The 55,515-nt window shown below is 71.3% G+C and carries 55 protein-coding genes (2 of these 55 only partly in view); 19 read left to right on the forward strand and 36 right to left on the reverse strand.

Annotated elements, in window-relative coordinates; all coding sequences use genetic code 11:
• A protein-coding gene (locus tag AB0J42_RS01890) for an ABC transporter substrate-binding protein (protein WP_364287401.1) crosses the window boundary here: on the reverse strand, positions 1 to 117 show its start. Its footprint begins 1,179 nt before the window's first position; the window shows 117 of its 1,296 coding nt (coding positions 1-117); its start codon is at positions 115 to 117; its stop codon lies off the left edge, out of view.
• A gap of 198 nt (positions 118 to 315) precedes the next feature.
• Between AB0J42_RS01890 and AB0J42_RS01895 the strand changes: the two genes are divergently transcribed.
• Entirely contained in the window at positions 316 to 2,178 is a 1,863-nt protein-coding gene (locus tag AB0J42_RS01895; protein WP_364287404.1) for an ABC transporter ATP-binding protein, read from the forward strand.
• On the opposite strand, the gene AB0J42_RS01900 is transcribed toward AB0J42_RS01895, so the two are convergent.
• Together AB0J42_RS01900 and AB0J42_RS01905 are read right to left on the reverse strand one after the other, a co-directional pair.
• The gene (locus tag AB0J42_RS01900; RefSeq protein ID WP_364287407.1) at positions 2,169 to 2,918 is read right to left on the reverse strand and encodes a hypothetical protein; all 750 of its coding nucleotides are present in this window, start codon (positions 2,916 to 2,918) and stop codon (positions 2,169 to 2,171) included. The genes AB0J42_RS01895 and AB0J42_RS01900 overlap by 10 nt on opposite strands.
• Positions 2,919 to 3,035: 117 nt before the next feature.
• Positions 3,036 to 3,395 carry a MerR family transcriptional regulator gene (locus tag AB0J42_RS01905; RefSeq protein ID WP_364287410.1) on the reverse strand — a complete coding sequence of 120 codons (360 nt, stop codon included), beginning with the start codon at positions 3,393 to 3,395 and terminating at the stop codon, positions 3,036 to 3,038.
• 128 nt (positions 3,396 to 3,523) lie between these two features.
• On the opposite strand from AB0J42_RS01905, the gene AB0J42_RS01910 reads away from it, so the two are divergent.
• Entirely contained in the window at positions 3,524 to 4,444 is a 921-nt protein-coding gene (locus tag AB0J42_RS01910) for an aldo/keto reductase (RefSeq protein ID WP_364287413.1), read from the forward strand.
• A 142-nt stretch (positions 4,445 to 4,586) separates the two neighbouring features.
• Here the strand turns inward: AB0J42_RS01910 and AB0J42_RS01915 are convergent, their stop codons facing one another.
• Positions 4,587 to 5,237 carry a TetR family transcriptional regulator gene (locus AB0J42_RS01915; protein ID WP_364287416.1) on the reverse strand — a complete coding sequence of 217 codons (651 nt, stop codon included), beginning with the start codon at positions 5,235 to 5,237 and terminating at the stop codon, positions 4,587 to 4,589.
• An 80-nt stretch (positions 5,238 to 5,317) separates the two neighbouring features.
• Between AB0J42_RS01915 and AB0J42_RS01920 the strand changes: the two genes are divergently transcribed.
• Positions 5,318 to 6,631 (forward strand): GH1 family beta-glucosidase, encoded by a 1,314-nt coding sequence (locus AB0J42_RS01920; protein ID WP_364287419.1) that lies wholly within the window; start codon positions 5,318 to 5,320, stop codon positions 6,629 to 6,631.
• On the opposite strand, the gene AB0J42_RS01925 is transcribed toward AB0J42_RS01920, so the two are convergent.
• Positions 6,628 to 7,503, reverse strand: a complete 876-nt coding sequence (locus AB0J42_RS01925) for a hypothetical protein (protein ID WP_364287422.1) — start codon at positions 7,501 to 7,503, stop codon at positions 6,628 to 6,630. The two genes, AB0J42_RS01920 and AB0J42_RS01925, sit on opposite strands and share 4 nt — an antisense overlap.
• 247 nt (positions 7,504 to 7,750) lie before the next feature.
• Here AB0J42_RS01925 and AB0J42_RS01930 point away from each other — a divergent pair, with 247 nt between their 5' ends.
• The gene (locus tag AB0J42_RS01930; protein WP_364287425.1) at positions 7,751 to 8,434 is read left to right on the forward strand and encodes a M14 family zinc carboxypeptidase; all 684 of its coding nucleotides are present in this window, start codon (positions 7,751 to 7,753) and stop codon (positions 8,432 to 8,434) included.
• A gap of 44 nt (positions 8,435 to 8,478) precedes the next feature.
• Here AB0J42_RS01930 and AB0J42_RS01935 read toward each other — a convergent pair whose 3' ends face one another.
• Positions 8,479 to 8,679: a toxin-antitoxin system HicB family antitoxin gene (locus AB0J42_RS01935; protein ID WP_364288177.1), complete on the reverse strand. Its 201-nt coding sequence runs from the start codon at positions 8,677 to 8,679 to the stop codon at positions 8,479 to 8,481.
• On the opposite strand from AB0J42_RS01935, the gene AB0J42_RS01940 reads away from it, so the two are divergent.
• The 3 genes from AB0J42_RS01940 to AB0J42_RS01950 all read left to right on the forward strand — a co-directional run bounded on the left by AB0J42_RS01940 (position 8,667) and on the right by AB0J42_RS01950 (position 12,098).
• Positions 8,667 to 9,818: a transposase gene (locus tag AB0J42_RS01940; protein ID WP_364287428.1), complete on the forward strand. Its 1,152-nt coding sequence runs from the start codon at positions 8,667 to 8,669 to the stop codon at positions 9,816 to 9,818. The genes AB0J42_RS01935 and AB0J42_RS01940 overlap by 13 nt on opposite strands.
• 46 nt (positions 9,819 to 9,864) lie before the next feature.
• Positions 9,865 to 10,482, forward strand: coding sequence for a hypothetical protein (locus AB0J42_RS01945; RefSeq protein WP_364287431.1), 618 nt, complete (start codon positions 9,865 to 9,867; stop codon positions 10,480 to 10,482).
• Positions 10,483 to 10,664: 182 nt separating this feature from the next.
• Positions 10,665 to 12,098: an aldehyde dehydrogenase gene (locus AB0J42_RS01950; RefSeq protein ID WP_364287434.1), complete on the forward strand. Its 1,434-nt coding sequence runs from the start codon at positions 10,665 to 10,667 to the stop codon at positions 12,096 to 12,098.
• Between the two features lie 189 nt (positions 12,099 to 12,287).
• Here AB0J42_RS01950 and AB0J42_RS01955 read toward each other — a convergent pair whose 3' ends face one another.
• Positions 12,288 to 13,049, reverse strand: a complete 762-nt coding sequence (locus AB0J42_RS01955; protein WP_364287437.1) for an alpha/beta fold hydrolase — start codon at positions 13,047 to 13,049, stop codon at positions 12,288 to 12,290.
• 118 nt (positions 13,050 to 13,167) lie between these two features.
• Between AB0J42_RS01955 and typA the strand changes: the two genes are divergently transcribed.
• Both typA and AB0J42_RS01965 read left to right on the forward strand, forming a co-directional pair.
• Positions 13,168 to 15,018 (forward strand): translational GTPase TypA, encoded by a 1,851-nt coding sequence (typA, locus tag AB0J42_RS01960; protein WP_364287440.1) that lies wholly within the window; start codon positions 13,168 to 13,170, stop codon positions 15,016 to 15,018.
• A gap of 277 nt (positions 15,019 to 15,295) precedes the next feature.
• A complete protein-coding gene (locus AB0J42_RS01965; RefSeq protein ID WP_364287443.1) occupies positions 15,296 to 17,821 on the forward strand; it encodes a hypothetical protein in 2,526 nt (841 codons plus the stop codon).
• On the opposite strand, the gene AB0J42_RS01970 is transcribed toward AB0J42_RS01965, so the two are convergent.
• From AB0J42_RS01970 to AB0J42_RS01985, 4 genes are all read right to left on the reverse strand, one after another.
• Positions 17,822 to 18,475, reverse strand: a complete 654-nt coding sequence (locus AB0J42_RS01970) for a DUF2461 domain-containing protein (RefSeq protein WP_364287446.1) — start codon at positions 18,473 to 18,475, stop codon at positions 17,822 to 17,824.
• 30 nt (positions 18,476 to 18,505) lie between these two features.
• Positions 18,506 to 19,387: a polysaccharide deacetylase family protein gene (locus AB0J42_RS01975; protein WP_364287449.1), complete on the reverse strand. Its 882-nt coding sequence runs from the start codon at positions 19,385 to 19,387 to the stop codon at positions 18,506 to 18,508.
• Between the two features lie 27 nt (positions 19,388 to 19,414).
• A complete protein-coding gene (locus tag AB0J42_RS01980; RefSeq protein ID WP_364287452.1) occupies positions 19,415 to 19,720 on the reverse strand; it encodes a hypothetical protein in 306 nt (101 codons plus the stop codon).
• Positions 19,721 to 19,810: 90 nt separating this feature from the next.
• Positions 19,811 to 20,386, reverse strand: coding sequence for an XRE family transcriptional regulator (locus AB0J42_RS01985; RefSeq protein WP_364287455.1), 576 nt, complete (start codon positions 20,384 to 20,386; stop codon positions 19,811 to 19,813).
• Between the two features lie 91 nt (positions 20,387 to 20,477).
• Here AB0J42_RS01985 and AB0J42_RS01990 point away from each other — a divergent pair, with 91 nt between their 5' ends.
• The gene (locus tag AB0J42_RS01990) at positions 20,478 to 21,311 is read left to right on the forward strand and encodes a DMT family transporter (RefSeq protein ID WP_364287458.1); all 834 of its coding nucleotides are present in this window, start codon (positions 20,478 to 20,480) and stop codon (positions 21,309 to 21,311) included.
• Between the two features lie 41 nt (positions 21,312 to 21,352).
• Here the strand turns inward: AB0J42_RS01990 and AB0J42_RS01995 are convergent, their stop codons facing one another.
• Entirely contained in the window at positions 21,353 to 21,937 is a 585-nt protein-coding gene (locus AB0J42_RS01995) for a sigma-70 family RNA polymerase sigma factor (protein WP_364287461.1), read from the reverse strand.
• A 246-nt stretch (positions 21,938 to 22,183) separates the two neighbouring features.
• On the opposite strand from AB0J42_RS01995, the gene AB0J42_RS02000 reads away from it, so the two are divergent.
• Positions 22,184 to 23,257, forward strand: a complete 1,074-nt coding sequence (locus AB0J42_RS02000; RefSeq protein ID WP_364287464.1) for a PLP-dependent cysteine synthase family protein — start codon at positions 22,184 to 22,186, stop codon at positions 23,255 to 23,257.
• A gap of 71 nt (positions 23,258 to 23,328) precedes the next feature.
• Here AB0J42_RS02000 and AB0J42_RS02005 read toward each other — a convergent pair whose 3' ends face one another.
• The 6 genes from AB0J42_RS02005 to AB0J42_RS02030 form a co-directional block, all read right to left on the reverse strand.
• A complete protein-coding gene (locus AB0J42_RS02005; protein ID WP_364287467.1) occupies positions 23,329 to 24,954 on the reverse strand; it encodes a tetratricopeptide repeat protein in 1,626 nt (541 codons plus the stop codon).
• 327 nt (positions 24,955 to 25,281) lie between these two features.
• Positions 25,282 to 26,451 carry a signal recognition particle-docking protein FtsY gene (ftsY, locus tag AB0J42_RS02010; RefSeq protein WP_364287470.1) on the reverse strand — a complete coding sequence of 390 codons (1,170 nt, stop codon included), beginning with the start codon at positions 26,449 to 26,451 and terminating at the stop codon, positions 25,282 to 25,284.
• 53 nt (positions 26,452 to 26,504) lie between these two features.
• Positions 26,505 to 30,254, reverse strand: a complete 3,750-nt coding sequence (locus AB0J42_RS02015) for an AAA family ATPase (RefSeq protein ID WP_364287473.1) — start codon at positions 30,252 to 30,254, stop codon at positions 26,505 to 26,507.
• Positions 30,255 to 30,457: 203 nt separating this feature from the next.
• Positions 30,458 to 30,652: a hypothetical protein gene (locus tag AB0J42_RS02020; protein ID WP_364287475.1), complete on the reverse strand. Its 195-nt coding sequence runs from the start codon at positions 30,650 to 30,652 to the stop codon at positions 30,458 to 30,460.
• Positions 30,653 to 30,845: 193 nt separating this feature from the next.
• The gene (locus AB0J42_RS02025) at positions 30,846 to 31,121 is read right to left on the reverse strand and encodes an acylphosphatase (protein WP_364287478.1); all 276 of its coding nucleotides are present in this window, start codon (positions 31,119 to 31,121) and stop codon (positions 30,846 to 30,848) included.
• A 77-nt stretch (positions 31,122 to 31,198) separates the two neighbouring features.
• Complete coding sequence (locus tag AB0J42_RS02030; RefSeq protein WP_364287481.1) at positions 31,199 to 32,101, reverse strand: LysR family transcriptional regulator; 903 nt, start codon at positions 32,099 to 32,101, stop codon at positions 31,199 to 31,201.
• Positions 32,102 to 32,192: 91 nt separating this feature from the next.
• Between AB0J42_RS02030 and AB0J42_RS02035 the strand changes: the two genes are divergently transcribed.
• Positions 32,193 to 33,383, forward strand: a complete 1,191-nt coding sequence (locus AB0J42_RS02035; RefSeq protein WP_364287484.1) for an MFS transporter — start codon at positions 32,193 to 32,195, stop codon at positions 33,381 to 33,383.
• On the opposite strand, the gene mutM is transcribed toward AB0J42_RS02035, so the two are convergent.
• The 8 genes from mutM to AB0J42_RS02075 all read right to left on the reverse strand — a co-directional run bounded on the left by mutM (position 33,331) and on the right by AB0J42_RS02075 (position 41,632).
• Complete coding sequence (gene mutM, locus AB0J42_RS02040; RefSeq protein WP_364287487.1) at positions 33,331 to 34,176, reverse strand: bifunctional DNA-formamidopyrimidine glycosylase/DNA-(apurinic or apyrimidinic site) lyase; 846 nt, start codon at positions 34,174 to 34,176, stop codon at positions 33,331 to 33,333. The genes AB0J42_RS02035 and mutM overlap by 53 nt on opposite strands.
• A gap of 45 nt (positions 34,177 to 34,221) precedes the next feature.
• Positions 34,222 to 34,941: a ribonuclease III gene (gene rnc, locus AB0J42_RS02045; protein ID WP_364288180.1), complete on the reverse strand. Its 720-nt coding sequence runs from the start codon at positions 34,939 to 34,941 to the stop codon at positions 34,222 to 34,224.
• Between the two features lie 215 nt (positions 34,942 to 35,156).
• Positions 35,157 to 35,336, reverse strand: a complete 180-nt coding sequence (gene rpmF, locus AB0J42_RS02050) for a 50S ribosomal protein L32 (protein WP_184960388.1) — start codon at positions 35,334 to 35,336, stop codon at positions 35,157 to 35,159.
• Between the two features lies 1 nt (position 35,337).
• Positions 35,338 to 35,889 (reverse strand): YceD family protein, encoded by a 552-nt coding sequence (locus AB0J42_RS02055; RefSeq protein ID WP_364287491.1) that lies wholly within the window; start codon positions 35,887 to 35,889, stop codon positions 35,338 to 35,340.
• Positions 35,890 to 35,956: 67 nt separating this feature from the next.
• Positions 35,957 to 36,433, reverse strand: coding sequence for a pantetheine-phosphate adenylyltransferase (gene coaD, locus AB0J42_RS02060; protein ID WP_364287494.1), 477 nt, complete (start codon positions 36,431 to 36,433; stop codon positions 35,957 to 35,959).
• Between the two features lie 22 nt (positions 36,434 to 36,455).
• Positions 36,456 to 37,019: a 16S rRNA (guanine(966)-N(2))-methyltransferase RsmD gene (gene rsmD / locus AB0J42_RS02065; protein WP_364287497.1), complete on the reverse strand. Its 564-nt coding sequence runs from the start codon at positions 37,017 to 37,019 to the stop codon at positions 36,456 to 36,458.
• A gap of 856 nt (positions 37,020 to 37,875) precedes the next feature.
• A complete protein-coding gene (gene recG, locus AB0J42_RS02070) occupies positions 37,876 to 40,047 on the reverse strand; it encodes an ATP-dependent DNA helicase RecG (RefSeq protein WP_364287500.1) in 2,172 nt (723 codons plus the stop codon).
• A 34-nt stretch (positions 40,048 to 40,081) separates the two neighbouring features.
• The gene (locus AB0J42_RS02075) at positions 40,082 to 41,632 is read right to left on the reverse strand and encodes a DAK2 domain-containing protein (protein ID WP_364287503.1); all 1,551 of its coding nucleotides are present in this window, start codon (positions 41,630 to 41,632) and stop codon (positions 40,082 to 40,084) included.
• 196 nt (positions 41,633 to 41,828) lie between these two features.
• Here AB0J42_RS02075 and rpmB point away from each other — a divergent pair, with 196 nt between their 5' ends.
• On the forward strand, positions 41,829 to 42,014 hold the full coding sequence (gene rpmB, locus AB0J42_RS02080) for a 50S ribosomal protein L28 (protein ID WP_364287506.1): 186 nt from the start codon (positions 41,829 to 41,831) through the stop codon (positions 42,012 to 42,014).
• 156 nt (positions 42,015 to 42,170) lie between these two features.
• Here the strand turns inward: rpmB and thiD are convergent, their stop codons facing one another.
• From thiD to AB0J42_RS02095, 3 genes are all read right to left on the reverse strand, one after another.
• Positions 42,171 to 42,986: a bifunctional hydroxymethylpyrimidine kinase/phosphomethylpyrimidine kinase gene (gene thiD / locus AB0J42_RS02085; protein WP_364287509.1), complete on the reverse strand. Its 816-nt coding sequence runs from the start codon at positions 42,984 to 42,986 to the stop codon at positions 42,171 to 42,173.
• 26 nt (positions 42,987 to 43,012) lie between these two features.
• Complete coding sequence (locus tag AB0J42_RS02090; RefSeq protein WP_364287512.1) at positions 43,013 to 44,791, reverse strand: hypothetical protein; 1,779 nt, start codon at positions 44,789 to 44,791, stop codon at positions 43,013 to 43,015.
• A gap of 285 nt (positions 44,792 to 45,076) precedes the next feature.
• Positions 45,077 to 46,048, reverse strand: a complete 972-nt coding sequence (locus AB0J42_RS02095) for a thiamine-phosphate kinase (RefSeq protein WP_364288183.1) — start codon at positions 46,046 to 46,048, stop codon at positions 45,077 to 45,079.
• A gap of 54 nt (positions 46,049 to 46,102) precedes the next feature.
• Between AB0J42_RS02095 and AB0J42_RS02100 the strand changes: the two genes are divergently transcribed.
• Positions 46,103 to 46,336, forward strand: a complete 234-nt coding sequence (locus AB0J42_RS02100) for an Lrp/AsnC ligand binding domain-containing protein (RefSeq protein ID WP_364287515.1) — start codon at positions 46,103 to 46,105, stop codon at positions 46,334 to 46,336.
• A 10-nt stretch (positions 46,337 to 46,346) separates the two neighbouring features.
• On the forward strand, positions 46,347 to 46,775 hold the full coding sequence (locus tag AB0J42_RS02105; RefSeq protein ID WP_364287518.1) for a DUF3515 domain-containing protein: 429 nt from the start codon (positions 46,347 to 46,349) through the stop codon (positions 46,773 to 46,775).
• Here AB0J42_RS02105 and AB0J42_RS02110 read toward each other — a convergent pair.
• The 3 genes from AB0J42_RS02110 to AB0J42_RS02120 are packed head-to-tail and all read right to left on the reverse strand — an operon-like array spanning position 46,758 to position 49,639.
• Positions 46,758 to 47,855, reverse strand: a complete 1,098-nt coding sequence (locus AB0J42_RS02110; protein WP_364287521.1) for a D-alanine--D-alanine ligase family protein — start codon at positions 47,853 to 47,855, stop codon at positions 46,758 to 46,760. The genes AB0J42_RS02105 and AB0J42_RS02110 overlap by 18 nt on opposite strands.
• A gap of 58 nt (positions 47,856 to 47,913) precedes the next feature.
• On the reverse strand, positions 47,914 to 48,924 hold the full coding sequence (locus AB0J42_RS02115) for an NAD(P)H-dependent glycerol-3-phosphate dehydrogenase (protein ID WP_364287524.1): 1,011 nt from the start codon (positions 48,922 to 48,924) through the stop codon (positions 47,914 to 47,916).
• Between the two features lie 4 nt (positions 48,925 to 48,928).
• Positions 48,929 to 49,639, reverse strand: coding sequence for a lysophospholipid acyltransferase family protein (locus AB0J42_RS02120; protein ID WP_364287527.1), 711 nt, complete (start codon positions 49,637 to 49,639; stop codon positions 48,929 to 48,931).
• Positions 49,640 to 49,718: 79 nt separating this feature from the next.
• On the opposite strand from AB0J42_RS02120, the gene cofC reads away from it, so the two are divergent.
• Positions 49,719 to 50,357, forward strand: coding sequence for a 2-phospho-L-lactate guanylyltransferase (gene cofC, locus AB0J42_RS02125; protein WP_364287530.1), 639 nt, complete (start codon positions 49,719 to 49,721; stop codon positions 50,355 to 50,357).
• A gap of 18 nt (positions 50,358 to 50,375) precedes the next feature.
• Complete coding sequence (locus AB0J42_RS02130) at positions 50,376 to 50,576, forward strand: hypothetical protein (RefSeq protein ID WP_364287533.1); 201 nt, start codon at positions 50,376 to 50,378, stop codon at positions 50,574 to 50,576.
• 48 nt (positions 50,577 to 50,624) lie between these two features.
• Here the strand turns inward: AB0J42_RS02130 and AB0J42_RS02135 are convergent, their stop codons facing one another.
• The 4 genes from AB0J42_RS02135 to leuC all read right to left on the reverse strand — a co-directional run bounded on the left by AB0J42_RS02135 (position 50,625) and on the right by leuC (position 53,247).
• Entirely contained in the window at positions 50,625 to 50,924 is a 300-nt protein-coding gene (locus AB0J42_RS02135; RefSeq protein WP_364287536.1) for an HU family DNA-binding protein, read from the reverse strand.
• Positions 50,925 to 51,022: 98 nt separating this feature from the next.
• A complete protein-coding gene (locus AB0J42_RS02140; RefSeq protein WP_364287539.1) occupies positions 51,023 to 51,250 on the reverse strand; it encodes a hypothetical protein in 228 nt (75 codons plus the stop codon).
• The gene (gene leuD, locus AB0J42_RS02145) at positions 51,229 to 51,816 is read right to left on the reverse strand and encodes a 3-isopropylmalate dehydratase small subunit (RefSeq protein ID WP_364287542.1); all 588 of its coding nucleotides are present in this window, start codon (positions 51,814 to 51,816) and stop codon (positions 51,229 to 51,231) included. Before leuD ends, AB0J42_RS02140 begins: the two co-directional genes overlap by 22 nt.
• Before the next feature lie 45 nt (positions 51,817 to 51,861).
• Positions 51,862 to 53,247, reverse strand: a complete 1,386-nt coding sequence (leuC, locus tag AB0J42_RS02150; RefSeq protein WP_364287545.1) for a 3-isopropylmalate dehydratase large subunit — start codon at positions 53,245 to 53,247, stop codon at positions 51,862 to 51,864.
• Between the two features lie 100 nt (positions 53,248 to 53,347).
• Here leuC and AB0J42_RS02155 point away from each other — a divergent pair, with 100 nt between their 5' ends.
• On the forward strand, positions 53,348 to 54,064 hold the full coding sequence (locus tag AB0J42_RS02155) for an IclR family transcriptional regulator (RefSeq protein WP_364287548.1): 717 nt from the start codon (positions 53,348 to 53,350) through the stop codon (positions 54,062 to 54,064).
• Positions 54,065 to 54,122: 58 nt separating this feature from the next.
• Positions 54,123 to 55,515: the 5' portion of a hypothetical protein gene (locus AB0J42_RS02160; RefSeq protein ID WP_364287551.1), read on the forward strand. The gene runs 323 nt beyond the window's last position; only the first 1,393 of its 1,716 coding nucleotides appear in the window; its start codon is at positions 54,123 to 54,125; the stop codon falls past the right edge of the window.

The raw sequence follows: 55,515 nt of genomic DNA on the forward strand, positions 1-55,515 counted from the left end.
GCCGCCGGCGCTCGCGTCACCGCCGGCCGTGCCGCCGCCGTCGCCGCCGCCGCAGGCGGACAGGCCGAGCACGCATGCGAACGTGATCGCGGCGGCTGCCATCCACCGTCGTCTCATCGCACACCATCCCTTCGAGAAGCCCCCGAACCCCGGTGAGTTGACAACGTTGTCAGTAGCAGCCATCAACCCATCTCGCCCGCGCACGCGTCAAGGAGGTGCGCATAACAGCTCGGCAACCTCCCTCGTAATGCGAGGGACTGACGCGAGGAAACATCGCGTGAGGATTCCGCCCTTCCGCCGGGAATACTCCACGCCATGGCCGACGAGCCCCTCGAACTGGGCGAGATCACGCTCTCCGACTGGCACGCGCACACCGACGAGATGGCCGGGGTCGGATTCCTCACCATCGCCAAGCGGCTCCCCTCCCTCATCCGCCAGGCGATGGGCATGGCCTGGCGAGCCAGCCCCCGCGACACCGCGGCCACCGTCTCGCTCAACCTGCTGGGCGGCGTGTTCACCGCGTTCGGGCTGCTGGCGACCGCGGGCGTGCTCAACGCCCTGTTCAGCGAGGGCCCGACCCCCGACCGCGTGGTGGCGGCGCTGCCCAGCCTGATCCTGGTCGCCACCGCCGCCGCGCTCCGCACCCTCGTCACCGCCGGCGCCGGCTGGGCTCAGTCCCGCCTCGACCCGCAGGTCAGCCGGCTCACCGAGGAACGGCTCTACGGCCTGACCAGCCGCGTCGAACTCATCGCCTACGACGACCCGGAGTTCCACGACGCGCTCCAGCGGGCCCGGCTGCGCGGCGTGGCCATGGCCGACTCGGTGGTGACCTCCGCCATCAACGTGGTGACCGCCGCCGTCGGCATCGCCGCCGTGGCCGGCGTGCTCGGCGTGCTCCATCCGGTGCTGCTGCCGTTACTGCTGCTCGCCGTGCTGCCCGACGCCTGGGCAGCGGTACGGAGCGCCAGGATGCGCTACTCGACCCTGTTCGCCCTGATCCCGGTCGTCCGGCGCAAATGGATCATCGCCGAGCTGCTGGCCGACCGCGAACCGGCGGCCGAGGTCCGCTCCTTCGGCATGCGGGGCTTTTTGCTGCGCATGTACGACGCGGTGGCCAGGGCCGAACAGGACGTCATGCTCCGGCTGGCCCGGCGGCAGACCTTCGCCAAACTGGCCGGCGAGGCGCTCGGCGGGCTCGGCAGCGGCCTGGTCTACGTCGCCCTCGGCATCCTGCTGGCCGTCGGCGCCATCCCGCTCGCCGTCGCCGGCACCGCCGTCCTCGCCATCCGCTCCGGCTCCCAGTCGCTGGCCAACCTCCTGTTCGCGACGAACCGCCTCTACGAGGAGGGCCTCTACTTCACCGACTTCGTGGAGTTCTGCCGCGACGCCGAGCAGCGCCGGCCCGACCCCGCCCGCACCCCCGCCCCCGGGCGCTTCGAACGCATCGCCGCCGAGAACGTCACCTTCACCTACCCCGGCGCCGACGAGCCCGCGCTGCGCGGGGTCAGCGTCGAGATCAAACGGGGCGAGGTCGTCGCCTTCGTCGGCGAGAACGGCTCGGGCAAGACCACCCTCGCCAAGATCCTCTCAGGCCTGTACGAGCCCGACACCGGCAGCGTCCTCTGGGACGACGTCGACCTGCGCGGCGTCAGCCCGGAAGACCTGCGGCTGCGCACCGCCGTGATCGCCCAGGACCACACCCGCTGGCCCCTCGCCGCCCGGTACAACATCACGATGGGCACCGAGAAAGGCGAACCGGCCCTGCACGCGGCCGCCGCCGTCGCCGGAGCCGACGAAGTGATCGCCGGGCTCCCGCACGGCTACCGCACCCTCCTCGACCGCCGCTTCAAAGACGGCCACGAACTGTCGGGCGGCCAGTGGCAGCGCATCGCGGTCGCCCGCGGCTTCCACCGCGACGCCCAGCTGCTCATCTGCGACGAGCCGACCGCCGCCCTGGACGCCCGCGCCGAACACGCCCTCTTCGAACGCATCCGCCACCACTCCGACGGCCGCACCGTCCTGCTCATCACCCACCGCCTGGCCAGCGTCCGCCACGCCGACCGCATCTACGTCCTCCAGCACGGCAAGGTGACGGAACAGGGCGACCACGAAACCCTCATGACCCTCGACGGCCTCTACGCCGAGCTCTACACCTTGCAGGCCTCGGCCTACCGCTGACCCCCGGGTTCGAAGAGCTCCCCCACCGTCTCCGCGGTCGCGGCCCGGGTGAGCCACACCTCCAGCTGCCCCACATCACCACAGGACTCGATCCGGGCCCGATCTTCGTCGGTGACGCCGACCCCTCGGGCCTCCAGCACCAGCAGCACCGACTTCGCCGCTTCCTCAGCCTTGCCTTCGGCCATGCCTTCTTGGTGGCCGCGACCGTAGTGCTCGCGGGCCCAAGGTGTGAACACCGGCCAGCCGGTGGACGTGATGAACCCTCTCTCAGGCGGCTCTTCGCGAGACGGCCTATGAAACCCGTCACGGCCGTGCATCAAGAGCGACAAGGCCGCCAGCCCCGGATCCGCGACGACGTCCTGAGGATCGGAGATGAACGGCACACTGTCCGGGCCCAGCACCTGGGCCCGGAAGCAGTAACCGCTCAGACCGGACTCGATCGGCTTCGCATAGTGCTCGGCAGCCGCGCGATCGGGGCAGATCATCAGGACCGTGACGTCACAGCGCAATTGCAGCCACAGGGCGGCGGCATAGCGGGCGAGTTGCTGCGGGTCCTTGGCCTGCCCCTGCTGCATCTCCACGATGACGGCATGGGCCGCACTCTGGGGAGCTCCCATCGTGAAGATCAGGTCGGATGCGATGTCCACAGAGTTGCGCGTGTTGAAGCTGGCGTTCTCGCGCCGGATCAGCGGGGTGTCAGGAAGATCGGCGCCCAGGAGGTCACGCAGGATCTTCGTCACTAGCTGAGGGCGGTCGGCGAACAGTTTGACAAGAGTGTCATGTCGGGGGGACGGCATGACACCCATTGTGGCACTTCAATTACACAACGTGACGGACATTCGTGGAACACCGAACCGTCAGAGCACGCTGCGGTAGTAGGAGATCTTGTTGCGGATGTAGCGCTTGCGTTCGAGGAGGTTGTCGATCTGGCTTTCGACGCGGCGGTCGTGGTCTTCGAGGAGTTTGATGCGGTCCGGGATGGTGTGGTCGCCGGCCCGGGTGAGTTCGGCGAAGCGGAGCATCTGGGCGATCGGCATGCCGGTGTCACGCAGGCAGCGGAGCATGCCGAGCCAGCCGACGTCCTGCTCGGTGAAGCGGCGCTGGCCTGCGGCGTTGCGTTCGACGCGTTCGAGCAGGCCGATCTTCTCGTAGTAGCGCAGGGTGTCGAGGGTGAAGCCGGTCTCCTCCACGACTTCGGCGGGGGTGTAAACGGTCATGGAGAAAAGGATCGCACCTGGAGTAACTCCAGGTCAAGCTCCAGGTCTAGACGTCCGATTTGTGGTGGAAAGTCGGGAAAAAATGGGTCGTTGACATGGAGCGTGCTCCAGAATCCATCGTCTAAGGCATGGATATCGCACTCGGCACCATCCCCTTCGGCACCACCGTCGACGAGAAGGACACCTTCGCCATCCTGGACCGCTTCGCCGAGGCGGGCGGCCGGATGCTGGACACCGCGAACAACTACCCGTTCTGGGTGCCCGGCCGCACCGGCGACGAGAGTGAGCTGGCCATCGGCGCCTGGCTCGCCGCCCGGGGCAACCGGGATCAGATGTACCTGAGCACCAAGGTGGGCGCGCGGCCCACGGTGCCCGGCGACACGACGCTCGACTCGGCCGAGGGACTGTCGGCCGTCGCGATCCGTACCGCGATCGAGGGCAGCCTGCGCCGGCTCGGCACCGACCACGCGGACCTGTACTGGGCGCACATCGACGACCGGTCGGTGCCGCTGGAGGAGACCCTGGGGGCCTTCGACGAGCTGGTCAAGGCGGGCAAGACACGGGCGATCGGCGCGAGCAACCTGCACTCGTGGCGACTGGAGCGGGCCAGGAACATCTCGGCCGCGAACGGCCTCACCCCCTACACCCACCTGCAGCTCCGCCACACCTACCTGCGCCCGCGCCCGAACGCCGTGATCCCCGAGACCGGCCACACCCTCACCACGGACGAGCACCTGGACTACCTGGCGGACACCGGGGTGACGCTCTGGGCGTACAACACGCTGATGTTCGGCGCCTACACGCGCGAGGACCGGCCGATCCAGGAGATCTACGACCACCCGGGTACGACGCGCCGCCTGGAGACCCTGCGCCAGGTCGCGCGGGAGCTCGGCGCGACCACGAACCAGGTGGTGCTGGCCTGGCTCCTGGCCGACGGCCACGTGCCCATCGTCGGCGTGAGCAGCCTGGCCCAGCTGGAGGAGGCGATCGGCGCGACGCGGATCAAGCTGGACGACGAGCTGAAGTCCCGCCTCGACGGCGTCAGCTGACGACCGCCTGCGGGCCGCAGGCACACTTCACAGCGCCCGGCCCGAGGGGGTTCCCAAAGGCCCGCCCCGACGGGGTTCCCGACCTTCGGAAAGGCCCGCCCCGAGCACAGCGCCCGGCCTGGAAAAAGGCCGGGCTGCCAGATCACGGCAGGTGGGCGGACAGGTAACCCCGCACGAGGTGCTTGCACTCGCTGATCAGCTCCGGGTCACCATCGGGGGCGACTCGGAAGGCCAGCTTGAGCACGGCGTCGGCGGCCTCGACCGCGACCAGGATCGCGCGGTCGAGCGCCGGCCCGGCCGGCGCGTCGAGCAGGTCGACGGTGATGGCGCGCAGCCGGTCGGCCACGATCGCGTTGTTCTCCAGGGCGGTGTCGAGCATCCGGTTGGTGCCCTCGATGGCGGGCCCGCCGGGGGCGCGCAGGATCTCCCCGAAGTCGACCACGCCGAACCCCGGCGTGGTCCGCTTCATCGCGACGAACTCGTCGATCGCCAGGTCGACCAGCTCGGTCCAGTGGCCGAGCTCGCCCGCGCCGGCGCGCTCGGCGATGCGCGCGGTGACGCGGCCGAGGAACGCCTCCAGGTTGCGCAGGGCCAGCGCCCGCACGAGCCCCTGCTTGTCCGGGAAGAACTGGTAGAAGGTGCCGATCGGCACCTCGGCGCGGCGGGCGACCTCCTTGGTGGTCAGCGCCTCGTAGCCGACCTCGTCGAGCAGGAGGGCGCACTCGTCGAGCATCCGCTCCACCCGCTCCAGGCTGCGGCGCTGAGCCGGACGGCGACGCAAGGTACTCGTCATGTCTCCATCCTTGCTCATTACCGCCTGGTAACGGTCGCCTCGGTTAACATGAGCCGGACTCAACGCAGAGGGAGCACGGCATGTTCCTGTGGGGTACGGCGACGGCCGCCTATCAGATCGAAGGCGCGGCGGACGAGGACGGCCGGGGCCCGTCCGTCTGGGACACGTTCTCTCACGAGCCGGGCCGTACCCGGGAGGGCCACACCGGCGACGTGGCCTGCGACCACTACCACCGCTGGCCCGAGGACGTCGCGCTGATGGCGGGCCTCGGGGTGAACGCCTACCGCTTCTCGATCGCCTGGCCGCGCGTCCAGCCGGCCGGGAGCGGGCCGGTGAACGCCCGGGGCCTGGACTTCTACGACCGGCTGGTGGACGCCCTGCTGGAGGCGGGGATCACGCCGGTGCCGACGCTGTTCCACTGGGACCTGCCGCAGGCGCTGGAGGACGGCGGCGGCTGGCTGGCGCGCGACACGGCGCACCGCTTCGCCGAGTACGCCGCGCTGGCCGCCGGGCGGCTGGCCGACCGGGTGCGGATGTGGATCACGCTCAACGAGCCGTTCGTGCACATGGCGTACGGGTACGCGATGGGCATCCACGCCCCGGGCCGGGCCCTGATGACCGGCGCGCTGCCGGCGGCGCACCACCAGTTGCTGGGCCACGGCCTGGCGGTGGGGGCGCTGCGGGCGGCGGGCGCCGAGCAGGTGCTGATCACCAACAACTGCACGCCCGTCTGGTCGGCGTCGGACGCGGCGGCGGACCTCGCGGCGGCGGAGGCGTACGACGTCCTGCACAACCGCCTGTTCAACGATCCGGTGCTTATCGGCAAATATCCGGATCTTTCGGCGTACGGGGTCGCGAACCTGGACTCCGTGCACGACGGCGACCTGGACATCATCGCCGCCCCGCTCGACGGCATCGGGATCAACTACTACAACCCCACCCGGATCGCCGCCCCCTCCGCCGACGCCGGCCTGCCCTTCGAGGACGCCGGGATCTCCGGCTACCCCACCACCGCGTTCGGCTGGCCGGTGGTGCCCGACGGCCTGCGCGAGCTGCTCGTCCACCTCAAGGACCGGTACGGGGACGCGCTGCCGCCCGTCTACGTGACCGAGAACGGCTGCTCCCAGGAGGACGTGCCGGGGCCGGACGGCGTGGTCGACGACCGGGGCCGGATCGCGTACCTGGAGAGGCACATCCAGGCGGTGCGCCGGGCCCAGCGGGAGGGGGTGGACGTGCGGGGGTACTTCGTCTGGTCGCTGCTGGACAACTTCGAGTGGGCGGAGGGCTACCACCAGCGGTTCGGGCTGGTGCACGTGGACTTCGCCACCCAGCGCCGCACCCCCAAGGCCTCCTACGCCTGGCTGCGGGACTTCCTGGCCGCAGCTGAGGACTAGAACACCGAGACGTGCACGTGGTCCCAGTGGTTGGCGGTGACGCCGCCGCGGTCGGACATCGGGGCCCAGCCGCGGCGTGACCTGATGTCGTAGTAGCGCTGCTTCCAGATGATGTACATGATGCCGAGCCGGTCGCCGTTGCGGATGAGCCAGGCGGCCAGGTCGTCGCCGCGGGCGAGCTCGGCGCCGGTGGCCATGCCGCGGGAGATCATGAAGTCGCAGGCCCGGCCCTTGCCGTGCTCGCCCGGGTCGCCGGGGCGCAGGCAGCCGACCCCGTACGGCATCGGGAAGTTCTGCATCACCTCGGCGCGCATGTTGATCGTGCGCTGGGTGAGCCCGCTGGAGCTGCCGGGCTGCTGGAAGCCGTACTTGGCGAGCAGCCGGTCGAGCTCGCGGCGCCTGTTCTGGAAGTCCTTGATCTCCTTCTGCAGCTTCTTGATCCTGCTGTTGGCCTGGAGTTTGGCCTTCTCGGCGTCCTTGATGAGCTTCTTGACGCCGGCGACCCGGGCGGCCCGCTCCTCGACCATGTGGTTCAGGTTGGCCGCGTGGCCGAGCGCCTGGTGGGGAGGGACTCCGCTGCCGAAGAGCCGGCTGGTGTCGAGCGGGCCGTAGATGTAGGCGTTCTCGGCCAGCGCGGACAGGTCTGCCTGGGCCCTGGCCAGCCGCCGCTGCAGCGAGCCCGAGTTGTCGACCGCCTTCTTGGCCTGGATGCGGATCTCTTCCAGGCTCTGGATCGAGCCGCGGTAGCGCTCGTTGAGCTGGGCGGCCTGCCGGGTGAGCTTGCGCAGCTCGGCGGGGCTGGGGTCGGCCGCCGCGGGTGAGGGGGCGGGGAGGACGAGCAAGCAGGTCAGGACGATGGCGAAAACGGCCATACGCCCGGCTTTCACTCCCACCCTCCCCTCGTAGACGAACCGAAACTATAGAAGATGATCTTGAAAGCTGTCATCTCAACAGGGGAAGTCCTGCCCGATTAGCGAAAATTGCCGGAATGTGTCCGAGATAAGACAGAAGTAAAGATTGGGCCTTGTCGAGGCGGTCAACGCGAATTGAGATGTCGCTCGTACGCGATCTGCGAAGGGGCGGAAATCCGTGTCTCGTTCACTCACCCTCCTCACGGCCGTGATCCTCTGCTTAGGCACGTCCACGGTCGCCCTGCCGGCCCAGGCGTCCGTGGACCCCCTCCCGCCCGGCGACCGGATCGAGCTCTACGAGCTCGACAGCCCGCTCGGCACCGCCCAGACCCTCCGGGAGCAGGGCTTCGACGTCGTCCAGCAGGAGATCAGGGACGGCAAGGAACACGTCGAGTTGACCGCCACCCCCAATGATCTCGACGGGCTGGAAAAGCTCGGCCACAGGCCCGAACCGGTCCGCAACCCGCAGGGCCAGACGCAGCTCCAGGCCGCCAAGGCCCAGGCGGCGAGCGGGTACACCGTGTTCAAGTCCTACTCCGAGCGCGGCGGCATCGCCGACCAGCTCAGGAAGATCGCCAAGGACCACAAGGACGTCGTCGAGCTCCAGTCGATCGGCAAGACCCTCCGCGGCCAGGACATCCTCGCCGTCAAGGTGACCTCGCTGGCCCGGCTGCTGCCCGACGGCATCAAGCCCGCCACCCTGTTCTCCGCCACCCAGCACGCCCGCGAGTGGATCGCCACCGAGGTGGACATGCGGCTGCTCAAGTACGTGGTGGCCAACAAGAGGCAGCTCAGGAGCCTGCTGGACCGGACCGAGCTCTGGTTCGTCCCGGTCGCCAACCCCGACGGCTACCTGGTCGTCCGTAGTGCTCCGGCCTTAAGCCGGGGGTGAAGCGGACTCTCCCGCGTAGCGGGGCAGGGAAAGACGAATCGCCGTCAAGGAGATTCGTCGTGCGACTGGTCCGCGGCGAGCGCGATCTCAAGCAGGTGCACGATCTGAGAGTTCAGGGATCTCCGCTCGGTCTCGGCGCGGGCGACCACCCGGGCGTGGACGTCATCGGGAAGCCGGAGCGTGATCCGAATCATGACACCATCATAGTGTCGAGTCGGGGTAAGATCGAACCGTGCAGCTCCGATACAACTTCCGCCTCTACCCGACCCCGGGCCAGCGCGCCGCGCTGGCCCAGGCGTTCGGGTGCGCCCGGGTGGTGTTCAACGACGGGCTGCGCGCCCGGCAGGAAGCCCACGCGGCCGGTCTGCCGTACGTCTCGGACGGCGAGCTGTCCAAGCGCGTCATCACGCAGGCGAAGAAGACCCCGGAGCGGGCCTGGCTGGGCGAGGTGTCGGCGGTGGTGCTCCAGCAGGCGCTGGCCGATCTGAACACCGCCTACCGGAACTTCTTCGCGTCGGCGTCCGGGAAGCGGAAAGGTCCGAAAGTCGCCCCGCCGCGCTTCCGGTCCCGCAAGGACAACCGGCAGGCGATTCGCTTCACCCGCAACGCCCGCTTCGCGATCACAGCGGGCGGGAGACTGCGCCTGCCGAAGATCGGCGACGTTCCGGTGAAGTGGTCTCGCCGCCTCCCGTCCGAGCCCTCCAGCGTCACTGTGATCAAGGACGCGGCGGGCCGGTACTTCGCCTCGTTCGTCGTCGAGGCCCCCGCCGAGCCGCTGCCGCAGACGGCCGCCGAGGTGGGCATCGACCTGGGGCTGACGCACTTCGCGGTGCTCTCGGACGGCCGGAAAGTCGGCAACCCCCGGTTTCTCCGCCGTGCCGAACGGCGGTTGCGCAAGGCGCAGAAAGCTCTGTCCCGCAAGGCGAAGGGATCGAACAACCGCACCAAGGCCGTCGCTCGCGTGGCCCGCGCCCACGCGAGGGTGGCCGACGCGCGCCGGGACTTCACCCACCAGCTCTCCACCCGGATCATCCGCGAGAACCAAGCGGTGATGGTGGAGGACTTGTGCGTGAAGGGCCTGGCCCGCACGCGGCTGGCCAAGTCCGTGCACGACGCCGGATGGTCGGCGTTCGTGAGCATGCTGGAGTACAAGGCCGCCCGGTACGGCCGGACCCTGGTGAAGATCGACCGCTGGTTCCCCAGCAGCAAGCTGTGCTCGGCGTGCGGGGCGCTGGCCGAGTCCATGCCGCTGAACGTTCGGTCGTGGGCCTGCCCGTGCGGGGCGGTCCACGACCGGGACGTCAACGCCGCCAAGAACATCCTCGCCACTGGACGGGCGGAGAGGTTAAACGCCTGCGGAGGGACCGTAAGACCCGCCGCCTAGCGGAGGGCAGGACCCGTTGAAACAGGAAGCCGCAGAGGTGCCGCATGTGCGGCACGGACTGAATCTCCGGCCTTCAGGCCGGGGAGCGCGTCAAGGCAAGAACCAGACGGTCCAGGTCAACGCCAAGCGCAAGCTCGGCCCGATCTTCCTGAACTACCAGGTCAACGACGGCCGCACGCACGTCAGGACGACCAAGGAGTGGCGGGGCGGCGAGCGGTACGGCAAGGGCTACGACCGCTACTACCACCGGATGCGCGGCCAGATCACCGGCACCAAGCCGGGCGACACGGTCAAGGTCTGGTTCAGCTCCCTGGGCAAGAAGAGCGGGTCGTTCACGTACAAGGTCCATGACGACATCGGCGGCAAGGTGCTCGTGCTGGCCGCCGAGGACGTCACCGGCCTGACCCCGGCGCAGGAGGGGACCGAGGCGAAGTACGCGGGGGCGTACGCGCAGGCGCTCCAGGCGGCCGGTTACAGCTCCGACGTGTACGACATGGACAAGATGGGGCGGAAGGCGCCGCACCCGCTCGGCGTGCTCAGCCACTACAAGGCGGTCATCTGGGAGACCGGCGACGACATCATCCCGCGCGCCAGGTGTTCGAGGAGGGCGCGGGCATCACCACCGAGAACACCGTCTACCTGGGGTTCGGCGCGGAGAGCCTGATCGACCAGGCCACCAGGACCGACCTGGTGAAGCGGTCGATGGCGCATCTGCTGCACGGGCGGCGCTGACCGCCTGAGGAGGGGCGCGGCACCGGTTGCCGCGCCCCTCTTGCGTGCCTGGACAGAACATGATTCGGTCACTTCTGCGAAGGATGCATTCGGTTCCGGCAGGAGGCTCACGACATGCGCCAGCACGACACGCTGTTCATCGGGGGCGAGTGGGTGACCCCGGCGGGCACCGGCACGATCGAGGTGATCAGCCCGCACACCGAGGAGGTCGTCGGCCGGGTCCCGGACGGCACCGCCGCGGACGTGGACAGGGCGGTGGCGGCGGCACGCGAGGCCTTCGACCACGGCCCCTGGCCGCGCATGACGTTCGCCGAGCGGGCGGCCGTCATCGGCAGGCTGGCCGAGATCTACGCCGAGCGGCAGGGCGAGATGGCCGCGCTCATCACCGAGGAGATGGGCTCGCCCATCACGTTCTCCAACCTCGCCCAGGCGCCGCAGCCGCTGGGCATGCTCCAGTACTACGCCCAGCTCGGCGCCACGTTCGAGCAGGAGGAGGAGCGGCCCGGCGTGTTCGGGCCGGTGACGGTGCGCCGCGAGCCGGTGGGCGTGGTGGCGGCCGTGGTGCCGTGGAACGTCCCGCAGTTCGTCACCATGACCAAGGTCGCGCCCGCGCTGCTGGCCGGCTGCGCGATCGTGCTCAAGCCGGCCCCCGAGACGCCGCTCGACGCGTACCTGCTGGCCGAGATGGCACAGGAGGCCGGGGTCCCGGCGGGCGTGCTCAACATCGTCCCCGCGGGCCGCGAGGTCAGCGAGCACCTGGTGTCGCACCCGGACGTCGACAAGGTGGCGTTCACCGGCTCCACGGCGGCGGGCCGGCGCATCGCCGCCCTCTGCGGCGAGCAGCTCAAGCGGGTCAGCCTGGAGCTGGGCGGCAAGTCGGCGGCGATCGTGCTGGACGACGCGGACCTGGCCTCCTCGATGGGCATGCTGGCGATCGCCTCGCTGATGAACAACGGCCAGGCGTGCGTGGCGCAGACCCGCATCCTGGCCTCGCGCAACCGCTACGACGAGGTCGTCGAGGCGGTCGCCAACATGGTCAACTCCCAGCCCGTCGGCGACCCCGCCGACCCGGCCACCGGCATCGGGCCGCTGGTCGCCAAGCGGCAGCAGGAGCGGGTCGAGGGCTACATCAAGATCGGCATGGACGAGGGCGCCAAGGTCGTCGTCGGCGGGCTGGAGCGGCCGCGCGACCGCGGCTGGTACGTGGCGCCGACGGTCTTCGCCGGCGTCACCAACGACATGCGCATCGCCCGCGAGGAGATCTTCGGCCCGGTCCTGGCCGTCATTCCGTACGAGGACGAGGCGGACGCGGTGCGGATCGCCAACGACAGCGAGTACGGCCTGGCCGGGACGGTCTGGACGGCCGACACCGAGCGCGGCATGGAGGTGGCCCGGCAGGTGCGGACCGGCACCTACGGCGTCAACTGCTACATGATCGAGACGGGCGCGCCATTCGGCGGCTACAAGGCCAGCGGCCTCGGCCGCGAGCTCGGCCCCGAGGGCCTGGCGGGCTACCTGGAGTACAAGACGATCGCCCGGCTGGGCTGATCGCGCACCGAGGGGCCCTACCCAGGGGCCCCTCGGGCGCATCGGACGGCGACCCAGCGCGCCCCCGCGACGCTGGGAGACCAGACGACTACGAGAAGTATGAACCACGCCCGGCTTTGGCCGGGTCTGTCGCATCTCGAACTTCTCCCTGCGGTTTGCTGCCATCCGCCCTAGGTAGACGTGTTTTACTCAGGGAAGGTTCGAAGAGATCCACTTTCCGATCCTGCGGACCAGTTCGGGGGTCGCCGCCGACTCCGCGTGACCGTACCCGGGCTCGATCCACAGCTCCTTCGGCTCCCGCGCGCCCTCGTACAGCTGCCGGGGGTGGTCCAGCGGGAAGAACGCGTCCGCGTCCCCGTGCACGATCAGCAGCGGCACCGGAGAGACCAGCCCGGCGGCCTCGTGCGGCGGCATCGGGATCGGGTCCCAGCGCCCGACCGCGATCCGGGTCCGCTTCGCCACCCGGGCCGCCCACCGGCCGAGCGGCCGCTCGATGGCCCAGTGGACCTGGCGCATCGGCCGGGTGCCCCGGTAGTACCACCGGGCCGGGCCGCTGACCGCGACCACCGCGTCCACGCCGCCGCGGAGCCCGGCGTGCCGCACCGCCACGGCGGCCCCCATCGAGAACCCGACCACCGCGACCCGCCGGTAGCCGACCACCCGCGCGTGGCGGACGGCCGCCGCGACGTCCAGGATCTCCTTGTCGCCGACCGTGCTCTCGCCGCCGGAGCGGCCGTGCCCCCGGAAGTCGAAGGCGAGCACTCCCCCGTACTCGCTGAGCACGTGCACGATCCGCCGCGCGGTCCGCTCCCGCCACGACCCGGTGAACCCGTGCGCCACCACGATCCCCGTATCCAGCGCCCCGCCCTCGCGGCAGGGCGTGTGCGCGGCGTCGATGCGCACCCCGTCGTCGGTCCTGAGCATCACGGGAAAGCTGGGCGCGAACGGCATGCTCCGAGCTTAGATACCGGCGCGCGCTCGGCCGCGCAGGGCATCGGAGGGATCAACTAGAATTATGTGGTCGCGAGTTCGCGCGGCCGGCCCCGACACCTACAGAGCGAGACTCACCATGCCATTGAACAGCCGCGACGACCTGAGGAACATCGCGATCATCGCGCACGTCGACCACGGCAAGACCACGCTGGTCGACGCCATGCTCTGGCAGTCCGGGGCGTTCCGCGCGAACCAGGACGTCGACGACCGGGTCATGGACTCCAACGACCTGGAGCGCGAGAAGGGCATCACCATTCTCGCGAAGAACACCGCCGTGCGCCATGACGGCATGACCATCAACATCATCGACACCCCCGGCCACGCCGACTTCGGCGGCGAGGTCGAGCGCGGCCTGTCCATGGTCGACGGCGTGGTGCTGCTGGTCGACGCCTCCGAAGGCCCGCTGCCGCAGACCCGGTTCGTGCTGCGCAAGGCGCTGTCGGCGAAGATGCCGGTGATCGTCTGCATCAACAAGGTCGACCGGCCCGACGCCCGCATCGCCGAGGTGCTCGACGAGGTCTACGAGCTGTTCATGGACCTCGACGCGACCGACGACCAGATCGACTTCCCGGTCGTCTACACCTCGGGCAAAGCGGGCCGGGCCTCGCTGGAGCGCCCCGCCGACGGCGAGATGCCCGCGTCGCCCGACCTGGGGCCGCTCTTCGACATCATCAAGTCGACGATCCCGGCGCCGACCTACGACCCGAGCGCGCCGCTCCAGGCGCACGTCACCAACCTCGACGCCTCCTCCTACCTCGGCCGGATAGCGCTCTGCCGGATCCACCAGGGCCGGATGACCAAGGGCCAGCAGGTCGCCTGGTGCCGCACCGACGGCAGCATCGAGAAGGTGAAGATCACCGAGCTGCTGATGACCGAGGCGCTGGAGCGCAAGCCCGCCGAGGAGGCCGGCCCCGGCGACATCATCGCCATCTCCGGCATCCCCGACATCATGATCGGTGAGACGCTGGCCGACCCCGACGACCCGCGCCCGCTGCCGCTCATCACCGTCGACGAGCCCGCCATCTCGATGACGATCGGCGCCAACACCTCGCCGCTGGTCGGCAAGGTCAAGGGCAGCAAGGTCACCGCCCGCATGGTGAAGGACCGCCTCGACCGGGAGCTGGTCGGCAACGTGTCGCTGCGCGTGCTGCCCACCGGGCGGCCCGACGCGTGGGAGGTGCAGGGCCGCGGCGAGCTGGCGCTGGCCATCCTGGTGGAGCAGATGCGCCGCGAGGGCTACGAGCTGACCGTCGGCAAGCCCCAGGTGGTCACCAGGGAGATCGACGGCAAGGTCTGCGAGCCTGTGGAGCGCCTCACCATCGACTGCCCCGAGGAGTACCTGGGCTCCGTCACCCAGCTCCTGGCCGTGCGGAAGGGCCGCCTGGAACACATGACCAACCACGGCACCGGCTGGATCCGGATGGAGTTCACGGTGCCGGCCCGCGGGCTGATCGGCTTCCGCACCGAGTTCATGACCGAGACCCGCGGCACCGGCCTGGCGCATCACGTGTTCGACTCGTACGAGCCCTGGTTCGGGGAGCTGCGCACGCGCGCCAGCGGCTCGCTGGTGGCCGACCGGTCCGGGCCGGTCACCGCGTTCGCGATGCTCAACCTCCAGGAGCGCGGCGCCCTGTTCGTCTCGCCGGGCACCGAGGTCTACGAGGGCATGGTCGTCGGCGAGAACTCCCGCTCCGACGACATGGACGTCAACATCACCAAGGAGAAGAAGCTCACCAACATGCGCTCCTCCACGGCGGAGGAGACGGAGAAGCTGACCCCGCCGCGGGTGCTCTCGCTGGAGCAGGCGCTGGAGTTCATCCGCGAGGACGAGTGCGTGGAGATCACGCCCGAGGCGGTCCGCATCCGCAAGGTGATTCTCGACGCCGCCACGCGGGGCCGCATGGCGGCCCGCGCCAAGCGCTCCTGACTACGGGTCATCCCGCCGTGTGGAGAGGCATTCTCCGTACGGCGGGATGACCCGTACGCATTTACCGGCGCGGAAAACGGTAAAGCCCGCGAATCCCCTGGTAGCGGGGCTGCTCCTGCCTCTCTGGAGAGGTGTGTGCCGCCCGAGCAGGGGGAATTCAGATATTGGCGTTGCTTCGCGTTTGAGAAAAGCCGCTCGCTGTCAAGACGAGTACACCGTAATCACACCGTTACCCCACCGGAAGAACAATCGGCTGGACGAGTGAATCATTCGGTTCATGGAGAGGCTCCGGGCATTCATCGGGTTCGGGCTCGCCGCCGTGTCGCTCAGCGCCATCGTCTGGTGCGCCGTCGCGGCCGAGCCCGTGCCGCGGCCTGTGCCGCCGTCCTCGCCGGCGGACGCCGACTCGTGGGGCCTGTCCGCCACCCGCGCCGAACCCGCCGCCGGGGGTGACCGCGAGGCGTCCACCGAGGTGACGGTCGCCCCGGCGAGCGCCGCCGACCTCGACGGCGTGCCCGAGGGGCGGATGGACGAGCGGCGGCGGCAGGTCAAGGTGACGATCACCCACCGGCTGTCGATGGACCCCGCCGACGGCCTGGCCGAGACGCTGCGGGAGGGGGCCGAGTTCCCGCACGGGCTGCGGCGCTTCACCGACGAGGGGTTCGGCGCCGTCAAGGTCAACGGCACCGTGCTGGCCCCGGCCACCCGGCTGCCGCCGCGCCTCACCACCACCGGCGACCGCACCACCGCGGTCTTCACCGTGACGCTGCTGCGCCAGGTGCGGCCGGAAGACCTGATGCGGGTCGACTTCCACACCCCCGCCGCCGCGCCCTCGCTCGTCGCCTACCGCCGGGTGACGCTGCTGCCCGGCGAGTGGAGCGTGCTGCGGGCCGCCTCGATCGCGCCCGACCGGGAGGAGCCGGACCGGCTGGAGTTCACCGCCGCGAACCACGCGGTGAGCGTCACGCTCGCGCACCGCTCCTACGGCTTCCCCGACGTGCGGGAGCGCGACGACTTCTCCTGGGCGACCGCGCTCGGCGTGGTCACCGCGGTCGTGCTGACGGTGCTGCTGCTGCGCACGCCCGGCGGCGACTGGTGGCGGCGGCCCGCCAACCGGGAGCTGGCCGCCGGGCTCGCCCTGGCCGCGCCGGTGGTGCTGCTGCCGCTGGTGGCCGAGGAGTTCACGCTGCCCGCGTACGTGATGCTCTTCGTCGGGCTGCCGCTGCTCGCGCTCCGCCACGCGATCCAGGTGCTGCCGACCGGGCCGCAGTGGACGCCCCGCGACGCGCTCGGCGCGACCGGGGTGGGCGTGCTGCTGGCGGTCGGCATGCTGTCGTGGTCCTACCGGTACGGGCAGCTGCCCGGTGACACGCTGCTCACCGGGACGAGTGTCGCGGCGACCGCGGCGGCCGGGTCGGCGGTGGCGCTCAGCGCCGACCTGGGGGTGCGGGCGGTGGTCGTGCGGCTGGCCGCCTTCGCGGCCGGGTCCGCGGTCGCGCTGCTGGCGCTGGCGCTGTGGGCCAAGGCCCTGGTCACCCAGGTCTACCCGCCCGACAGCGTCCGGCTGCTGCTGGCGTTCTGCTGGGCGCTGATCCCGGTGGCCGCCGTGGCCGTGGCCATCAAACAGTGGAAGCGCGGCGCGGTCGTGGTCGCCGTCGTGGTCAGCCTCATGGTGCAGGGCTGGCCGAGCGAGTGGCTCGACGCGGGCTCATGGAGCCTGGCCCCGCCCGCCCAGGAGCTGCCGCGGATCGGCGAGCTGGAGCTGACCCCGCTGGTGCGCGGGGTGATGGGGCTGCTGCTCCTCGGCTACCTGCTGCTGGTGCTCCGGCTGAGGCGGCTCGGCACCGCCCTGGAGGCGACGCGGGACCCCTCCGCCGAGTCCGCGATGATCGTCTGCCTGATGGTCGCCTACCTCACCCCGCAGGGCAGCGCCACGCTGGGCGACATCGACGTGCCGCTGCCGATGCTCTCGATCACCGCGATCGCCGCCTGGGTGACCGCCCGCTGGCTGCTGGCCGGCCCGCACCTGTCGATCGTCGAACCGTACGACCAGGAAGAGCACCGCGAGCTGATCAGGGCGGCGCTGCACCGGCGGCTGCTGCTCTCCTCCGAGCAGGAGCTCTACCGCGCCGGGCGGAGCCGGATCGGCGGCGGCGAGCTGTCGATGGCGGAGTTCGACCGGCGGCGCCTCGAACTCGACGCGGCGCTGCGCGGGCACGGCGGCCACCCGGAGACCGCGTTCGCCACCGCGGCGGGCTGCTCCCCCTGGCAGAACGGCCTCCACGCGTTCGTCGTCAGCCTGCTGCTGAGCCTGCCGTTCCTCATCGTGTTCGGGGTGCCGTCGGGGATCGACCTGACCAGCTTCGTGTTCGAGGCCCGCTCGGTGATCGCGCTGCCCGCTTTCGGCTTCCTGTTCGGCTACTTCTACCCGCGCATCCGCGGCACCCAGCCGATGACGAAGGCGCTCCACCTGATGGCCGCCGCGCTGGTCACCGAGCTGTCGGGGTACGTGGCCGCGATCGCCGAACCCGACCTGGGCGCGATGGACAAGGTGCAGGTGGTGGCCATCATCGTGGGCAAGGCGGCGCTGGTCTCGATCGGGCTCGGCCTCTACTGGGAGTGGCGGATCATGTACCTGGCCGACGAGCCGTGGGCCCGGGTGCGCAACATCCGCAGCCTGCGCAGCCTGGCGACGCCGCTGCTGGCCATCACCATCGCGGCGATCACGACCGCCGCCACCTCGGCCGCCAGCCAGACCGTCGACCGCGTGCTGCGCGGCGACGAGACCTCCCAGCAGCCCTGATCAGGGCCTGCCCGGCAGCTCGCTCCCGCGTACGTGCGTGCAGAGCCAGTCGACCAGCGGCCCGAAGTCGCGCCAGCAGGCCCGCACCCGGTCGGCGACCTCGGGGGTGTGCACCCACGGCTCCGGCTCGAACCGGCGGCCCGCGTACAGGGACCGGTGGCGCAGCAGGTCGAGGCGGGGGTGGTCGTCCGGCACGCCGCGCGGTTTGGTCTTGAGCCGGTCGCCGCCGCGCTCGTACCCGGCCGCGTCGAGCGTGGCCACGAGGGCCTCCAGCGGCTTGCCGGTCGTGTCCTCGTCGACGGCGGCCCGGTAGCGGGCCACCTGGTCGGGGGCCTGCGAGTACAGGCCGCCCGCGACGTGGAGACCGGCCGCGCTGACCTCCACGTAGAACCCGATGCCGTGCGCCAGGCCGACGAAGACGCCCTGGTGGGTCTTGTACGGCGACTTGTTCTTGGAGTAGCGGATGTCGCGGTACGGCCGGTAGACCTTGGCCTCGCCGAACTCCTCCCCCAGCTCGTCGGCCAGGGCCAGCATCGGAGCCCGCACCGCCTCCTCGTACAGCTGCCGGTGCCGCGAGAAGTAGGTCTTCGAGTTGTCGGCCTCGAGGCCCTCGTAGAACAGGAACGCCTCGTCCGGGATGCCGGTGAAACCCATGCCGAACAGCCTGCCACGCCGGGCAAGCGGTCACTGATCCGGATGGGCCCGCCGGTAACGCCTGCCGGGCTCCGGCGCGCTCCCGTACAGCTCGCTCACCGTCACCAGCCGGTAGCCCTTGCGGGTGAGCGCGTCGAGCACCCGCGGGACCGCTTTCACCGTGGTGCGGTGGATGTCGTGCAGCAGCACCACCGAGCCGGGCTTGGCGCGCGCCGCGCGCCTGGCCACGACCTTGGGCACCCGGTCGCGCCAGTCGTAGGTGTCGACGTTCCAGAGGATCTGGGCGAGGCCGCGCCGCCGTGACTCGGCGGCCACCCTGCGGTCGGTCGAGCCGTACGGGGGCCGCATCAGGTGCATGCGGACCCCGGTCGCATAGCGCACGACGTCGCCGGTGCGCTGGAGCTCTCGGGCGATCAGCCGCCTCGGCAGGGTGGTGAGCTGGGTGTGGGTCCAGGAATGGTTGCCCAGCTCGTGCCCTTCGCTGGCGATCCGCCGTAGCCGGGCGGCCCCGCCCGGGGCGGCCGCCATCTCGCCGACGACGAAGAACGTGGCCCGGGCGCCGTGTGCGCGCAGCGCGGCGAGCAGCCGGGTGGTGTAGCGGCCCGGCCCGTCGTCGAAGGTGAGCGCCACGCACCGGTCGCAGCTCGTGTCGGGGGCGGGCCAGTCGCGCTGCATCCCCGTCAGCCGCTTGGCCAGCGTCTCCGGGTCGGCGGCGGGGCGGTCAGGCGTGGGCTCTTGCCCGGGCGACCAGGCCGGCTGCTGGGGTGCGGGCTGTGCCGACGGCTGGGCCGACGGCTGTGCTGAGGGCTGGGCCGACGGCTGTGACGATGGCTGGACCGGCAGCTGTGCCGAGGGCTGGGCGGCGCATCCCGTCACCGCCGCCAGCGCCGCCACCCACCACCACGCGCGCATGTTCCCCCCGCGGGACCTGCGGGGACGTCACGGATAGTCGCCGGCAGGCCGCCCCCGCATGTCCCCGACCAGCTCTTCCCACCATGATGGGATATCCGCCTGCAACTCCTCGTAGCGACGCGCCACTCTTAGTGCGCATCCGGCCGGGTCGGTCCCGAGATGGCGGCGTTTCACCGGGCCTTCCCGCCAGCGGTAGAAGCCGTCCCGGTAGCGCACGACGAGCCCGATCCAGATGGAGAGGGTGGCACCGTCGCCGATCTCGTACGCGGTGGTCAGGCCGAGGCCGTGCAGCTCCGCGAGGAGCTTCTCCGTCGCCGCACGGGACTCGCTCATCCGACACCCCCCGTAGACGATCCGCCGTCCACGATGAGGTGTACCCACCAGCGGCCCGCAGCCGTCAGATCACGAGACTCCGGGGCGGCGTTACTGGTCGGACACGTCGCGCGGCTCCGCGACGGACATGACGAACCGCAGCTCCTCGGCGCCTTCGTTGGCGTAGCGGTGCGGGCGGTCGGCGGTGAAGAGCACCGCGTCGCCGGCGCCGATCACGTGGCTCTTGCCGTGGACGGTCAGGGTCAGCTCGCCCTGCAGCACGGTCACCATCTCCCGGGTGCCGGCCGGGTGCGGGTCGCCGTCGTGGTGGCCGCCGGGGGCCAGCCGCCAGTCCCACAGCTCCAGGATCATCGGGGAGTCGGCGCCGACGAGCAGCCTGGCCTGCCCGCCCTCCTGCTCGAAGGTGACCACGTCGTCCGCGCTGACGACCCTGACCACGGGCACGTCGCCGACCTCGACCAGCCGGGCCACGGTCACGCCGAGGGCGGAGGCGATCCGGGTGAGCGTGGACACGCTCGGATTCGTCCTGCCCTGCTCGACCTGGACGAGCATCCCCCGGCTGACGCCGGACCGGGCGGCCAGCGCGTCGAGGGTGAGCCCGCGGTGCGCCCGCTGGGCTCGGACGTTGCTGGCGATGGCCTGGTTGATCAGCTCCGGGTCCTCCACGCTGTGCAGTCTAGTGGAAAAATAGTGCACTGCACTGAGCCCTGTGTGGTGTACTTGGAGTACAACACAGTGAACTAAAGGAGGGCGAGAGGTGACCGCGGTGATCCTGGCGACCGCCTGCGCGGTGGTCTACGGCACGGCCGACTTCTTCGGCGGCCTGGCCACCCGGCGTTCGCGGGTGCTCGCCGTGGTCGGGCTCTCACAGCTCGCGGGGCTGGCGCTGATCCTGTCCCTGCTGCCCGCGCTGCCCGGCGTCTTCCAGGCCCCGTCCGTGCTCTGGGGGTTCGCCGCCGGGCTGTCGGGCGCGGCCGGGCTGGTGCTGTTCTACCGGTCGCTGGCCACCGGCGTGATGTCCGTGGTGGCGCCGACCACCGCGGTCACCTCGGCGGCGCTGCCGGTCGGGTTCGGGCTGCTGCAGGGCGAGCGCCCCGAGCCCGTGGCGCTGCTCGGCGTCGCCCTGGGGCTGGGAGCGGTGCTCCTGATCAGCCAGGACCACTCCCCGGACGGGAAGGGGTCCAAGAGTGCGGTGCTGACCGCGCTGGCCGCGGGTTCGGGGTTCGGCGGGTTCTTCATCCTGCTCGCGATGGCCTCGCCGGAGGCCGGGCTCTGGCCGCTGGCGGGCGCCCGGATCTCGTCGATCAGCCTGGTGCTGCTGCTGGCGCTGGCCACCCGCCGGGCACTGAGGCCGGCGTCCGGCTCGCTGGCCGTCATCGTGGCCGCCGGAGTTCTCGACATGACCGCCAACGTGCTCTATCTGCTGGCCCAGCAGAAGGGCATGCTGAGTCTGGTGGCGGTGCTGGTGTCGCTCTACCCGGCGAGCACGCTGCTGCTGGCCAGGCAGGTGCTGGGCGAACGGCTGCGGGCGATCCAGCTCGCCGGCGTGGCCTGCGCGCTGGGCGCGGTGGCGCTCATCGCCGCCTCATGAAAGATGGCCGCCCCGCACTCCGGGGAGCCGGGCGAGGAAAGTCAGGCGGCGGTCGGAGCCGCCTCGCGGAGCGCGCCCTCCTCGCGGGCGTACTCCTCCAGCATGCCCCGCAGCTGCTTGCGCCCCCGGTGCAGGCGGGACATGACGGTGCCGATGGGCGTGCCCATCCGCTCGGCGATCTCCTTGTAGGCGTAGCCCTCGACGTCCGCCAGGTAGACCGCCACCCGGAAGTCCTCGGGCAGCGCGCGCAGCGCGTTCATCACCGCGCTGTCGGGCAGCCGGTCGAGCGCCTCGGTCTCGGCCGAGCGCAGCCCGGTCGAGGTGTGCGACTCGGCGGCGTGCAGCTGCCAGTCCTCCACGTCCTCGGCGGCGGACAGCTTGGGCGAGCGCTGCTTCTTCCGGTAGTCGTTGATGAAGTTGTTGGTGAGGATGCGGTGCAGCCAGGCCTTGAGGTTGGTGCCCTCGCGGAACTGGTGGTAGGACGTGTAGGCCTTCGCCACCGTCTCCTGCACCAGGTCCTCGGCATCGGCGGTGTTCCGGGTCAGACGCATGGCGGACGCGAACAGCTGCGACGTCACGGGCACGACATCGCGCTCGAACCAATCCAGACGCTGCTCTTCGGTCATAGTGATCAAATCAATCCCCCTTGCGCTATCCCCCGTTGGCCACCGGCCGACTGACAGCGGTTCCATCGTCCCAAGGCCCGCGTAAGGGCCGCGTTAGGGGTACCGCGCTGGTCAGAGAGGTGAACAGTCCCTTGGCTCGCGGCGTGCGACATCACGTCCACGGCTGGACAAGTTTCATTAGCATAACACTATCCCTTCAAATCTGCGGAAAACGTGGCAAGTGTCACATGGGATAGCGTATGGACCATGGATTTCGTGGACCGGCACGCTCCGGCTACACGCCGCTGGGTGGCCGAGGCCGTCCGCAAGGTGGAGGCCGACGCCAACCGGAGCTGTGATACGCACCTGCACGTGTTTCCGCTGCCCTCTGAGTGGGGGGTAAACCTCTACCTGAAAGACGAGTCAGTGCACCCCACCGGTTCACTCAAGCACCGACTCGCCCGGTCACTTTTCCTGTACGGGCTGGCCAACGGCTGGATCGGCCCCAAGACCACGATCGTCGAGGCGTCCAGCGGATCCACCGCGGTGAGCGAGGCCTACTTCGCGCGGCTGCTCGGGCTGCCGTTCATCGCGGTCATGCCGGCCAGCACCTCGCCGGAGAAGATCAACCTCATCGAGTTCTACGGTGGCAAATGTCACCTGGTCGACGACCCCGCAGCGATCAACGAGGAGTCCCGCCGGCTGGCGGCCGAGACCGGCGGCCACTTCATGGACCAGTTCACCTACGCCGAGCGCGCCACCGACTGGCGGGGCAACAACAACATCGCCGAATCGATCTTCGACCAGATGAGCCTGGAACCGTACCCCGAACCCACCTGGATAGTGGTCGGCGCCGGCACCGGCGGCACCAGCGCGACCATCGGCCGCTACATCCGCTACCGCCAGTACGCCACCCGCCTGGCCGTGGCCGACGTGGAGGGCTCCGCCTTCTACCCCGGCTGGGTGTCCGGCGACTTCGAGGTCACCGCGCCGGGCTCGCGCATCGAGGGCATCGGCAGGCCCCGCATCGAGCCGTCGTTCCTGCCGACCGTGATCGACCGCATGATCGCGGTGCCCGACGCCCGCTCGATCGCCGCCATGCACTGGGTGCGCGAGGTCACCGGCCGCGACGTGGGCGGCTCCACCGGCACCAACGTCGCCGCCTGCGTGGAACTGATCAAGGAGATGCGGGCGGGCGGCCAGCGCGGCAGCGTCGTCACCCTCATCTGCGACAGCGGCGACCGCTACCGCGGCACCTACGGCAACCCCGCCTGGCTGGCGGACCAGGGCCTCGACATCTCCCCCCACCTCGCCGACCTCCGCACCTTCCTCCCCGCCTGAGAGTCAGCCGAGGCCGGCCGGCGCCTCACCCCCACCCCGACATCTCCCCACCTTCCTTCAGTCCGGGAGAGTCAGCCGAGGTCGGCCAGGGCCTCGCGGATCTGCTCATCGTCGGGGGCCAGCGCCGCCGCATGCAGAAGATCCGCCCGCGCCCCCTCCACATCACCCAGAGACCGCAGCGCGTAGGCCCGGTTGAACCGCACCTCGGCCCCGTCCTGCAACTCGATGGCCCTGGTCAGATCGGCCACCGCCGCGTGCGGGTCACCCTCCTCGAACGCCAGCGCCCCCCGCCCGGCCCAGGCCACCGCCAGATCCGGCGCCCGCTCCAGCGCCGAGTCGAACGCCTTGCGCGCCTCCACCAGGTCACCCCGGGCCGCCTCGATCTGCCCCAGCACGCTGAGCAGGAACGGGTTGCCGGGATCCCGCCCGACGTCCTCCTTGGCCCGGTCGAGCTCGTCCATGGCCACCAGCAGCCCGGCCCGGTTCACGTACGCGTCGGTGAACCCCGGATCCAGCTCGATCGCGTAATCCAGGTCGGCCAGCGCACCCGCCAGGTCGCCGCGCGCGTACCGCACCTCGGAGCGGTTGTAGTACGGCTCGGGGAAGGGCGGCCCGGCCCGCATGGCGCTCTCGTAGTCGGCCTCCGCCTCGTCCAGGCGCCCCAGCCGGTACAGCAGGTTCCCCCGGTCCACGTAGTAGTCGGGATAGCCGGGGTCGGCGGCGATCACCGCGTCCAGGTCGGCCAGCGCCGCCTCCGGCTCGCCGCGCGCGCCCAGCAGCTGCGCCCGGTTGGCCCGCAGCACCAGCCGGTGGATCGGGTGACCCGGCGCGAGGTCGCGTTCGCCCAGGTCGATGGCCTCCTGGACGAGCCGCATGGCCTCGTCGGCGCGGCCCAGCCGGACCTGCACGAGCGCCTTGCCGTTGAGGTCGAAGCCCAGGTGGAAGGCCCGCTCGCGCCGGTCGGGCAGCAGCGAGGTGAGCGCGATCGCCTGGTTGATCCAGGCCAGCGCCTCCTCGGGGTCGCGCCTGCCGTGGTCGTGGTGCCTGACCAGCAGCATCGCGGTCGCGTACGCCGCGGTGGCGAGGTTCTTGGGGTCCGTGCTGGCGCGCCGGCCGCGGTCGAGCAGCTCGCGCGCCTCGTCCTCGCGGTCGAGCGCGGCCAGCGCGGTGGCGGTCCGGTGCGCGAGCAGCCACCATTCCTCGCCGCCTTCCGGCAGCGAGGGCAGCAGCGCCGCCCCGGCCTCGGCCATCGCGTGGTGGAAGCCCTCGTTGCGGTATCGGTCCAGTTCAGGTCCGAGCGCGTACGAGGGAGCAGGATGCTCGGGGCCGGCCGGTTCGCGGACGATCGACAGGCCGGGCACCCGCCGTTCGAGCACGTCCATGAGCTGGAGGTCGGTCGGGTCGGCGTGTGCCGTGTTGACGACCCGCAGCTCCAGCGGCCCACCGGCCGCGGGGTGGGCGCGGACGAACTCCGCCAGCCCGTTCGCCAGCCGCAGCGTGCGCAGCGGCGCGGGCACCAGGATCCGCTCGCCCTGGGGCAGCCGGTCGGCCAGGGTCACCCGCCGGGCGGGCACCCGCGCGCGCAGCGCGGGCGCCACCGCCCGAATCTCGATGTCGTACGTGGAAAGAAGCTCGCCGCCCGCTTCGGGGACGAGCGCGTCCAGAAGCGCGGCCCCGAACGTGTAAGGGCCGCTCAAGCCACGATGGGCGTCGAATGTGATCCGTCTCAGGTGTGTCGCTCCCCCGGCGAAGAGAAAGGACCGAAAATCACGGCCCGTAAGTACAGAAATGAGGCGGGGCGGCGCCCCCACCCGCTAGCGCCGCGCCCTCTGCCATGGAGCAGGTCAGGCGGCGTGCTTCGGTGTTGCCGCCCCCACCATTTTGACGGTCCCGGGCTTGTGGACCACAAGCTTCTTCATGTTCGCCCTTTCGATCAATGACAGACAGACCGTCCAATATCAACACGGGTTTGGACAAACGACAAGGGCTAACATGAAAAACATTATTTCCGGATTAGTGACTTTCTAGTCGCCCAGGATGGCGTCCACGAACACCTCCGCGTCGAACGGCGCCAGATCGTCCGGCCCCTCCCCGAGCCCGACCAGCTTGACCGGCACGCCCAGCTCCCGCTGGACCGAGATGACGATGCCGCCCTTGGCCGTGCCGTCGAGCTTCGTCAGCGCGATGCCGGTGATGTTGACCACCTCGGCGAACACCTGCGCCTGGCGCATGCCGTTCTGCCCGGTGGTCGCGTCGAGGACGAGCAGCACCTCGTCGACCGTGGCCTTCTTCTCGATGACCCGCTTGACCTTGCCCAGCTCGTCCATCAGGCCGGTCTTGGTGTGCAGGCGGCCGGCCGTGTCGACGATCACCACGTCGGCCTTCTCCTCGATGCCCCGGGCCGCGGCGTCGAACGCCACCGAGGCCGGGTCGCCGCCCTCCGGGCCGCGCACCACGTCGGCGCCCACCCGGTCGCCCCAGGTCTGCAGCTGGTCGGCCGCGGCGGCGCGGAAGGTGTCGGCCGCGCCCAGCACGACCTTCTTGCCGTCGCCGACCAGCGAACGGGCCAGCTTGCCCGTGGTCGTGGTCTTGCCGGTGCCGTTGACGCCGACGACCAGCACCACCGCCGGGCGCTCACCGTGCTTGGCGACGTGGAGCGTCCGGTCGAGGCCGGGGTTGATCTGGGTGAGCAGCTGCTCGCGCAGCAGCCCGCGGACCTCCTCGGGCGAACGGCTGCCCAGGACCTTGACCTTGGTCTGCAGCTCCTCGACGATGGCGCGGGTCGGCGCCACGCCGACGTCGGCCGTGATCAGCTTCTCCTCGACCTCGTCCCACACGTCGTCGTCGAGACGGTCGCGGGACAGCAGCTCCAGCAGGCCGCGGCCGAGCGCGCTCTGCGACTTGGCCAGCCGGGAACGCAGCCGCACCATCCGGCCCGCCGACGGCGGAGGAACCTCCACCTCGGGGGCCTTGACCATCGGCTCGGCGGGCTTGGCCGGGGGCGGGATCGTCGTGGTCGCGCCTTCGGCCTCCTCGGCCGGTGGCTTCTCCTCCCTCTCCTCGGGAATCGGAGGGGCCTCCGGGGGTGGCGGCGGCGCCGCCTTGCCTCCCGGCCGGAAGAGCAGGAACAGGCCACCTGCCGCGATGAGGGCGACAAGGACCACGATCACGATCACGCCAAGGTAACCATCCACAAGATGTCAGTTTTCCAGATCATCTGACATGGTCAGGACCAGGGGCGCGCCGATCAGGCGGGTTCGCGCTCCCGCAGCCGCTGGCTGACCACCTGCGTCACACCGTCACCGCGCATGGACACGCCGTAAAGCGCGTCGGCGATCTCCATCGTGCGCTTGTTGTGGGTGATGACGATCAGCTGCGAGCTCTGCCGCAGCTCCTCGAAGAGCTTCAGCAGCCGCTGCGTGTTGGTGTCGTCGAGCGCGGCCTCGACCTCGTCCATCACGTAGAACGGCGACGGCCGCGCCTTGAAGATCGAGATCAGGAACGCCACCGCCGTCAGCGACCGCTCGCCGCCCGACAGCAGCGACAGCCGCTTGACCTTCTTGCCCGGCGGCCGGGCCTCGACCTCGATGCCGGTGGTGAGCATGTCGTCGGGGTCGGTCAGCACCAGCCGTCCCTCGCCGCCGGGGAACACCCGGGTGAAGATCTGCTCGAACTCGCGCGCCACGTCCTCGTAGGCCGAGGCGAACATCTGCTCCACCCGCTCGTCGACCTCCTTGACCACGGTCAGCAGGTCGCGGCGGGTCTTCTTCAGGTCCTCCAGCTGCGAGTTGAGAAAGGCGTGCCGCTCCTCCAGCGCCGCGAACTCCTCCAGGGCCAGCGGGTTGACCTTGCCGAGCTGGTTCATCTGCCGCTCGGCGGTGCGGGCCCGCTTCTCCTGCTCTTCTCGCACGTACGGGACGGGCGGGTCGCCCGGCACCGGCGCGTCCGGGCCGTACTCGGCGACCAGGGACTCCGCCTCCACCCCGAACTCCTCCAGCGCCCGCTTCTCGAGCTGTTCCAGGCGCATCCGCTGCTCGGTGCGGGCCATCTCGTTGCCGTGGACGCGGTTGACCAGCTTGTCGAGCTCCTGGCCCAGCTCGCGGACGTGCACGCGGACCTGCTTGAGCTCGGCGTCGACGGCGACCCTGGCCAGCTCCGCCTCGTCGCGCTCGCGGGCGGCCAGCTCGACGGAGGTCGCCAGGGCCGTCAGGACCTTCCTGGCGCCGTCGCTGACGGCCTGGGCCACGTCGGCCTGCTTCCGCCTCCTGGCGCGCTGTGCGGCCGCCTGGGCGCGTTCCTGGCGTTCCCGCTGGGCTGCCCTCATCAGGCCGTCGGCGCGGCCCTCGATGCCTTTGACGCGCTCCTCGGCGGTGCGGACCGCCAGGCGGGTCTCCATCTCGCGCTGCCGCGCGGCCTCGGAGGCGGCGGCCAGCTCGTCGCGCTGGTCGGTGGTCGGCTCGCTCTCCAGCTCCTGCGCGTACTCGGCCTCGGCCAGCCGGATCTCCAGCTCCGCCAGCTCCTCCAGCCCCTCGGCCCGGGCCTCCTGAGCTGCGGCGACACTCCGGGTCAGGCGCTCGGCCTCGTCCCGGGCTGCCTCCGCGGCGGCCTCCAGCTGGGCCAGCCTCCGCGCGACCGCGGCCGTCGCCTGGTCGGCCTCCCGCTGCCTGGCCCGCACCTGGTCGAGCTCCGCCTGGGCCGCGTTCACCTGCCCCTGCGCGGTGCCGACGGCGGCCTGCGCCTCGCTCACCGCGGCCTGCGCGGCCTCCAGCGCCGCCTGAGCGGCCTGCTCCGCCTCGACCGCCTCGTCCAGCCCCGCGGCCGTCTGCGCCGCGTGCGTCTCGGCGTCCTCCAGATCGGCCACCGCGTCGTCGAGCGCCGCCCGCACCTGCAGCACGGACGTCCCGCCCTCGGACCCGCCCGCCGCGACGTGCGCCCCCACCAGGTCGCCGCCGGTCGTGACGGCCCGCAGCCCAGAATGCTCCTCGACCACCCGCCGCGCGGTCTGCAGATCATCGACGACCACGACCCCGCCGAGCACCCGATCCAGCGCCCCCCGCAGATGACCGGGCACACTCACCAGCTCAGCCGCCCACCGCCCCCCACACGGCGCCTCCCCGGCGTTACCCGAACCCACGGAGCGCACGCCGGAACCACTTTCACCGACCGCGGAGCGCCCGCCGGGCCCGCCCTCATCGCCTGCGGAGTCACCAGGGCCCGCCACCAGGAGGGTGGCCTGACCGGATTCCTTGAGGCGCAGCAGTTCCAGGGCCTCCACGGCGGTGGCGACCGACTTCACCGCGATGGACTCGGCGACCGGCCCGAGCGCCGCCGCGACCGCGAGCTCAGCTCCGGGCGTGACCTGCATGACCGCCGCCAGCGGCCCCAGCACCCCCGCCAGGTCGGTCTCCAGCAGGGCCGCGCCGCCGTCGCCCTTGGCCAGCCCGAGTTCGAGGGCGTCGCGCCGGGCCCGCAGCGCCGCCACGGCCTGCTGGGCCTCCTGATCGGCGGACCTGGCCGTACCGACGGCGGCGCGGGCCGCCTGGAGCGCCGCACGCGGCCCCGCCAGCGCCGCCTCGGCCTCCGCGACGGCGGCGCGCGTCTCCTCGGCGACCGCGCGGGCCTCCTCGACCCGCGCCTCGGCGACGGCCAGCTCCTCGGCCAGCGCCGGGTCGATCTCCGGCTGCTCCTCCCGCTCCGCCTCCAGCTCCTCGCGGGCCTGCCGCTCACGCTCGCGTGCCTCGGAAACGGACCGCTCCAGCCGTCCGATCTCCTCCTCGGCGGCGCGCGTCCTGCTCCGTACGGAGTCGACCTGGCCGCGCAGCTTGGCCAGGCCCTCACGGCGGTCGGCGGCGGCCCGGGCGGCCAGCGCGAGCCGGCGTTCCTCGGCGGCCAGCTCGGCCTCGGCCTCGGACCGGCGCCGCACGGCCTCCTCCAGCAGCTCCTCGGCCTGTTCCAGCTCGGCGCGGAGGATCTGCTCGCGCTCGCGGACCTCGGCCGCCTCGCGTTCGAGGTCCTCCGGGTCACGGCCGCGGCGCTCGATGGCGGCGGCGTCGAGGGCGTGGCGGTGGCGTTCGGCGGCGAGCTGCTCCAGGCCGGTGATGCGCTCGCGCAGGGAGGACAGCCGGTAGTAGGTCTCCTGGGCGGCGGCCAGGCGCGGCTGGGTCTCGGCCTCGGCCGTCTCCAGCGCGGTCTCCCGCTGCTGGGCCTCGGCCAGCGCGGCCTCCACCTGGGCTCGCCTGGCGAGGATGGCGGCCTCGTCGGCGGCCTCGCGCTCCAGCTTCTCGCGGAGCCTGCAGACGTCGTCGGCGAGCAGCCGCAGCCGGGCGTCGCGCAGGTCGGCCTGGATGACGGCGGCCTTGCGGGCGATCTCCGCCTGGCGGCCCAGGGGCTTGAGCTGGCGGCGCAGCTCGGTGGCGAGGTCCTGCACGCGGGTCAGGTTGGCCTGCATCGCGTCGAGCTTGCGCAGCGCCTTCTCTTTACGCTTGCGGTGTTTCAGTACGCCCGCGGCCTCTTCGATGAACGCCCGCCGGTCCTCGGGGCCGGCGTGCAGCACGGCGTCGAGCTGGCCCTGGCCGACGATCACGTGCATCTCGCGGCCGATGCCGGAGTCGGACAGCAGCTCCTGGATGTCGAGCAGCCGGCAGGTGTCGCCGTTGATCGCGTACTCGCTCTGCCCCGACCGGAACATCAGCCGGCTGATCGTCACCTCGGTGTAGTCGATGGGCAGCGCGCCGTCGGTGTTGTCGATGGTCAGCGTGACCTCGGCCCGGCCGAGCGGCGGCCTGGACGAGGTGCCGGCGAAGATGACGTCCTCCATCTTGCCGCCGCGCAGGGACTTGGCGCTGTGCTCGCCCATGACCCAGGCGAGGGCGTCGACGACGTTGGACTTGCCGGAGCCGTTGGGGCCGACCACGCAGGTGATGCCCGGCTCGAACCGCAGGGTGGTGGCGGAGGCGAAGGACTTGAACCCGCGCAGGGTGAGGGTCTTCAAGTACAAGCCACGGACCCCCTTCCCGCCTGGACGGACTCCGGAAAAGACTACTGGTCCCGGCTCCCCGTCGCGTGCGGGTACAGCCAGGACCAGCGGGAATCCCGTCGAGAAGGAACTCGACCGTCTCGAATCAGAACATTTTCTCGAATGACGCCAAATAACAAGGGACGCCTCCGGGAGACGTCCCTAATCTTGCGCTCCGATCACTCTCAGGTGAGTGCCGGCTCGCGCTCCTGCATGCGGCTGATCGCCTCGTCGCGGGTTTGCGCCGCAAGAGCGTCATTCTGGGCCTGGAGTCGGATGAGTTCTGCCTCCAGGTCACGGATGCGCTGCTGCAAGCGGCGCATTTCCGAGACCATACGAGGGTCAGGACCGCCGACGTGGCCGAATAGAGCCTTCGCCATGGTAATGGGTCCTCCACGCTGAGTGACCAGACTGGTTCGCGCACTTCGTTATTCCGCGGGAGGGGTGCGCGTTGGTACCTAACAAGAGTCGCACCGGCAGTGTGGGCGGTCAAGTCGAAGCGACTGTTGGAACCCACCGGCAGGCACTCCCGATATATAACTATACCCTATTTGCACGGTTTAACGAAAGCGCCTACCTCTCCACAAAACCACCCAAACTACCTCGGGCTTCGCTCCAACGTTCCACTACTCCATCGACCTTTCCCGGCGTGTCGCAACCTCTCAGCGCGTCCAGGAGCTTGACGCAGGCGTCGCGGGGCCCCTCCGCCACGACCTCCACCCGGCCGTCCTCCATGTTCCTCGCCCACCCGGTCAGGCCGAGCTCCAGCGCCCTGGCCCTGGTCCACCAGCGGAACCCGACCCCCTGCACCCGCCCGCGCACCCACGCCGTCAGCCGCACATCGCTCATTCCAGTGATTCCTCTCACAATCCCCCCACTGCCCCTCGGCGTTTGGCCCGCCTTGAGGTTGGTGGGAGTGACTCACATCACGCCGCCATCGCCCTCGCTCCGAGAGCGTGCCCGGCCGCCGCCTCGCGGAACGCCCTGATCGCCGCCGTCTCCGTGTCCTTGACCCAGGCCAGCCCGAGAATCGACGGAGGCAGCCCGGTGACGGGGACGAAGCCCACGTCGGCGCGCCGGTGATGGGCCGCCGTGGGCGCGCAGAACAGCATGCCGCCGCGGCCGAGCGCCACCTGGGTGAGGCCCTCCTGAACGGTCGTCACCGTACCCGCCCGGGGAATCGGCCGCCCGGAAGGGGTCACGGAGGGTGTCACCCGCTCCCGCCACGCCGCCGGCGCCGGGCCGCCGAGCCCGATCAGGGGCAGCCCGGCCAGCTCCTCGGCGTCCACAGCGGCCCGCCCGGCCCACGGATGCCGTACGGAGACGCCCAGCTCACGGGAGACCCGGTTCAGCCCCTCGCCGGTCACCAGGTCGGGCTCGTCCACCGGCAGCAGCGTGAACACCAGGTCCAGCCGCCCCGCCCGCAGCCCGCCGAACGGGTCCGAGAACGGGATCTCCACCAGCTCCACCGCGCACCCCGGATGGCGGCTCTCGAAGGCCCGCACGCTGCCCGTGACCACGTCCGTGGGCGTGGCCAGGAAGCCCACCCGGAGCACGCCGGTCACCTCGCGGGCGGCCCGCCTCGCACTTTCCACCGCGCGAGCCAGGCCGTCGTAGGCGGGCCGCAGCTCGGCCAGGAACCGCTCGCCGAGAGGCGTCAGGCTGACCCGCCGGCTGGTCCGGTGGAAGAGCCGGGCCCCGATCCTGCTCTCCAGGGAACGCGTGAGCTGGCTCACCCGGCCCGGCGACAGATACAGGCGCTCGGCCGTACGGGCGAAATGCAGCTCCTCACTGAGCACGACGAAGCACTCCAGCTCCCTGAACTCCATCCCGTCCTCCGCTGATCGTTTAGCCTGACTCAACCAAGCCTCCGGCCTTCGCGATTGTTCCCGCCTACGGTGCGGCGCGAGTCTGAGCGGCATGACCATGACCGTCGACTCCGCCACCGGGAGGGCCCGGTGGCTCGCCGTGACCACGGTCGCGGTGGGCACGTTCACCATCGTGACCAGCGAGATGCTGCCCGTCGGGCTCCTGACGTCGATCGCCGCCGACTTACGCGTGTCCGAAGGCACGGCGGGGCTGATGATGACCGTTCCCGGCCTGGTCGCCGCCGTCTCGGCGCCTGTGCTGGCGGTGGCCGCCCGCGGGCTGGATCGGCGTCTCACGCTGCTGGGGCTGATGGCCCTGCTGGCCGGCGCCAACCTGGTGGCCGCGCTGGCCACGGACTATCTCGTCATGCTGGCCGCCCGGGTGCTGACCGGGGTGAGCATCGGCGGGTTCTGGGCCTTCGCAGCGGGTCTGGGCGCGCGGCTGGTGCCGGAGCGGTCCGTCGGCCGGGCCACCTCGGTCATCCTGTCGGGCGTGTCGGTCGCGTCGGTGCTGGGCGTCCCGGCGGCGGCCTTCGTCTCCTCGTTCGCGAGCTGGCAGGCCGCCTTCGCCGCCGCCGGCGTGCTGGCGCTCGTCCTGGTGGCTCTCCTGGCCGCGACGCTGCCCCCGCTCCCCGGCACCACCCCGGCCCGCTCCGGAACCGTGCTGGCATCCAGCGCCTCCCGGAATCCCTCTCGCCGCCGCGTGCCGCGGCCGCTCAGGGTGGTCCTCGTGCTGACCGTCCTGATGGTGTCCGGCCACTTCGCGGCCTACACCTACGTGCGGCCGTTCCTGGAGCAGGTCGCGGGCGCGGGTCCCGCCTTCGTCGGCGTCGCTCTCCTGCTGTACGGGGTCGCCGGCGTGGCGGGGAACTTCGCGGCCGGGGGCCAGGCGGCCAAGCGGCCCAGGGCGGTGCTCGTCACGCTGGCGGTCCTCATGGCCGCGGCCACGGCGGCGCTGCCGCTGGCCGGGCTCCCCCTGGCGGCGCTCGTGGTGTGGGGCCTCGGCTACGGCGGGCTGGGCGTGACCCTGCAACTGTGGATCATGCGGGCGGGCGGCGGCGAGTTCGGCACCGCGCTCTTCGTCGGCGCGTTCAACGTCTCCATCGCGCTCGGCGCGTTCGCGGGCGGCCGGGTGGCCGACGGCATCTCGGTTCCCGCCGTGATGTGGCTGGGCGCGGCGCTGGCCGCGGTCAGCGTGGCCGTCGCTGGCATCTGGGGCAGAAGTACGAGGAGCGGTTCATGAACGCCTCCCGCCTGATCGGGGTGCCGCAGCGGGAGCAGGGCAGGTCGCGGCGGCCGTAGACCTCCAGCGAGCGTTCGAAGTAACCGCTCTCGCCGTTGACGTTCACGTACAGGCTGTCGAACGAGGTGCCGCCCTGGTCCAGGGCGGCACTCATGACCTCGCGCACGGCCGCGAGCAGTTCGGCGATCTTCGGCCGGGTGAGCGTCTCGGTAGGCCTGGCCCAGTGGAGCCGGGCCATCCAGAGCGCCTCGTCGGCGTAGATGTTGCCGACGCCGCTGATCAGCGACTGGTCGAGCAGCGCCCGTTTGATCTCGGTGCGCCTGGCCCGCAGCCGCCGGGCGAACTCGGCGTCGTCGAACGCCTCCTCGAACGGGTCGGGCGCGATGTGCGCGATCGGCTCGGGCACACCGCCCGTCAGCGGCGTGAGCATCACGTGACCGAACGTCCGCTGGTCGACGAAGCGCAGGTCGGGGCCGCCGTCCTCGAAGCGGATCCAGACCCGCAGATGCTTCTCCGGCGGCGTCTCCCGCCGCACCACGAGCAGCTGCCCGCTCATCCCGAGATGGGCCAGGATCGCCTCCTCGGCGCCCGACAGCGGCAGCCACAGGTACTTGCCGCGCCGTTCGGCCGACAGCGGCACACGGCCCTTGAGCCCCTCGGTGAACGCGTCAGCGCCCGGCAGATGACGCCTGATCGCCCGGGGGTGCAGCACCTCCGCGGCGGAGATCTCCCGGCCGACGACCCACTGCGCGAGGCCGCGCCTGACGACCTCGACCTCCGGCAACTCGGGCATACGACTATCCCACCCTCTGGACCCGCCGGCCGTGCGGCCGGACGGTCAGCTCGCCGGCTGGCTCTCGCGCTGCTCGCGGCGGGCCCTGATGAGGGTCCACGCGGCCTCGGCGGCCTGCTGCTCGGCCTCCTTCTTGCTGCGGCCGGTGCCCGTGCCGTACGTCTCGCCGCCCACCCGCACCTCGGCGGTGAACGACTTGGCGTGGTCGGGGCCGCTCTCCTCGACGTGGTATTCGGGCACGCCGAGCGCCTCCGAGGCGGTCAGCTCCTGCAGCGAGGTCTTCCAGTCGAGCCCGGCGCCGAGCGAGGCCGAGCGCACGATCAGCGGGTCGAAGAGCTGGTGGACGACCCGGAACGCCTCGTCCAGGCCCTTGTCGACGTAAACAGCGCCGATCAGCGCCTCCAGCGTGTCGGCCAGGATCGAGGACTTGTCGCGCCCGCCGGTGCCCTCCTCGCCCCGGCCCAGCCGCAGGAACCGGCCGACGCCGAGCCCCCGGGCCACGTCGGCCAGGGCACGCATGTTGACCACCGCGGCCCGCAGCTTGGCCAGCTGGCCTTCGGGCAGGTCGGGGTGGTTGTGGTAGAGGGTGTCGGTGACCACGAGACCGAGCACCGAGTCGCCCAGGAACTCCAGGCGCTCGTTGGTCGGCAGGCCGCCGTTCTCGTACGCGAAGGAGCGGTGCGTGAGCGCCCGCTCCAGGATGTCGGGGTCGAGCGCCACCGACAGGACTCGCTCGAACTCGTCTCTGGCGACCTCGACGGCCACCGGCTTAGGACCTGCGCCCACGTGCTTTTCCTCCTCGGACATCTCCACATGGCGCGACGGCTGCGGGTGATGCCCGAAAACGTGGTGGGCGTCGGGGGATCCGATCCCCGGCGTCCACCACGACCGCGGGCGAGACCGCCACCGCACACCTCTGCGACGGCAACACCGACCGGGGCACAATGGCACCCGGCCGGAATCACGTCAACTTCAGCGGATCAGGCGGACGGCTCGACGACCTGACGCCGGTTGTAGGTCCCGCAGCTGGGGCACGCGATGTGCGGCTGCTTGGGAGAGCGGCACTGCGGGCAGCTCACCAGGGCGACAGCAGTCGTCTTCCACTGGGAGCGACGGGCGCGGGTGTTGCTCCGCGACATCTTTCGCTTCGGGACGGCCACGTCACTTCTCCTGATCGTTATCGTTCTCGGTCAACAGACCCTGCAACGACGCCCAGCGGACGTCGATCTTCTCGTGCCGGTGGTCTTCGCCGGCCTCGGCCAGCTTGATCCCGCACTCCGTGCACAGCCCCCGGCAGTCGTCCTGACAGACGGGGCTGAGCGGCAGCGCGAGCACCACCGCGTCGCGGAACGTCGGCTCGAAGTCGAACAGCTCCCCGTCGAGCAGCGAATCCTCCTCCGAGGCGTCCTCGTCGGAGTAGAAGAACAGCTCCTGCAGGTCGACCTCGATGTCTGACGACACCGGGTCCAGGCACCGCGCGCACTCGCCGGACAGCGGCGCGTGCGCCGTGCCCGAGACGAGCACGCCTTCCATCACTGCTTCGAGCCGGAGGTCCAGCTCGACTTCGGCGTCTTTGGGGACGCCGATCATGTCGACACCGAGATCCGCCGGTGCCGGCAGGACCAGGGAGAGCTCGCGCATCGTGCCCGGCCGCTTCCCCAGGTCGTGGGTGGAGATCACCCAGGGGGAGCGGGGGTCGAGGTGCTGAGTCATCCTGCTCTCGCTAGGCATGGCGAAACGCCGTCGTACAAGGCCGAAAAGAAAGAATACCAGGTCGTCGTCAGGCCTTGAGCCGCTCGGCGAGCAGCTTGTTGACCAGGTCCGGGACCAGGCCGGACACGTCCCCGCCGTACCGGGCGATCTCCTTCACCCGGCTCGACGACAGGAACGAATACTCGGGGTTGGTCGGCATGAAAAGCGTCTCCACGCCCGACAGCCGGAAGTTGAGCTGCGCCATCTGAAGCTCGTAGTCGAAGTCGCTGACCACCCGGATGCCCTTGACGATGGCCGGGATGTCGTTCTGCTTGCAGAAGTCGACCAGCAGGCCGTGGAACTTCTGCACCTTGACGTTGGGGAACTCCTTGGTCACGGTCTGGAGGATCTCGATGCGCTCATCGACCGTGAACAGGCTGCTCTTCTCTATGTTGATGAGCACGGCGACGACGACCTCGTCATACAGCCGCGCGGCTCGGGCGATGATGTCGAGGTGGCCGTTGGTGATGGGGTCGAACGACCCCGGGCAGACTACGCGGCGCAAGACGCCTCCTCTTCACGAGCGGTCAATCCCCGGCGGCGCGACCGTACCAAACGGCCGCTTCACCGTAACGACGGACCCTCTCCTCAATGAAGCCATCCGGCCACATCAAGGGCTTCCCCCTGCTTTCCCGCTCAAAAGCCACCAAAGCCCCAGGCGCCAGCCAGCCGTGGTCCCGCAGCGCCTCCAGGACCCTTCGGACCTCCTCGTCGCCCACGGTGTACGGAGGATCGGCGAACACGATGTCGTACGGCTCCGCGCACGGCTTGGCCAGCACCCGCTCCACCCGGTCGGCCGCCACCCGGGCGCCGTCCAGCCCGAGCGCCGCCACGTTCGCCCGGATCGTGCGCACCGCCCGCGGATCGGACTCCACCATCAGCGCGTGCGCCGCCCCCCGCGACAGCGCCTCCAGGCCGACCGCCCCCGACCCGGCGTACAGGTCCAGCACCCGGGCGTCCGCCAGCCCGTAGAGCGAGTCGAGCGTCAAGAAAACGCCTTCGCGCGCCCTGTCGCTGGTCGGTCTCGTGCCGCGGCCCGACGGCACCTGAAGCCGCCGCCCACCTGCGACGCCCGCGATGATCCGAGTCATGGACGCCATTGTTCCGCATGTCGGCGCAGGTCAAGAGTGGACAAGTGTCGGCCTCGACTGCGCAAGGGTGATTCACACCGGTGGGCTCGGTGAGCAAGATGAGTTCTGCGGCCTTCGAGGTGACCCAGAGAAGGCCGTCCGGCGTGATCGTGAGCCCTTCCGCACGCCGGTACCCTCGGCACCTGACCCGAGGGATGGGCCCAGCCGGGGACGGCATTCGGGGGGAGGCCGTCCCCGCCGCTGGGCCCACACTTTTTCTTGTTTTCTCTCGGCCGGGCCGGGCTTCTGTGCGGTGCTTTCCCGTCGCGGGTTTTCTACAACCTTTTTCTTTTACGGCGGGGCCGAGTTGACGCCAGACGCCGTACGGGGCCGGGGGCCTCCAGGGATACGGCCTCTGAACCTGTGCGGGGCCGGCCGCCGTTACGCCGTCTTCTTGGCCATGTGCCGTGGCTCGCCTTCCCGCCGCACCAAGGGCGCCGGTCTCCGCCGTACCCCATCCCGCCGTCCCGGCGCCCCGCGATGCGTTTTCGTCGATGCGATACCGAAAGCGCAACGATCCCGGCCCCGAAACCACCGGCGTTCACGAACAACAGAAGTACGGCTCCCAAGGTGGGCGATCCAAGGGCGATTCCGGACGGGCGGTGCCGCAGGACCATCCCGCAGGCCGGTGCCCCACGGCCCTCCCGCAGGGGAGTGCCGGAGAACCACCCCCGAGGGCGGTGCCGGAGGACCACCCGGAGGGCGGTGCCACACGACCCTCCCGCAGGCCGGTGCCGCAGAGCCATCCCGGAGGGCGGTGCCGCAGGACCTTCCCCGAGGGCGGGGCCGGGGGGTGGGTGGTTGGGGGTGGTGGGGGTTAGGTTTTTTCTAGGTATTCGGCTTTTTCGTCTTCCAGGAGTCTGTCGATTTCGGCTCTCAGGGCCGGGTGGGACGTCAGGTCGGGGTCGTCGGCCAGGAGGGTGGCGGCCTCGTCGCGGGCCGCGGCGATGACGTCCTCGTCTCTGAGGAGCTGCAGCAGCTTGAGGGACGAGCGCTTGCCCGACTGGGCGGCGCCCAGGACGTCGCCCTCGCGGCGCTGTTCGAGGTCGACCCGGGAGAGCTCGAAACCGTCGAGGGTGGCGGCGACCGCGTCGAGGCGGGCGCGAGCGGGGGTGCCTTCGGCGAAGTCGGTGACCAGGAGGCAGAGCCCGGGCAGGCCGCCCCGGCCGACCCGGCCGCGGAGCTGGTGGAGCTGGGAGACGCCGAACCGGTCGGCGTCCATGATGACCATGACGGAGGCGTTCGGCACGTCGACGCCGACCTCGATGACCGTGGTCGCGATGAGGACGTCCAGCTCGCCGCGGGTGAAGGCGCCCATGACCGCGTCCTTCTCCTCCGGCGGGAGCTTGCCGTGCAGGACGCCCAGGCGCAGGTCGTGGAAGGGGCCCTGGGCCAGCATGTCGGCCACGTCGAGCACCGCCTGCGGCGGGCGGCGCTCGTCGTCGGACGCCGCCAGGTCGCCCTCGTCGCCCTCCAGGTCGCCGATGCGCGGGCAGACGAGGTAGGCCTGCCGGCCGAGCGCGACCTCCTCGCGGACCCGCTGCCACGTGCGCTCCAGGTAGTGGGGCTTCTGCGCGGCGGGCACCACGTGGGTGGTGATGGGCGCCCGGCCGGAGGGGAGCTGCGAGAGCGTGGACACCTCCAGGTCGCCGAAGACCGTCATGGCGACCGTGCGCGGGATCGGGGTGGCGGTCATCACCAGCACGTGCGGGCGGGCCTCGCCTGCCTTCTCGCGCAGCGCGTCGCGCTGTTCGACGCCGAAGCGGTGCTGCTCGTCGACGACGACCAGGCCGAGGTCGGCGAACTGGACGTGCTCCTGGAGCAGCGCGTGCGTGCCGACGATCACCCCGGCGGTGCCGGAGGCCGCGTCGAGCAGGGCCGCGCGGCGGGCCTGGGCGCCCATGGAGCCGGTCAGCAGCGTGACCGCGGTGCCGCCGAACATGCCGCCCTGCGCCAGGTCGCCCAGCATCTTGGTGATCGAGCGGTGGTGCTGCTGGGCCAGCACCTCGGTGGGGGCGAGCAGCACCGCCTGGCCGCCCGCGTCGACCACCTGGAGCATGGCCCGCAGCGCCACCACGGTCTTGCCCGCGCCGACCTCGCCCTGCAGCAGCCGGTGCATCGGGTGGGCGGCGGCCAGGTCGACGGCGATCTCCTCGCCGACCTTGGCCTGCCCTTCGGTGAGCGCGAACGGCAGCCGCTCGTCGAAGGCGGCCAGGATGCCGTCGTCGCGGCGCGGCCGGGGCTTGGCGGGCCAGGCGGTGGCCGCCCGCCTGCGCTGCAGCAGCACGGCCTGGAGCACGAAGGCCTCGTCGAACTTGAGCCGGTTGCGCGCCCGCTGCACGTCGGCGAGGTCCTTGGGCCGGTGGATCGCCTCCAGCGCGTCGGCCAGGCCGGTGAGGCGGTGGCGGGCGCGCAGCCCGGCGGGCAGCGGGTCGTCCAGCGGGCCCAGCGTGTCGAGGACCACGCCGACGGCCCGCCTGATCGCCCAGGGCGTGATGTCCTTGCCCGCGGGGTAGATCGACACCGGCGCGGCGGCGAACTCCTCGGCGTTCGCCTCGCCCTCCTCGAACAGCTCGAACTCCGGGTGGGCGAGCTGCCAGCGCGGTCGCGACCGGGCGCCGAAGAGGCTCACCTTGCCGGCGAACATGCCGCGCCGGCCCGGCTTGAGCCGCGACTCGGCGGCGTGGGAACCCTTGCCGAAGAACGACAGGTAGATCTTGTTGCCGGTGCCGTCGACGACCTCGACCTCCAGCCACGTGCCGCCGCGGTTGCGCATCGGCTTGCGCATCAGCCGGCTCACTTCGCCGACCACGGTGACGTGCTCGTCGACCGACAGGGCGTCGAGCGAGGTCAGCTCGCCGCGCTCGGCGTAGCGGCGGGGATAGTGGCGCAGCAGGTCGCCGACCGTCTCCAGGCCGAGCACGCCGCTCAGCAACTTCGCGGTCTTCGGGTCGAGCGCCTTCGTCAGAGGCTCGTCGAAACGGCTCACGGCACCTAGTTCTACCTCGTACGACCGACAGGAATCACTCGACACCGATGAGAAGCGGGTAGCCGCCCTGTTCGCCGGCGTAGACGACGAGGTCCGCGTCGGGCCTGGACCGCCGCAGGTGATCGGCCACGCCGGGGGCGAGACCGCCGGGCGCGCCGGACCCCGTCACCAGCGTCACCAGCTCGCCGCCGGCCGCCAGCATCCGGTCGACCACGAGCGCGGCGACCTCCTCCAGCGTGCGGCCGATCACGGCCACGTCGCCGTCGATCATCCCCAGCACGTCTCCGGGACCGCACAGGCCCGCGCTGGTGACGCCCTCGCGGTCGGCGACCACCAGGTGGCCGTAGCGGGTCTGCCCGGCCGCGCCGGTCATCGCCACCACGTCGTCGTCGTAGCGCCGCAGCGGGTCGTGCACGGCCAGCGCCGCCAGCCCCTGCACGGTCGCCCTGGTGGGCAGCACGGTCACGACCAGGCCGTCCTCTCGGGCGATCTCCGCCGCCGCCACCGCGACCGCCCCGGCGTCCTCGTCGTTGGGCAGCACCACGACCTCGCGGCCCGCCTGCCGGATCGCGGCCAGCATCGACGGCAGGGCGGGCCGCCCGCCCGGCTCGCGCCGCACCACGACCGCGCCGCACTCTTCGAACAGCGCCGCGATGCCGTCGCCCGCGGCCACGGCCACCACTCCCCTGCCGTCGCCCGCGACGTGGGCGCGCTCGGCCAGGTAGGTGATCCGGATCCGGTGCGGCCTGCCCACCCGCAGCGCCGCCTCGATGGCGGGCCCGGCCTCGCCGACGTGCACGTGGACGTTCCACAGCCCGTCGCCGCCGACCACCACCAGCGAGTCGCCCATCGCGTCGAGCTCCTCACGCAGCTTGCCGATGGCGTCGTCGTCGGCGTCGAGCAGGTACATCACCTCGTAGCCGGCGCCCACCTCGGTCATCGGCGCGACCCTCGCCGTCGGCGGGGGCACCTCGTAGCGCTCGCGGTGGGTGCCGGTGATCGCCGCGGCCAGCGACTCCAGCACGATGGCCAGCCCCGCCCCGCCCGCGTCCACCACGCCGCTGCGGGCCAGCACGTCGAGCTGGTCGGGCGTACGGCGCAGAGCGGCGCGGGCCTCCTCGGCCGCCCGCCGCGCCACCTCGGCCGGCCCGCTCTCGACCCCCTGGACTGCCGCCGCGGCGGCGGCCAGCACGCTCAGCACGGTGCCCTCGACCGGCCTGGCCACGCAGCCGCGCGCCAGCTCGGCGGCCCTGGCCAGCGCCGCCCGCAGGTCGGCGCCGTCCTTCAGCACCTCGGCCAGCCCGCGCAGGGCCTGGCTGACGATCACTCCGGAGTTGCCGCGCGCCCCCACGAGCGCCCCGTACGACAGCGTCTGCCAGACCACGCCCGCGTCGACGTCGTCGGGCAGCGACTCCACCGCCTCGGCGGCCGAGAGCATGGTGAGGTGGAGGTTGGTGCCGGTGTCGCCGTCGGCCACCGGGAAGACGTTGAGCGCGTCGATGTCGGCCCTGGCCCTGCCCAGCGCGTCGGCCGTGTGCCGCGCCCACCGCCGCACCGAGGGCGGGTCCAGAACGTCCACGGGCACGCCCTCGACCTCCCGATGCTAGGGTTCGACTCAGAGGAGAATATCGTTGTGACGGGTCCGGTCCCAGTGATCGGTTCGCACGCACCCGTGGCGATCCGATATTCTTGCCTGGCTGGCCGGTTGTCCCGGCATGCCCTCCGCCCTCACAGCATCAGCGGACAGGGCTACTACATCGACTGTTATAAGGAGCGATACCGTGGCTTCCGTCTGCGATGTCTGCCGCAAGGGGCCGACTTTCGGCAACAACGTGTCCCACTCCCACCGCCGCACCCGCCGCCGCTGGAACCCCAACATCCAGTCGGTCCGCGCCGTCGTCAACGGGACCTCGAAGAGGCTCAGCGTCTGCACCTCCTGCATCAAAGCCGGCAAGGTCACGCGCTGAACCGCGTCACACGGCAAAGCCCGCACTCCTCCAGGAGTAGCGGGCTTTTCGCTTCTCAGGGGGCCGTACGATCCGGCACCGGCTCTTATGGGGCCGTACGGGTAAGCACCGGCTCTTGAGGGGCCGTACCGGCTCTTATGGGGTCGTACGTACGGATCAGCGCCAGCGCCAGCCGTGGTCCACGGGGCCGATGCCGGAGCCGAGCGGGAAGCCGCGCGCGATCGCGCCCGTGACGTACTCCTTGGCCTTCTCCACCGCGACCGGTACGTCGTCGCCCAGGGCCAGGTGTGAGGCGATCGCCGAGGCCAGGGTGCAGCCGGTGCCGTGCGTGTGGCGGTTGTCGTGCCGCTCGGCGGTGAAGCGATGCTCGGTGACGCCGTCCGTCAGCAGGTCCACCGGGGCGCCCGGGAGGTGGCCGCCCTTGATCAGCGCCCATCGGGGCCCCAGCTCCAGCACGGCGTCGGCGGCGCGGCGCAGGTCGTCCTCGTCCTCGACCTTGACGGAGGTCAGCTGCTCCACCTCCCACAGGTTCGGGGTCACCACGGTCGCCACCGGCAGCAGCTTCGCCCGTACCGTCGCCACGGCCTCCGGCGCCAGCAGGGTGTCACCGTGCTTCGACACCCCGACCGGGTCCACCACGACCGGCGCCGTGTACTCGCCGAGCGCCTCGGCCACGGTCTCGACCAGGGCGGGCGAGGCGAGCATGCCCGTCTTGATCGCCTGGGCGCCGATGTCGCCCAGCACCGAGTCGAGCTGTGCCCGCACGGCCTCGGGCGGCAGCTCCCAGTAACCCTGGACGCCGATCGAATTCTGCGCGGTCACGGCCGCGATCACGCTCATGCCGTGCACGCCGAGGGCCAGCATGGTCTTGAGATCGGCCTGGATACCCGCCCCGCCGCCGGAGTCGGACCCGGCGACGGTGAGAACGCGTGCGGGACTCATGGGGGAAGCTGAATCCGTCATGTCCCCCATCAAACCATCTGTCCAGCAAGCCGCCGTCAGGCGACCGAGCACTCCCCGCCGACGAGGCCGCAGCTCGACGGCTTGCCCGCCCGGCCCGTGGCCGAGATCCTCAGGTCGGCGCTCTCACCGGCCGCGATCGGCTTGGTCAGGTCCACGATCAGCAGGTTGCCGTCCTGCGTCCACTCGGCGCCCTCGACGCCCGTGATCTTCCCGCGTACGGGCATGGACAGGGTGAACGAGTTCATCGCGCGCGGCGACTCGTTCGTCACGCTCATCGTCGCGGTGTAGCTGGTCAGCGCCTGCCGCTCCACCCGGAACCGGACGTTGACCGCGGCGCCGCCGGAGAGCGGGCCGTGGCGCGTCGGCTCGCTGCTCGGCGTGTCCTCCGGCGGCGGCGCGCTGTGGGTCTCCACGGAGCCGGTGTCGGCGTCGGCGCGCGAGCTCGGGATCGCCGTGACCTCCTCGGGGACCTCCTCGACCACCGGCTCGTCGATGTCCTCCTCGACCTGGGCGGGCGTCTTGGACTTGGTCCTCGTCGGCGTGGGCGTGGGGGTCGGCGTCGGCGAGGCCGTGGTGCGGCGCGGGGCGGGCGCGTACGTCCTGGAGACCGTCGGCTCCGGCTGGGAGTCCTCCTCGGCGGCCTCGTCGACCGGCGTCTCCTCGTCCTCCTCGGCGAGCGGCTCGGCCGTGTCCTCCTCCTCGGCCGGCTCGGTGTCCACCGGGACCGGCTGGTTGGTGCCCTGCACGGCGGCGCACTGGCCGCCCGGGCAGTTCGTGTCGCCGCCGGAGCTCATCATCTTGACGCCCGCCACCGTGCCGCCCAGCACCACCACGACGGCGGCCACGGACAGCAGGGCCATCCTGCCCCTGCCTCCGCCGGACGGGGCGTCGAGCGCGGCGGGGTCCTTCGGCGGCTTGCGCCGGCCGCGGCGGGGCTCGGGGGCGTCCTGGTCGCCGCCCGTCCAGCCGGAGCCGAGGAAGCCGGTCTCGGCCTCCGCCCAGGCGGGGGTGGGGGCGACCGAGGTGGGGGAACCGGCCACCTTGACGTCGCCGGGCTCGGGGGGCAGGCTCGGCGGCTCGAACCGGCCCGTCGCCTCCGCTCCGAACGGGTCGCCCTGATCCCGCGGCTCACCGGAGCCGAAGGGGGCGTCCTGCTGCGGGCCGGGGGCGTGCGACCGGAAACCGCCCTGGGCGTCCCCCCCACCGAACGGATCGTCCTGCGACGGGCGGAAAGCGGCCTGCGTGGCGCCCGTGCCGAAGGGGTCGTCCTGCGGCGGCCGGAAGGCGGCGTGGGTGTCGCCGGTGCCGAACGGATCGTCCTGGGGCTGCCGGAAAGTGTCACCCGTACCGAAGGGATCGTCCTGCGGCGGGCGGAAAGCAGCGTGGGTGTCGCCCGCGCCGAAGGGGTCGTCCTGCGGCGGCCGGAAGGCGGCCTGCGTGTCGCCCGTGCTGAACGGATCGTCCTGCGGGCGGAAGGCGGCGTGCGTGTCGCCCGTGCTGAAGGGGTCGTTCTGCCGGGGCTGGAAGACGTTCTGGGGGTCGCCGGCGGCGTGCGGGTCGTCCTGGCGGAAGGCGCCGTCGCCGGGGATGCCGGTGAAGGTCTGGGTGCTGTCCTGGACGTCGTCCCAGGACGGCGGGCGGGCGAAGGCGCCGGTGCTCTCGAACGGCGCCTCGTCGGGCTGCGGGTGCGGGCGATCCTCACCGGGGCGCGGGGGCACCTGGAAGGCGCCGGTGACCTCGAACGGGTCGGACTGGGAGCCCTGGGCCGGCGGCGGGGTGTCCCGCTGCGGCATCGGCGCCCACTGGCCGGTCACCTCGGGCTGGTCGGGCAGGGAAGGCCAGCCCGGGGCCTCCTGCTGCTCGGAGTTCCCCCAGAAGCTGTCGGACTCAGACCGCTGGTTGTCAGGGCCCCAGAAGGCGCTCTCCCCCCGTTCTTGCGCGTCTTCGGATCCACCTGTCCCGTGGCGGCCCATGACAGCCCTTTCTGCCGGTTACAGTTGGCCGCCAATCTTCATAACACCTGGGCTACGTCTTTGTCCCATCAATCCCCAGAGTCACACCGTAAATCCGGAAACTATCACGCAAATCGGGACAGTCGGTCACCGAAAGTGATCCCATCCGCCGGGACCGGTCACCCGTCCTCGCACGTACACACCCTCCCCCTCCGACACCCCGCCGATCACCCGCCAGGCCGGCGGCAGCGCGACGTCCGGCGGGAAGGCGGCGGCCAGCGCGTGGTCCTCGCCGCCGCTGAGCACCCAGTCCAAGGGGTCGGCCTCCAGTTCCCGGGCCGCCGCCAGCACCGCCTCGGGCACCGCGAAGGACTCGGGATCCAGGTCGATCCGCACCCCGGAGGCCGCGGCGACGTGCCCCAGGTCCTGCAGCAGCCCGTCGCTCACGTCGATCATCGCGCTCGCCCCCAGCCGCGCCGCCTCGGGCCCTCGCGCGTACGGAGGACTGGGCCGCAGGTGCACCCCCACAGCCTCCTCCAGCAGCTTGGCTTCTCCTTCGTACGGATCGCGCCCCGACTGGAGGAGGGCGAGGCCCGCGGCCGAGCGGCCGAGCTCGCCCGCCACCGCGACGACGTGCCCCGGCCGCGCGCCCGAGCGCTTCACCGGGGCGCGGCCCTGGAGGTCGCCGAGCACGGTCACCGCGACCACCACGGTGTCGCAGCGGGTGATGTCGCCGCCCGCCACGCTCGCGCCCACCAGCGCGCACTCGTCGCGGAACCCGTCCGTCAGCTCGTCCACCCAGGCGACGGGAAGGTCCGCGGGCATGCCGAGCCCGACCACGATGGCCGTCGGCACCCCGCCCATGGCCGCCACGTCGGCGAGGTTCTGGGCGGCGGCCTTGCGTCCCACGTCGTAACCGCTGGACCAACGGCGGCGGAAGTGCCTACCCTCGATCAGCACATCCGTGGAGACCACCACGCGCCCGTCGGGCGCACTCACCAAGGCGGCGTCGTCGCCGGGGCCGAGGAGCACCGCCTCGCCCTGGGGGAGGCGCCGCGAAACACGCGCTATGACACCGAACTCGCCGAGATCTCCGACTGTGATGACGCACCTCCTGATGCTCACAGGGTACGGTGACCCCTTCGGCGTGATCCAATCGCCTGGGAGGACGTAATGGTGCAGGCCTACATCCTTATTCAGACCGAGGTGGGCAAGGCCGCCGCGGTGGCTCACGAGATCGCCGGCATCTCCGGCGTGACTCAGGCGGAAGACGTCACCGGCCCCTACGACGTGATCGTCCGCGCCGAGGCCCGCAACGTGGACGAGCTGGGCAAGCTCGTGGTGGCCCAGATTCAGGGGGTGGAGGGCATAACGCGTACGCTTACGTGTCCGATCGTCCACATCTGAGGTTCCATCGATGCGTGCGGTTTCCTTCCTGTTCGTCCTCCTCGCGCTCGCCGGCTGCGGCGCGGTCCGGGTGGAGCCGCCGGTGCCGGAGCCCGAGGCGGCCGCGGCCTGCGACCGGCTCGCCGGGCTGCTCCCCGAGACGCTCGACGGCGACGACCGCACGCCGACCACGCCCGAGTCGCCGTACGTGGCGGTGTGGGGCGACGGGGCCATCGCGCTGCGCTGCGGGGTGCCGCGCCCGGCCAGGATGGCGCCGACCGACCAGCTCCAGGAGATCGACGGCGTGGGCTGGTTCCCCGATCCCGAGACGCCCACCCTCTTCACCGCCGTGGCCGCGCCGCTCTACGTGGAGGTCACGGTCGGCGGCGCGCACGTGGCGGGCGAGGTGCTGGCCCAGCTCTCCGGCCCGATCGGGCAGGTCTCACCGCAGACCGGGTGACCGCCTCAGCGCGAGCTGGATGAGCCGGTCGACCAGCTCCGGATAGGTCAGCCCGGACGCGGCCCAGAGCTGCGGCGCCACCGACAGCGAGGTGAAGCCCGGCATGGTGTTGATCTCGTTGAGGACGAGCTTGCCCTCGGGCGTGTAGAAGAAGTCGACCCGGGCCAGCCCCTCGCAGTCCAGCGCCTCGAAGGCGCGCACCGCGAGCGCCCGCACCTCCTCGGCCGTCTCGGCGGGGATGTCGGCGGGCACCGTCAGCGACATCTGGTCGGGGTAGTACTTGGCCTCGAAGTCGAAGAACTCCTGCCCGCCCTCGACCTTGACCTCGCCGGGCGCGGAGGCCCCGGGCGGGTCGTCGCCGAACGACTCCAGCACCGCGCACTCGATCTCCCGGCCGCCGACCGCCGCCTCGATGAGCACTTTCGGGTCGTGCTCGCGGGCGAACTCGACGGCCCGCTCCAGCCCGGCCCGGTCGTGCGCTTTGGAGATGCCCTGCGAGGAGCCGGCCCTGGCGGGCTTGACGAACATCGGCCAGCCGAGCTGCTGCTCGGCCTCCTTCACCACCCGGTCGCGGCCGAGCCGCCAGTCGCGGTCGCGTACGACCAGGTAACGGCCGATCGGCAGGCCCGCGGCGGCCAGGACGGTCTTCATGTAGCCCTTGTCCATGCCGACCGCGCTGGCCAGCACGCCGGAGCCGACGTAGCGGACCCCGGCCATCTCCAGCAGGCCCTGGATGGTGCCGTCCTCGGCGAACGGGCCGTGCATGACGGGGAAGACCACGTCGACCGCGCCCAGCTCGACCGGGATGCTGCCCGGGTCGTAGGCGACCAGGTCGGTGCCGCCGGTGGGCAGGGCGAGCGAGGCGCCCGAGTCGTCGACGACGGGCAGCTCGCCGTCCTCGATCTGGAACCGCTGGTCGCCGGCGGCCAGCACCCATCGGCCGTCCTGGGCGATCCCGATGGGGATCACCTCGTACTTGCTCGTGTCGATCGCTTCGAGCACGCTGCCCGCCCCCATCAGGGACACGGCGTGCTCCGAATTGCGGCCCCCGAAAACGACGGCGACGCGTGGCTTGCTCATGTCGTCCGAATCTACCGGCGTGCACCCGTCACAGCGAGCTGAGCACGCGGTAACCGGGTCACACGCCGTAACGCTCGGGCTTGGGCGAACGCGACATGAGGAGCATTCCGGCCTCCGTCGGGGACATGCCGTCGTGGACCACGCCGACCACGACCTCCGTGATGGGCATCTCGACCCCGTGCTTCCTGGCCAGCTCCAGCACCGACTCGCAGGACTTGACGCCCTCGGCGGTCTGGCGGGTGGCGGCCACCGTCTCGTCGAGCGTCATGCCGCGGCCCAGGTTCTCGCCGAAGGTGCGGTTGCGCGACAGCGGTGACATGCAGGTGGCGACCAGATCGCCCATGCCGGCCAGCCCGGCGAAGGTGTGCGGGTCGGCGCCGAGCGCGGCGCCCAGGCGGGAGATCTCGGCCAGCCCCCGGGTCATCAGCATGGCGCTGACGTTGGCGCCCATGCCCATGCCCGCGGCCACCCCGACGGCCAGCGCGATCACGTTCTTCACCGCGCCGCCCAGCTCCACGCCGACCACGTCGGTGTTGGTGTAGGGGCGGAACCAGGGCGGCAGGTGGCATACCTTCTGCAGCCGGGCGGCGACGCTCTCGTCGGTGCAGGCCACGACCGCGGCGGCGGGCTGGCGCAGGGCGATCTCCTTGGCCAGGTTGGGGCCGGAGACGACGGCCACCCGCTCCTCGGGCACCCCGCCCACCTCGCGGATCACCTCGCTCATCCGCTTGGTGGTGCCGATCTCGACGCCCTTCATCAGGCTGACCAGGACGGCGTCACGCGGGATGTGCGGCCGCCACGCCTCCAGGTTGGCGCGGAGCGTCTGGGAGGGCACGGCGAGCACCACGAATTCGGCCCCGTCGAGCGCCTCGGCCACGTCGGTGGTGGCGCGGAGCGAGGCCGGCAGCGCGATGCCCGGCAGGTAGTCGGTGTTCATGTGGGTGCGGTCGATGGACTCGACCACCTCGCGCCTGCGCCCCCACAGGGTCGTCTGGTTGCCCGCCTCGGCGAGGATCATCGCGAACGTGGTGCCCCATGACCCGGTGCCGAACACCGCGATCTTCGCCATCACGTCACCGCCCTTCGGGTTCGTAGCGGGTCTCCGGCGCCTTCTCGCCCCGGAGCTCGGCGAGCTGCGCGGTGATGGCCTGCATGATGTCGGCGGTCGCCTCCCGCAGGACCGGCGCGTGCGGCGGCCGGTCGGCGTACTTGGACAGGTCGACCGGCTCGCCCACCATGACGCGGAACGTCTTGCGCGGGAACAGGCGGGGCTTCTTCGACCCGTACGGAAGCAACTCGTGGGCGCCCCAGTGGGCCACCGGGATCACCGGCGCGCCGGTCTCCAAGGCGAGCCTGGCGGCGCCGGTCTTGCCCACCATCGGCCACAGGTCCGGGTCGCGGGTGCAGGTGCCCTCGGGGTAGAAGAGGATCGCGCCGCCGGCCTTGAGCAGCTCGGCCGAATCGTGCAGCGACCGGACCGCGTCCGCGCTGCCGCGGTAGACGGGGATGGCACGCAGCGAGCGCACCGCGTGACCCAGGAACGGCACCTTGAACAGGCTGGACTTGGCGAGAACGATCGGCCAGCGGCCGTTGTTGTAGAGGAAATGAGCCAGCAGCACGGGATCGGTCCACGACAGGTGGTTGGCCACGATGATGACCCCGCCCGTGCGGGGGATGCGGTCGCCCCTGCGCCAGTCGCGCTTCACCAGGAGTGTCGAGAGCGGTTTCACGATCACGACGGCCAGCGTCTCCCAGAAACGCGATGGACGCGTATGGCGGCTCATGGTTCCTCCAGCACTGACAGATATTCGCACAAGTCTCCCGGTTGGCCGCGCGGGATGTCGAGGCGCGATGCTTAACCCTATGAGCTTGCGCTGGTCACTGGTGATTCCGGTGAAGACGCTGGTAGCGGCGAAGAGCCGCCTGGCCGCCGCGACGGGGCCGCACCGGATCCGGCTGGCCGTGGCGGTCGCCTGCGACACCGTGACGGCGGCCCTGGCCTGCCCGCCGGTGGCCCGGGTGATCGTGGTGACGGCCGACCCCGCCGCGGCCGAGCCGCTGGCGGCGCTCGGCGCCGACGTGGTGGAGGATCCCGACCGGGGGCTGAACACGGCGCTGCGCACGGGCGCCGCGCACGCCGCCCGGGTGGCGCCCGGCGACGCGGTGGGTGCGCTGCAGGCCGACCTGCCCGCGCTGCGGCCGGCCGAGCTGGCGGTGGCGCTCACCGCCGCCGCCGAGTTCGACCAGGCGTTCGTGCCCGACGCTCCGGAGGTCGGCACCACCTTCTACGGAGTACGGCCGGGCCACCCGTTCCGGCCCCGCTTCGGCGGCGAGTCACGGGTCAAGCACCTGGCGGGCGGGGCGAAGGAGCTGTGCCTGGACGGCATCGAGTCGCTGCGGCGCGACGTGGACACGCCCGACGATCTGCGCGCCGCGATGGCGCTGGGGCTGGGGCGGCACACCGCCGCGGTGGTGGCCGAGCTGTGGCCCGGCTCCGGCTGAGCCTCTAGATTGGCTTACGTGCAGGCCACAGTGCGCAGCTTCGACACCGAGACGCGGTCCGGCACGGTCTTCCTCGACGACGGGACCGTGCTGGTCTTCCCCGCGCGGGCCTTCGACGCGGGCCCGCTCCGGCTGCTCCGGACAGGGCAGCGGGTCAACATCGCGATGGAGGACGGCGAGATCACCTACATCACGCTGTCGACCTTCCCGCTGCCGTGAAAGAGCCCGGGTCTCCGATCGTGGAGCCCGGGCGTACGCGATGCGCGGCTACTTCTTCTTCGCTGCCCTCTTGCCGCCCTCGTTCACCAGCTCCTTGAAGTCGGAGCCGGGCCGGAACTTGGGCGCCCAGCTCTCGGCGACCTTGATCTCCGCGCCGGTCGAAGGGTTCCGCGCCGAGCGGGCGGGCTTGTGCACCATCTCGAAGGCGCCGAACCCGGTGATCGAGACCTTGTCACCGTTCGCCACCGCTTTCTGGACGGTGTCGATGATCGCGTTGACGGCCTCGGTGGCCGTCTTCCTGTCGCCCACGCGGTCCGCGATGGCGTCGACGAGCTCCCGCTTGTTCATGAAGTTCTTTCCCCCCAGTTACGGCTCGGGGTTCCAGCTCACGAGTCCGGCGTAGAAACCCCGTACGCGCTCGAAAGTAGGCGGGATCGCGGGTGAACTCAATCACCGCGCGTATTTTCGGCATCGCGTGGCGTGTCGAGCAGGGCCATCAGGGATTCCAGGCGGGCGGCGGCCCGCCCGGGATCGCGTTTGGCCAGATCGCAGATCGCGAGGTAACGGCGGCCCATTCGCTCTCGTTCGGGCGCGGGCAGCATGCGGACGCGGCGGTGCGCCTCGCGCAACCGCCGCGCCAGTGCGTCGTCTTCTAGACGGTGGTCGGCAGCCATGGCTGCCGACCATTCTCGTACGTGGTGATGGCGTCGGCGTGACGCAGGGTCAGCCCGATGTCGTCGAGCCCCTCCATCAGCCGCCAGCGGGTGTAGTCGTCGATCTCGAACGAGACCGTCTCACCGGCCCAGCGGACCTGGCGCTCGACCAGGTCGACGGTGACCTGCAGCTCGGGCTCGGCCTCGACGGCCGCCTGCAGCTCCTCCACCCGGTCGCCGGGCAGCACGACGGGCAGCAGGCCCATCTTGGTGGAGTTGTTGCGGAAGATGTCGCCGAACCGGGCGGCGATGACGACGCGGAAACCGTACTGCTGCAGCGCCCAGACGGCGTGCTCGCGCGACGACCCGGTGCCGAAGTCGGGCCCCGAGACCAGGATCGAGGCGCCCGCGTAGGCGGGGTCGTTGAGCACGAACGAGGGGTCCTCGCGCCAGGCGGCGAACAGGCCCTTCTCGAACCCGGTGCGGCTGACCTGCTTGAGCCAGACGGCCGGGATGATCTGGTCGGTGTCGACGTTGCTGCGGCGCAGCGGCACGGCCTTGCCGGTGTGCGTGGTGAAGGCTTCCATCGGTACGGGTCTCCTAGAGGTCTGCGTGTGACGAGGCCGCGGCCATCAGAGGTCGGCGGGGGCGGTGAGGCGGCCGGTGACCGCGGTCGCGGCGGCGACCTGCGGCGACACCAGGTGGGTGCGCCCGCCCTTGCCCTGGCGGCCCTCGAAGTTGCGGTTGGAGGTGGAGGCGCTGCGCTCGCCGGGCTTGAGCGTGTCGGGGTTCATGCCCAGGCACATCGAGCAGCCGGCCTCGCGCCACTCGGCGCCGGCGGCCTTGAACACCTCGTGCAGACCCTCCTCCTCGGCCTGCTTCTTGACCATCATGGAGCCGGGCACCACCAGCATGCGGGTGGCGACCTTCCGGCCGCGCAGGATCTCGGCGGCGGAGCGCAGGTCCTCGATGCGGCCGTTGGTGCAGGAGCCGACGAAGACGGTGTCGACCTCGATGTCACGCAGCGGCGTGCCGGGGGTCAGCGCCATGTACTCCAGCGCCCGCTCGGCCGCCGACCGCTCGACCGGGTCGGTGAAGCTCTCCGGGTCGGGCACGCGCTCGCCGAGCGGCAGGCCCTGGCCGGGGTTGGTGCCCCAGGTGACGAACGGGGTGAGCGTCGAGGCGTCGATCTCGACGACCTTGTCGAACACGGCGTCGTCGTCGGTCTTGAGCGTCTTCCAGTAGGCCACCGCCTGGTCCCACGCCTCGCCCTCGGGGGCGTGCGGGCGGCCCTTGAGGTAGGCGAACGTGGTCTCGTCCGGGGCGATCATGCCCGCGCGGGCGCCGGCCTCGATGGACATGTTGCAGACGGTCATGCGGCCCTCCATGGAGAGCTTGCGCACGGCCTCGCCGCGGTACTCGATGATGTGGCCCTGACCGCCGCCGGTGCCGATCTTGGCGATGATGGCCAGGATCAGGTCCTTGGCCGTGACGCCGGTGGGCAGCTCGCCGCTGACCTCGATGGCCATCGTCTTCGGCCGGTAGGCGGGCAGCGTCTGGGTGGCCAGCACGTGCTCGACCTCGCTGGTGCCGATGCCGAACGCGATGCCGCCGAACGCGCCGTGGGTCGAGGTGTGGGAGTCGCCGCAGACGATGGTCATGCCCGGCTGGGTGAGACCGAACTGCGGGCCGATGATGTGGACCACGCCCTGGCCGGCGTCGCCCATCGGGTGGAGCCGGATGCCGAACTCGGCGCAGTTCTTGCGCAGGGTCTCGACCTGGGTCTTGGAGACCGGGTCGGCGATCGGGCCGAGGACGGTCGGCACGTTGTGGTCCTCGGTCGCGATGGTGAGCTCGGGCCTTCGCACCTTGCGGCCGGCGAGCCGGAGCCCGTCGAACGCCTGGGGGCTGGTGACCTCGTGGATGAGGTGCAGGTCGATGTAGAGCAGGTCGGGCTCGCCGTCGGCGCGGCGCACGACGTGCTGCTCCCAGACCTTCTCCGCCAGTGTGCGGCCCATTGTTTCCTCCTGCTTACTGCGATGCCACCGCGTCGTGGCCCGCTCGCTCGGAATCCCAACCGACTTGCCTTCTCATATGGCGAGACTGCAGTATCGGTCTATGGACAACTCTAGCGGAGTCGGAGTACTGGACAAGGCCGTTCTGGTGCTCAACGCCCTCGAAGCCGGACCGGCCTCTCTGGCGCAGCTCGTCCAGGCGACCGGCCTGGCCCGCCCCACGGCCCATCGGCTGGCCGTCGCGCTCGAACATCACCGCATTGTGAGTCGTGACACACAGGGCCGTTTCGTGCTCGGCCCTCGTCTTTCCGAGTTGTCCACCGCCGCCGGCGAGGACCGGCTGCTGGCGGTGGCCTCCCCCGTGCTGACCCAGTTGCGCGACACCACCGGTGAGAGCGCGCAACTCTACCGGCGCCAGGGTGACGAGCGGGTGTGCGTGGCCGCGGCCGAGCGCTCCAGCGGCCTGCGCGACACCGTCCCGGTGGGTTCCGCGCTGCCCATGACGGCGGGTTCGGCGGCGCAGATCCTGCTGGCCTGGGAGGAGCCCGACCGGCTGCACCGCGGGCTGCGCGGCGCCAAGTTCACCGCCGCGACGCTGGCCTCGGTGCGGCGGCGGGGCTGGGCGCACAGCGTGGGCGAGCGCGAGCAGGGGGTGGCCAGCGTCTCCGCGCCCATCCGGGGCAGCGGCGGCAAGGTGATCGCCGCCGTCTCGGTGTCCGGCCCGATCGAACGGCTGACCAGGGCACCCGGCCGGCTGCACGCGGTGCCGGTGATGGCGGCGGCCGAGCGGATCACGGAGGCCATGCGGCGCACCTCATGATCGGGTCAAAGCAGGTATTAGGGAGCCGGGCGTCATCCGGGAGCACTAGCCTGAGGGCGTGACTGACCGCATCGAGGTAGCCGCCGCTGAGCTGCGACCCCTGCTCGAAGAGTTCATCTTGTGGGCGCGTACCAACGCGCCCGGCAGCGACCCCGAGCTGGTGGGGCCCGCCGCACTCTGGCACCGTCTCGCCTACTCGCAGGATCTCGGCGTGTGGAAGCGCGCCGACCTGCGCAACCTGCTGCTGGACCGCATGCCCAAGGTCGTGGACGACCCGGACGCCGCGGCCGACGGCATGCTGTCCGCCGTCGACGCCTACCTGACCTTCCTGGCGCAGACCGGCAGGCTGGTCAAGGGTTCCGACAGCCTCGACGACCTGCGGTCCGAGCTCGACGACGTCGAGGACCGCTTCGTCGAGCTCATGGAGGACCTCATCGACGACGGCGACGAGTACGACGACGAGGAGGACGCCGACGACCTCGGCGACCTGGAGGCGTTCGCCGACGAGCTCGCCGCGCTGCCGACGATCCGGCTGCGCCCCGACTCGGAGCTGGCCGCGGCCGCCCGCGAGGTGCCGCTGATCGCCAAGGCCCGCGACCTCGCCCTCTGGGTGGGCCCGGGCCGCCACATGGGCGAGGAGACCCTGCTCGGCGACGCCGAGATCGAGGAGGCGCTGGCCGCCGTCGGCCTGCCCAGGCCCGACGCCTCCGGCCCGCTCGCCGAGTCCGTCCCCCAGCTGTGGAACCTCTGGAACCTCGCCGTCGACCTGGAGTTCCTGGAGCCGGGCGAGGGCAACACGGTCTCCGTCCAGGACGACACCTCGGAGTGGCCGTTCGACGACGACGAGGACGTCCTCGACGCGTGGATGCTCGGCCTCCACTCGATCGACTACGGCGACCCCGAGCCGCCGGACGAGGACCACGCCCTGGCGCTGGCGGGCCTGACGCGCAATCTGCTCGTCCGGCTGCTGCTCGGCGGCGGCGAACGGGCCCTGCCCGAGCTCCGCGAGGAGCTGGCGGAGGCCGTCGCCGACCACGACGAGCTGGGCGGCGACGCCTGGAAGGCCGCGGGCGACCCGCTGAAGCCGGTGCTCGACTGGCTGACCGGATACGGCCTGGCCGAGCTCGACGGCGACACGCTCCGGCTCACCCCGCTCGGCGTCGAAGGGGTCGTCCACCTGGTCGACGACGCCGACCTCGAGATCGACGCCCGCCCGGCCATCGAGACGATGAGCGCCCACGACCTGCTGGTGCTCAGCGCCGAGCTGCCGGAGGAGGAGGCCGACGCGGAGATGGCCGCCTGGATGCGGCTGCGCGAGCCGGGCAAGGCCGCCGAGGAGCTGCTGGAGGCCGCCGCCGAGGACGAGGCGGACGCGCTGATCCGGGTGCAGGCGGCCAGCGTGGTCGGCACGCTCGGCGCCGAGGCGGTCCCGGCCTGGCAGCGGGCGCTGA

The organism is Nonomuraea sp. NPDC049649, assembly GCF_040675175.1.
Taxonomy (GTDB): domain Bacteria; phylum Actinomycetota; class Actinomycetes; order Streptosporangiales; family Streptosporangiaceae; genus Nonomuraea.

Bases quoted from the DNA above. Each gene is read 5' to 3' on its own strand.
- AB0J42_RS01980 (WP_364287452.1), bottom strand. From the start codon at position 19,720: ATGAGCGAGTCCCGTGCGGCGACGGAGAAGCTCCTCGCGGAGCTGCAC.
- AB0J42_RS02020 (WP_364287475.1), bottom strand. From the start codon at position 30,652: ATGGCGAAGGCTCTATTCGGCCACGTCGGCGGTCCTGACCCTCGTATG.
- AB0J42_RS01905 (WP_364287410.1), bottom strand. From the start codon at position 3,395: ATGACCGTTTACACCCCCGCCGAAGTCGTGGAGGAGACCGGCTTCACC.
- AB0J42_RS01915 (WP_364287416.1), bottom strand. From the start codon at position 5,237: ATGACGAGTACCTTGCGTCGCCGTCCGGCTCAGCGCCGCAGCCTGGAG.
- AB0J42_RS01955 (WP_364287437.1), bottom strand. From the start codon at position 13,049: ATGCCGTTCGCGCCCAGCTTTCCCGTGATGCTCAGGACCGACGACGGG.
- AB0J42_RS02055 (WP_364287491.1), bottom strand. From the start codon at position 35,889: ATGACTCAGCACCTCGACCCCCGCTCCCCCTGGGTGATCTCCACCCAC.
- AB0J42_RS01975 (WP_364287449.1), bottom strand. From the start codon at position 19,387: ATGCGCGCGTGGTGGTGGGTGGCGGCGCTGGCGGCGGTGACGGGATGC.
- AB0J42_RS02155 (WP_364287548.1), top strand. From the start codon at position 53,348: ATGGACAACTCTAGCGGAGTCGGAGTACTGGACAAGGCCGTTCTGGTG.
- AB0J42_RS02110 (WP_364287521.1), bottom strand. From the start codon at position 47,855: ATGAGCAAGCCACGCGTCGCCGTCGTTTTCGGGGGCCGCAATTCGGAG.
- AB0J42_RS02120 (WP_364287527.1), bottom strand. From the start codon at position 49,639: ATGAGCCGCCATACGCGTCCATCGCGTTTCTGGGAGACGCTGGCCGTC.
- AB0J42_RS02035 (WP_364287484.1), top strand. From the start codon at position 32,193: ATGACCATGACCGTCGACTCCGCCACCGGGAGGGCCCGGTGGCTCGCC.
- AB0J42_RS01965 (WP_364287443.1), top strand. From the start codon at position 15,296: ATGGAGAGGCTCCGGGCATTCATCGGGTTCGGGCTCGCCGCCGTGTCG.
- AB0J42_RS02030 (WP_364287481.1), bottom strand. From the start codon at position 32,101: ATGGAGTTCAGGGAGCTGGAGTGCTTCGTCGTGCTCAGTGAGGAGCTG.
- AB0J42_RS01970 (WP_364287446.1), bottom strand. From the start codon at position 18,475: ATGGGTTTCACCGGCATCCCGGACGAGGCGTTCCTGTTCTACGAGGGC.
- leuD (WP_364287542.1), bottom strand. From the start codon at position 51,816: ATGGAAGCCTTCACCACGCACACCGGCAAGGCCGTGCCGCTGCGCCGC.
- AB0J42_RS02100 (WP_364287515.1), top strand. From the start codon at position 46,103: ATGGTGCAGGCCTACATCCTTATTCAGACCGAGGTGGGCAAGGCCGCC.
- typA (WP_364287440.1), top strand. From the start codon at position 13,168: ATGCCATTGAACAGCCGCGACGACCTGAGGAACATCGCGATCATCGCG.
- AB0J42_RS01950 (WP_364287434.1), top strand. From the start codon at position 10,665: ATGCGCCAGCACGACACGCTGTTCATCGGGGGCGAGTGGGTGACCCCG.
- mutM (WP_364287487.1), bottom strand. From the start codon at position 34,176: ATGCCCGAGTTGCCGGAGGTCGAGGTCGTCAGGCGCGGCCTCGCGCAG.
- AB0J42_RS01910 (WP_364287413.1), top strand. From the start codon at position 3,524: ATGGATATCGCACTCGGCACCATCCCCTTCGGCACCACCGTCGACGAG.
- AB0J42_RS01995 (WP_364287461.1), bottom strand. From the start codon at position 21,937: ATGACCGAAGAGCAGCGTCTGGATTGGTTCGAGCGCGATGTCGTGCCC.
- AB0J42_RS02000 (WP_364287464.1), top strand. From the start codon at position 22,184: ATGGATTTCGTGGACCGGCACGCTCCGGCTACACGCCGCTGGGTGGCC.
- cofC (WP_364287530.1), top strand. From the start codon at position 49,719: ATGAGCTTGCGCTGGTCACTGGTGATTCCGGTGAAGACGCTGGTAGCG.
- AB0J42_RS02140 (WP_364287539.1), bottom strand. From the start codon at position 51,250: ATGGCTGCCGACCACCGTCTAGAAGACGACGCACTGGCGCGGCGGTTG.
- AB0J42_RS01925 (WP_364287422.1), bottom strand. From the start codon at position 7,503: ATGGCCGTTTTCGCCATCGTCCTGACCTGCTTGCTCGTCCTCCCCGCC.
- thiD (WP_364287509.1), bottom strand. From the start codon at position 42,986: ATGGGGGACATGACGGATTCAGCTTCCCCCATGAGTCCCGCACGCGTT.
- rsmD (WP_364287497.1), bottom strand. From the start codon at position 37,019: ATGACTCGGATCATCGCGGGCGTCGCAGGTGGGCGGCGGCTTCAGGTG.
- AB0J42_RS02135 (WP_364287536.1), bottom strand. From the start codon at position 50,924: ATGAACAAGCGGGAGCTCGTCGACGCCATCGCGGACCGCGTGGGCGAC.
- AB0J42_RS02115 (WP_364287524.1), bottom strand. From the start codon at position 48,924: ATGGCGAAGATCGCGGTGTTCGGCACCGGGTCATGGGGCACCACGTTC.
- AB0J42_RS01895 (WP_364287404.1), top strand. From the start codon at position 316: ATGGCCGACGAGCCCCTCGAACTGGGCGAGATCACGCTCTCCGACTGG.
- leuC (WP_364287545.1), bottom strand. From the start codon at position 53,247: ATGGGCCGCACACTGGCGGAGAAGGTCTGGGAGCAGCACGTCGTGCGC.
- AB0J42_RS02025 (WP_364287478.1), bottom strand. From the start codon at position 31,121: ATGAGCGATGTGCGGCTGACGGCGTGGGTGCGCGGGCGGGTGCAGGGG.
- AB0J42_RS01920 (WP_364287419.1), top strand. From the start codon at position 5,318: ATGTTCCTGTGGGGTACGGCGACGGCCGCCTATCAGATCGAAGGCGCG.
- AB0J42_RS02105 (WP_364287518.1), top strand. From the start codon at position 46,347: ATGCGTGCGGTTTCCTTCCTGTTCGTCCTCCTCGCGCTCGCCGGCTGC.